The sequence below is a fragment of the Vibrio cincinnatiensis genome (assembly GCF_022113815.1).
GTDB classification, from domain to species: Bacteria; Pseudomonadota; Gammaproteobacteria; order Enterobacterales; family Vibrionaceae; genus Vibrio; species Vibrio cincinnatiensis_A.
The window spans coordinates 115,343-173,013 of the sequence record NZ_SGOM01000002.1 but is presented as its reverse complement, the minus strand read 5'-3'; the positions used below and the strand labels follow the sequence as shown (position 1 = coordinate 173,013).

Annotated in this window: 52 protein-coding genes (2 of these 52 running past the window's edge); 25 read left to right on the top strand and 27 right to left on the bottom strand. The window is 42.4% G+C overall.

Going from position 1 to position 57,671, the window contains the following annotated elements; all coding sequences use genetic code 11:
* On the bottom strand, window positions 1-1,199 hold the 5' portion of the coding sequence (locus EXA13_RS03780) for a starch-binding protein (protein ID WP_238131966.1). The gene continues 1,102 nt to the left of window position 1, outside the view; 1,199 of the gene's 2,301 nt are visible here — the first part of the coding sequence; it begins with the start codon at window positions 1,197-1,199; the stop codon falls past the left edge of the window.
* Window positions 1,200-1,721: 522 nt separating this feature from the next.
* Between EXA13_RS03780 and EXA13_RS03775 the strand changes: the two genes are divergently transcribed.
* A complete protein-coding gene (locus tag EXA13_RS03775) occupies window positions 1,722-2,231 on the top strand; it encodes an outer membrane beta-barrel protein (RefSeq protein WP_238131965.1) in 510 nt (169 codons plus the stop codon).
* 79 nt (window positions 2,232-2,310) lie between these two features.
* Here the strand turns inward: EXA13_RS03775 and EXA13_RS03770 are convergent, their stop codons facing one another.
* Window positions 2,311-3,846 (bottom strand): EAL domain-containing protein, encoded by a 1,536-nt coding sequence (locus tag EXA13_RS03770; RefSeq protein ID WP_430794459.1) that lies wholly within the window; start codon window positions 3,844-3,846, stop codon window positions 2,311-2,313.
* 251 nt (window positions 3,847-4,097) lie between these two features.
* A complete protein-coding gene (locus tag EXA13_RS03765; RefSeq protein ID WP_238131964.1) occupies window positions 4,098-4,778 on the bottom strand; it encodes an HAD family hydrolase in 681 nt (226 codons plus the stop codon).
* A 257-nt stretch (window positions 4,779-5,035) separates the two neighbouring features.
* Between EXA13_RS03765 and EXA13_RS03760 the strand changes: the two genes are divergently transcribed.
* Entirely contained in the window at window positions 5,036-6,775 is a 1,740-nt protein-coding gene (locus EXA13_RS03760; RefSeq protein ID WP_238132180.1) for a SulP family inorganic anion transporter, read from the top strand.
* A 65-nt stretch (window positions 6,776-6,840) separates the two neighbouring features.
* Here EXA13_RS03760 and nagB read toward each other — a convergent pair whose 3' ends face one another.
* Window positions 6,841-7,641: a glucosamine-6-phosphate deaminase gene (gene nagB, locus EXA13_RS03755; RefSeq protein WP_238131963.1), complete on the bottom strand. Its 801-nt coding sequence runs from the start codon at window positions 7,639-7,641 to the stop codon at window positions 6,841-6,843.
* 315 nt (window positions 7,642-7,956) lie between these two features.
* Between nagB and EXA13_RS03750 the strand changes: the two genes are divergently transcribed.
* Window positions 7,957-8,208: a DUF3081 domain-containing protein gene (locus EXA13_RS03750; protein ID WP_238131962.1), complete on the top strand. Its 252-nt coding sequence runs from the start codon at window positions 7,957-7,959 to the stop codon at window positions 8,206-8,208.
* Window positions 8,209-8,449: 241 nt separating this feature from the next.
* On the opposite strand, the gene EXA13_RS03745 is transcribed toward EXA13_RS03750, so the two are convergent.
* On the bottom strand, window positions 8,450-8,809 hold the full coding sequence (locus EXA13_RS03745; RefSeq protein WP_238131961.1) for a DUF413 domain-containing protein: 360 nt from the start codon (window positions 8,807-8,809) through the stop codon (window positions 8,450-8,452).
* 219 nt (window positions 8,810-9,028) lie between these two features.
* Here EXA13_RS03745 and EXA13_RS03740 point away from each other — a divergent pair, with 219 nt between their 5' ends.
* Complete coding sequence (locus tag EXA13_RS03740) at window positions 9,029-9,913, top strand: LysR family transcriptional regulator (RefSeq protein ID WP_238131960.1); 885 nt, start codon at window positions 9,029-9,031, stop codon at window positions 9,911-9,913.
* A gap of 80 nt (window positions 9,914-9,993) precedes the next feature.
* Here EXA13_RS03740 and EXA13_RS03735 read toward each other — a convergent pair whose 3' ends face one another.
* Window positions 9,994-10,263 (bottom strand): Lpp/OprI family alanine-zipper lipoprotein, encoded by a 270-nt coding sequence (locus EXA13_RS03735; RefSeq protein WP_238131959.1) that lies wholly within the window; start codon window positions 10,261-10,263, stop codon window positions 9,994-9,996.
* Window positions 10,264-10,690: 427 nt separating this feature from the next.
* On the opposite strand from EXA13_RS03735, the gene EXA13_RS03730 reads away from it, so the two are divergent.
* Window positions 10,691-12,022 (top strand): DEAD/DEAH box helicase, encoded by a 1,332-nt coding sequence (locus EXA13_RS03730; RefSeq protein ID WP_238131958.1) that lies wholly within the window; start codon window positions 10,691-10,693, stop codon window positions 12,020-12,022.
* A 119-nt stretch (window positions 12,023-12,141) separates the two neighbouring features.
* On the opposite strand, the gene EXA13_RS03725 is transcribed toward EXA13_RS03730, so the two are convergent.
* Window positions 12,142-13,521, bottom strand: coding sequence for a YjiH family protein (locus EXA13_RS03725; RefSeq protein ID WP_238132179.1), 1,380 nt, complete (start codon window positions 13,519-13,521; stop codon window positions 12,142-12,144).
* A gap of 363 nt (window positions 13,522-13,884) precedes the next feature.
* Window positions 13,885-15,537: a SulP family inorganic anion transporter gene (locus EXA13_RS03720; RefSeq protein ID WP_238131957.1), complete on the bottom strand. Its 1,653-nt coding sequence runs from the start codon at window positions 15,535-15,537 to the stop codon at window positions 13,885-13,887.
* Window positions 15,538-15,881: 344 nt separating this feature from the next.
* Here EXA13_RS03720 and EXA13_RS03715 point away from each other — a divergent pair, with 344 nt between their 5' ends.
* Together EXA13_RS03715 and EXA13_RS03710 are read left to right on the top strand one after the other, a co-directional pair.
* Entirely contained in the window at window positions 15,882-16,181 is a 300-nt protein-coding gene (locus EXA13_RS03715) for an isoamylase early set domain-containing protein (RefSeq protein ID WP_238131956.1), read from the top strand.
* Between the two features lie 108 nt (window positions 16,182-16,289).
* Window positions 16,290-17,606: a peptidoglycan DD-metalloendopeptidase family protein gene (locus EXA13_RS03710; RefSeq protein ID WP_238131955.1), complete on the top strand. Its 1,317-nt coding sequence runs from the start codon at window positions 16,290-16,292 to the stop codon at window positions 17,604-17,606.
* Window positions 17,607-17,629: 23 nt separating this feature from the next.
* Here the strand turns inward: EXA13_RS03710 and EXA13_RS03705 are convergent, their stop codons facing one another.
* Window positions 17,630-19,465 (bottom strand): putative bifunctional diguanylate cyclase/phosphodiesterase, encoded by a 1,836-nt coding sequence (locus EXA13_RS03705; protein WP_238131954.1) that lies wholly within the window; start codon window positions 19,463-19,465, stop codon window positions 17,630-17,632.
* A gap of 266 nt (window positions 19,466-19,731) precedes the next feature.
* Between EXA13_RS03705 and EXA13_RS03700 the strand changes: the two genes are divergently transcribed.
* Both EXA13_RS03700 and EXA13_RS16805 read left to right on the top strand, forming a co-directional pair.
* Window positions 19,732-20,082, top strand: a complete 351-nt coding sequence (locus EXA13_RS03700; protein ID WP_238131953.1) for a hypothetical protein — start codon at window positions 19,732-19,734, stop codon at window positions 20,080-20,082.
* 111 nt (window positions 20,083-20,193) lie between these two features.
* Window positions 20,194-20,328, top strand: a complete 135-nt coding sequence (locus EXA13_RS16805) for a hypothetical protein (protein ID WP_267490088.1) — start codon at window positions 20,194-20,196, stop codon at window positions 20,326-20,328.
* 53 nt (window positions 20,329-20,381) lie between these two features.
* Here EXA13_RS16805 and EXA13_RS03695 read toward each other — a convergent pair whose 3' ends face one another.
* Together EXA13_RS03695 and EXA13_RS03690 are read right to left on the bottom strand one after the other, a co-directional pair.
* Window positions 20,382-20,984: a glutaredoxin gene (locus EXA13_RS03695; protein WP_238131952.1), complete on the bottom strand. Its 603-nt coding sequence runs from the start codon at window positions 20,982-20,984 to the stop codon at window positions 20,382-20,384.
* A 381-nt stretch (window positions 20,985-21,365) separates the two neighbouring features.
* Complete coding sequence (locus tag EXA13_RS03690; RefSeq protein ID WP_238131951.1) at window positions 21,366-22,298, bottom strand: porin; 933 nt, start codon at window positions 22,296-22,298, stop codon at window positions 21,366-21,368.
* A 271-nt stretch (window positions 22,299-22,569) separates the two neighbouring features.
* On the opposite strand from EXA13_RS03690, the gene EXA13_RS03685 reads away from it, so the two are divergent.
* The gene (locus tag EXA13_RS03685; protein ID WP_238131950.1) at window positions 22,570-23,184 is read left to right on the top strand and encodes a fumarylacetoacetate hydrolase family protein; all 615 of its coding nucleotides are present in this window, start codon (window positions 22,570-22,572) and stop codon (window positions 23,182-23,184) included.
* 64 nt (window positions 23,185-23,248) lie between these two features.
* On the opposite strand, the gene EXA13_RS03680 is transcribed toward EXA13_RS03685, so the two are convergent.
* From EXA13_RS03680 to EXA13_RS03670, 3 genes are all read right to left on the bottom strand, one after another.
* Window positions 23,249-23,566 carry an AzlD domain-containing protein gene (locus EXA13_RS03680; RefSeq protein ID WP_238131949.1) on the bottom strand — a complete coding sequence of 106 codons (318 nt, stop codon included), beginning with the start codon at window positions 23,564-23,566 and terminating at the stop codon, window positions 23,249-23,251.
* Window positions 23,563-24,285: an AzlC family ABC transporter permease gene (locus EXA13_RS03675; protein WP_238131948.1), complete on the bottom strand. Its 723-nt coding sequence runs from the start codon at window positions 24,283-24,285 to the stop codon at window positions 23,563-23,565. The genes EXA13_RS03680 and EXA13_RS03675 overlap by 4 nt, the downstream gene beginning before the upstream one ends.
* A gap of 106 nt (window positions 24,286-24,391) precedes the next feature.
* The gene (locus EXA13_RS03670) at window positions 24,392-25,219 is read right to left on the bottom strand and encodes an AraC family transcriptional regulator (protein WP_238131947.1); all 828 of its coding nucleotides are present in this window, start codon (window positions 25,217-25,219) and stop codon (window positions 24,392-24,394) included.
* Window positions 25,220-25,407: 188 nt separating this feature from the next.
* Here EXA13_RS03670 and EXA13_RS03665 point away from each other — a divergent pair, with 188 nt between their 5' ends.
* Window positions 25,408-26,055, top strand: a complete 648-nt coding sequence (locus tag EXA13_RS03665) for a LysE family translocator (RefSeq protein WP_238131946.1) — start codon at window positions 25,408-25,410, stop codon at window positions 26,053-26,055.
* 38 nt (window positions 26,056-26,093) lie between these two features.
* On the opposite strand, the gene EXA13_RS03660 is transcribed toward EXA13_RS03665, so the two are convergent.
* Together EXA13_RS03660 and EXA13_RS03655 are read right to left on the bottom strand one after the other, a co-directional pair.
* Entirely contained in the window at window positions 26,094-27,800 is a 1,707-nt protein-coding gene (locus EXA13_RS03660) for a phospho-sugar mutase (protein WP_238131945.1), read from the bottom strand.
* A 156-nt stretch (window positions 27,801-27,956) separates the two neighbouring features.
* Window positions 27,957-28,118, bottom strand: a complete 162-nt coding sequence (locus EXA13_RS03655) for a hypothetical protein (RefSeq protein WP_238131944.1) — start codon at window positions 28,116-28,118, stop codon at window positions 27,957-27,959.
* Window positions 28,119-28,299: 181 nt separating this feature from the next.
* Here EXA13_RS03655 and EXA13_RS03650 point away from each other — a divergent pair, with 181 nt between their 5' ends.
* A complete protein-coding gene (locus tag EXA13_RS03650) occupies window positions 28,300-28,908 on the top strand; it encodes a TetR/AcrR family transcriptional regulator (RefSeq protein ID WP_238131943.1) in 609 nt (202 codons plus the stop codon).
* Window positions 28,909-29,069: 161 nt separating this feature from the next.
* Window positions 29,070-30,122, top strand: coding sequence for a 3-deoxy-7-phosphoheptulonate synthase AroG (aroG, locus tag EXA13_RS03645; RefSeq protein ID WP_238131942.1), 1,053 nt, complete (start codon window positions 29,070-29,072; stop codon window positions 30,120-30,122).
* 59 nt (window positions 30,123-30,181) lie between these two features.
* Here the strand turns inward: aroG and EXA13_RS03640 are convergent, their stop codons facing one another.
* On the bottom strand, window positions 30,182-31,531 hold the full coding sequence (locus EXA13_RS03640; RefSeq protein WP_238131941.1) for an MATE family efflux transporter: 1,350 nt from the start codon (window positions 31,529-31,531) through the stop codon (window positions 30,182-30,184).
* A gap of 220 nt (window positions 31,532-31,751) precedes the next feature.
* Window positions 31,752-32,981, bottom strand: coding sequence for an aldose 1-epimerase family protein (locus tag EXA13_RS03635; protein ID WP_238131940.1), 1,230 nt, complete (start codon window positions 32,979-32,981; stop codon window positions 31,752-31,754).
* Window positions 32,982-33,276: 295 nt separating this feature from the next.
* On the opposite strand from EXA13_RS03635, the gene EXA13_RS03630 reads away from it, so the two are divergent.
* The 3 genes from EXA13_RS03630 (at window position 33,277) to EXA13_RS03620 (ending at window position 37,649) form a co-directional block, all read left to right on the top strand.
* Window positions 33,277-33,681, top strand: coding sequence for a PaaI family thioesterase (locus tag EXA13_RS03630; RefSeq protein ID WP_238131939.1), 405 nt, complete (start codon window positions 33,277-33,279; stop codon window positions 33,679-33,681).
* Between the two features lie 404 nt (window positions 33,682-34,085).
* Window positions 34,086-35,969 (top strand): methyl-accepting chemotaxis protein, encoded by a 1,884-nt coding sequence (locus EXA13_RS03625; protein ID WP_238131938.1) that lies wholly within the window; start codon window positions 34,086-34,088, stop codon window positions 35,967-35,969.
* Window positions 35,970-36,113: 144 nt separating this feature from the next.
* Window positions 36,114-37,649, top strand: coding sequence for an EAL domain-containing protein (locus EXA13_RS03620; protein WP_238131937.1), 1,536 nt, complete (start codon window positions 36,114-36,116; stop codon window positions 37,647-37,649).
* Window positions 37,650-37,696: 47 nt separating this feature from the next.
* Here EXA13_RS03620 and EXA13_RS03615 read toward each other — a convergent pair whose 3' ends face one another.
* The 3 genes from EXA13_RS03615 to EXA13_RS03605 form a co-directional block, all read right to left on the bottom strand.
* Entirely contained in the window at window positions 37,697-40,534 is a 2,838-nt protein-coding gene (locus EXA13_RS03615; RefSeq protein ID WP_238131936.1) for an FAD-binding and (Fe-S)-binding domain-containing protein, read from the bottom strand.
* Between the two features lie 9 nt (window positions 40,535-40,543).
* Window positions 40,544-41,689 (bottom strand): FMN-dependent L-lactate dehydrogenase LldD, encoded by a 1,146-nt coding sequence (gene lldD / locus EXA13_RS03610; RefSeq protein WP_238131935.1) that lies wholly within the window; start codon window positions 41,687-41,689, stop codon window positions 40,544-40,546.
* A 111-nt stretch (window positions 41,690-41,800) separates the two neighbouring features.
* A complete protein-coding gene (locus EXA13_RS03605) occupies window positions 41,801-43,495 on the bottom strand; it encodes an L-lactate permease (RefSeq protein ID WP_238131934.1) in 1,695 nt (564 codons plus the stop codon).
* 200 nt (window positions 43,496-43,695) lie between these two features.
* On the opposite strand from EXA13_RS03605, the gene EXA13_RS03600 reads away from it, so the two are divergent.
* Window positions 43,696-44,595 carry a LysR family transcriptional regulator gene (locus EXA13_RS03600; protein ID WP_238132178.1) on the top strand — a complete coding sequence of 300 codons (900 nt, stop codon included), beginning with the start codon at window positions 43,696-43,698 and terminating at the stop codon, window positions 44,593-44,595.
* Window positions 44,596-44,605: 10 nt separating this feature from the next.
* On the opposite strand, the gene EXA13_RS03595 is transcribed toward EXA13_RS03600, so the two are convergent.
* On the bottom strand, window positions 44,606-45,100 hold the full coding sequence (locus EXA13_RS03595; protein WP_238131933.1) for a hypothetical protein: 495 nt from the start codon (window positions 45,098-45,100) through the stop codon (window positions 44,606-44,608).
* 362 nt (window positions 45,101-45,462) lie between these two features.
* Here EXA13_RS03595 and EXA13_RS03590 point away from each other — a divergent pair, with 362 nt between their 5' ends.
* Window positions 45,463-47,823 (top strand): Lon protease family protein, encoded by a 2,361-nt coding sequence (locus EXA13_RS03590; protein ID WP_238131932.1) that lies wholly within the window; start codon window positions 45,463-45,465, stop codon window positions 47,821-47,823.
* A gap of 29 nt (window positions 47,824-47,852) precedes the next feature.
* On the opposite strand, the gene EXA13_RS03585 is transcribed toward EXA13_RS03590, so the two are convergent.
* The gene (locus tag EXA13_RS03585) at window positions 47,853-48,317 is read right to left on the bottom strand and encodes a DUF2850 domain-containing protein (RefSeq protein WP_238131931.1); all 465 of its coding nucleotides are present in this window, start codon (window positions 48,315-48,317) and stop codon (window positions 47,853-47,855) included.
* Window positions 48,318-48,621: 304 nt separating this feature from the next.
* Here EXA13_RS03585 and EXA13_RS03580 point away from each other — a divergent pair, with 304 nt between their 5' ends.
* A complete protein-coding gene (locus EXA13_RS03580) occupies window positions 48,622-48,903 on the top strand; it encodes a pyrimidine/purine nucleoside phosphorylase (protein ID WP_238131930.1) in 282 nt (93 codons plus the stop codon).
* A gap of 160 nt (window positions 48,904-49,063) precedes the next feature.
* Here EXA13_RS03580 and EXA13_RS03575 read toward each other — a convergent pair whose 3' ends face one another.
* Entirely contained in the window at window positions 49,064-49,912 is an 849-nt protein-coding gene (locus EXA13_RS03575; RefSeq protein WP_238131929.1) for a pirin family protein, read from the bottom strand.
* Between the two features lie 238 nt (window positions 49,913-50,150).
* Between EXA13_RS03575 and EXA13_RS03570 the strand changes: the two genes are divergently transcribed.
* Entirely contained in the window at window positions 50,151-50,459 is a 309-nt protein-coding gene (locus EXA13_RS03570) for a hypothetical protein (RefSeq protein WP_238131928.1), read from the top strand.
* 268 nt (window positions 50,460-50,727) lie between these two features.
* Here the strand turns inward: EXA13_RS03570 and EXA13_RS03565 are convergent, their stop codons facing one another.
* On the bottom strand, window positions 50,728-52,245 hold the full coding sequence (locus EXA13_RS03565; protein WP_238131927.1) for a DUF3612 domain-containing protein: 1,518 nt from the start codon (window positions 52,243-52,245) through the stop codon (window positions 50,728-50,730).
* A gap of 157 nt (window positions 52,246-52,402) precedes the next feature.
* Here EXA13_RS03565 and EXA13_RS03560 point away from each other — a divergent pair, with 157 nt between their 5' ends.
* Window positions 52,403-52,981, top strand: coding sequence for a hypothetical protein (locus EXA13_RS03560; RefSeq protein WP_238131926.1), 579 nt, complete (start codon window positions 52,403-52,405; stop codon window positions 52,979-52,981).
* A 61-nt stretch (window positions 52,982-53,042) separates the two neighbouring features.
* Here the strand turns inward: EXA13_RS03560 and EXA13_RS03555 are convergent, their stop codons facing one another.
* Both EXA13_RS03555 and EXA13_RS03550 read right to left on the bottom strand, forming a co-directional pair.
* Complete coding sequence (locus EXA13_RS03555; RefSeq protein WP_238131925.1) at window positions 53,043-54,059, bottom strand: GGDEF domain-containing protein; 1,017 nt, start codon at window positions 54,057-54,059, stop codon at window positions 53,043-53,045.
* Between the two features lie 188 nt (window positions 54,060-54,247).
* Window positions 54,248-55,174 carry a chemotaxis protein gene (locus EXA13_RS03550; protein WP_238131924.1) on the bottom strand — a complete coding sequence of 309 codons (927 nt, stop codon included), beginning with the start codon at window positions 55,172-55,174 and terminating at the stop codon, window positions 54,248-54,250.
* 179 nt (window positions 55,175-55,353) lie between these two features.
* Here EXA13_RS03550 and ppiC point away from each other — a divergent pair, with 179 nt between their 5' ends.
* The 4 genes from ppiC to EXA13_RS03530 form a co-directional block, all read left to right on the top strand.
* Window positions 55,354-55,632, top strand: coding sequence for a peptidylprolyl isomerase PpiC (gene ppiC / locus EXA13_RS03545; RefSeq protein WP_238131923.1), 279 nt, complete (start codon window positions 55,354-55,356; stop codon window positions 55,630-55,632).
* A 287-nt stretch (window positions 55,633-55,919) separates the two neighbouring features.
* Complete coding sequence (gene ompW / locus EXA13_RS03540; protein WP_238131922.1) at window positions 55,920-56,564, top strand: outer membrane protein OmpW; 645 nt, start codon at window positions 55,920-55,922, stop codon at window positions 56,562-56,564.
* Between the two features lie 349 nt (window positions 56,565-56,913).
* Window positions 56,914-57,459: a hypothetical protein gene (locus EXA13_RS03535; protein ID WP_238131921.1), complete on the top strand. Its 546-nt coding sequence runs from the start codon at window positions 56,914-56,916 to the stop codon at window positions 57,457-57,459.
* Window positions 57,460-57,486: 27 nt separating this feature from the next.
* Window positions 57,487-57,671, top strand: the 5' end (the start) of a protein-coding gene (locus EXA13_RS03530; protein WP_238131920.1) for an aldo/keto reductase. It continues 724 nt past the right edge of the window; the window shows 185 of its 909 coding nt (coding positions 1-185); it begins with the start codon at window positions 57,487-57,489; its stop codon lies beyond the right edge, outside the window.

The following is a 57,671-nucleotide window of genomic DNA, read 5'->3' as shown; positions in this document are numbered from 1 at the left end:
TTGTCGTCTCGGTTAATGACAACAAAACCTAGCCCACCACGGCCAAAGGCCACTTGGTTATAGCCATCATCCCACCAGTTGGTCACGCGCCATTCTGCTGCAGTGTGATTACGAAAAGCCACCATATTGGCTACGCCGCGCCAGCGATGTTCACAAACCCAGTCTCCTCCATCAAAACCACAGGCGTTACCCGTATGTATGCCAGTTGCGGGGGGGCCTGCATCAAAATCATTGAAGTAGTAGCCTGACATGACTTTGGGGTATCCATAGGGATAGGCCAACGTAAAGACATTACCGAGGAAGTAGAGGTTACCAAAATCTTGGTGGCTGAGTACTTGTTCTGGGTTGTGACGTTCTTCATCATGGTTCGTTACAAAAGTCACCGCATCACTGCTGCCTAACCAGCCACTCCATGAACCAATCCCTTGTAAATCTTTGATTCCTCCGTGTTTAAATTTAGGGCCAAGGGTTCGAGCAAAGAAGAATTCAGTCACATCACCAATATAAGTGTATTCCCCCGGCTTTACTGGCTCATTTTCCGCTCCGATCACTTCTTGGAAAATATAAGGGGTGCCGTGTAACTTACTTTTTATCGCGGCAATATCTTCAGCAGGGATATGTTTGGCTGCATCAATACGGAATCCGGCAACGCCCATGCTGATGGCCTCATTCATGTAGTCCGCAATTTTTTGCCGCACATATTCGGAGCTGGTTTTCAGATCGTTAAGCCCGACTAAATCACAGTTTTGTACGGACCAACGATTGGAATAATTAATATCACTGGTGCAGCTATTAAAGTCATTCGTTCCATAAGGAACTTCTGGGAAATTCCGATTCCATGCTGCCATATGGTTGATGACAGCATCGAGATAAATATCCACGCCCGCTGTTTTACAGCGTTGAACCATATCTGCAAATTGCGCTCGGTTACCGCTGCGCCCTTCAAAAGAATAGCTGACAGGTTGATAGCGAGCCCACCAAGCGGGGTTATCAACACTTTTTTGAGGGGGGGAGATTTGTACGGCAGCAAATCCTTTTGGGCCCAGGAATTCTTCACATTCTTGAGCAATATCTTGCCAACCCCATTCAAATAAATGGACGAAGGCGGTTTTGGGAACGTCTTGGGCATAACTTGGTGCTCCCCCGATTAAACTCCCGAATAACATGAGCCCGGCAGACAAACTCTTGTTGAATTTCATATTCTTTCCTTAAGTTTGAAATCTTAAAATGTAAGAAAAAATGTATTGTGTCTAAAAAGACAGCAGAACTTTAGGACAGATAAAAAGGAATACATCTTTAAAGAAAGGTGATTGTGAGAATGGTCATTATTTGTACGGTGTTTGTTTTGATAGATTTAAATACAGTCACTAAATGTACACATCAAGCATGAAATAAAAAATAAAAATTGGAATAGAGATTAAGTTATCATTTAACCATCTGATTTTTATTGAATTTGATGGCTTTTTATTGATGCATAATGTGATGCATTTGGCAAAATCGTGAAATTAGAGGAGATTGGTTAATTTATGATTATTCCTCCTTTCCAAGAGAGGAATAATATTGTGTTAATGTTTTTGGTGTTGGTGAGAAGATAGAGATTCATTAATCTGTGATATAGGGCTAAGCTCATTAACGAAAATAGTAAAACCGCTAAGGTTTTTTCTATCTTGGCCGCTACACTAGACACAGTGTCAGGTTTAGATATTGATAAGGATATATGCATGAAGAAATCCCCTTTGGTGGCAGGTGCTGCTTTATTGCTTACTTTTGCTGCATCGAGTTATGCTCAGTCAACCCCTTTTAGCATGACAGTAGGGGCTGGACCGACACAAGTCTCTTATGGTGGTGATACGGCGACGGGTTATGAGTGGAAAGTCCGAGGTTCTTATCGGTTGACTTCGTTTAGCTCGGTCAACCTCGGTTATGGTGAAACCAAGGCTGATTTGGAAGATAAGTTGGGAGAAAAACATTCCTACAAAACGTATACCGTACCGCTTACTATGACTTTGCGTCAGCCTTTTAGTGTTGGTGATGTTTATCTTCGTGCTGGTGGGCAATATTATAACCGTACCTATAAAGATAATGAGAGTGATGGTTTTGGGATCACTGGCGCGATTGGGATTAACCTACTGAGTGCTAATGCATCTAATTTTTCATTAGAAGTAGGATATAGCACGCAAGGTAGTGCTGATTCAACCTCAATCTCAGTGGGTGCTGGTCTTGGTTTTTAACCGATTATTTATATCAGTCATACTGGATTAAACGAATAAATCAATACGCCACCCTCTGGGGTGGCGTATTGATTTTACGTTAAGTCAAAATAGGGAATGATGAGCCTTCCTCTTTGAGTCTATCAATGATTTCGCTTATTGGCATGGGGCGGGCATAGACATAACCTTGAATTAGATAGACGCCTTGTTCTGCAAGATAGTTGACTTGATTCAACGTTTCTGCCCCTTCAGCGATTAATTCTATGTTTCCTGCTTTCGCCGAAGCGATGATGGAATCTAGCACACTCTTCTTTACATCATCGGTTTCGATGGTATCTACAAACATTTTATCAATTTTTATACTGCGTATATGCAGATGCTGTAGATAGGAAAAACCGCCATAGCCAGTACCGAAATCATCAATTTTGAAGTGGTAACCTTTTTCCATCAGTAATGCGATTTCTTCTGCTGCCATAACTAAATTTTTAATTGGAATCCGTTCGGTGAGTTCAAATTTAATACGCTGGGCTTGTGGCCAGTTAAGGGAGTGCAACAGCATAGATAATTGACGTTTTTCCACATGTTCCGCCACTAAATTGATGCTCACCCAATGATTTGACGGGAGGTGTTCTAAATCATGTAATACTTTTTGAATGATTTGATTGGTAATTTCAATGATTAGCCCTGTACTTTCAGCGGCATAAATAAACAGATCCGGTGCTACTAATTCATGCCCTTTTTGCCAACGTAAAAGTACTTCATAGCCAACGATATGTTGGGTGCGGCTATCTACAATGGGTTGGTAGTAAGGAATAAATTCACCATCCCGGATTCCTTTTTCAATGAGCCCTTCAATCGAATCTCGATAGTTGCGAACTAGCCAGTAGCCACTCATGAATAAAATACCGAGTAAGAAGCTAATGGGAGTGCCCCAAAGAATCATATTGTGCTGAATATATTGCCGTAATGCTTTACCAGACCAGAGATATTGTTTACTAGCCACGGCTTTGCCGTCGCCACGAAAGGATAGCGATTGTGCCTGAGGCTCGTGAGGAATATTTTCATCACCTCTTTGTAGCAACAAAACTTCGGTATCTTTATCAAGAAAACTGGCTTGATAGTAAAAGCAATCTTTACAGGGGGTGTCCAGCTTGTTCTGGGTCCAACTGCTATCGATAACCCAAATTACCCGATTTCCGTTGATCGCAAATTGAATAAGCAGTTCACTTTCAGTCTCTGCCACTTCCGGTGTTGCGGAAACTGAAAAGCCATTTTGGGTAGGGACGGTCAGGCTTTTCGTATCACGAAGAATGAACGGATAACCGAGTGTGGAGCATTGTTTCCCTTCTTTTGTTTCAACACTCATAAAACGAATGTGACGACTATAGAAATTAGGGTTACGGATAATTTGCCAGTCTTCGTGACCGCAATCAAAGTGCAGAGTATTCAGCTGTTGATTGATCATTGCTTGGAGCGTATTCCCTCTATCAATGAGATAGAGCTCAATTTGATTTCTCTTTTGGTTGAGAAACAGTTTAGCAACAGACGACGAAATAAGAGGGAAGGCCGCAAAATAGATAAGCATCGGCAGCAATAGTAAAGAGAAGGCACGTCGTTTAGTGTGATTAGAAGGCAAGGTCCTCATCCCCAGAATGATCGGTAATACACATTACTTTAGCACTGTTTATCTCTCTCGCCTGTACCTTGTGCGGTAAATTTCCACGAATGCTGTCTCACTAATGAGACGGCAGCGGTTTTAGCATAAAACCGAATAAATATTCATCAGGCTTGTGTGAAGTGAATAGAGGTGATTGTGGTTTTTTTAAGCGGCTTACATGGTATGTGCTTAGCCGCTTACGTAGAGTCCAAGATATTTCTGGCTAGAGGTTATGGCTCTACTTTAGTATGAAATGATGAGTGTTGTTTTAATTCGTTGAGGACCTGAATGAGTGATGGGCGTATATGGTGCCCCAGCGCTCTGATTTCCTCATTCGGTTCAACGAGATCCGGGATTTGGAAGGTGAGCATCTGTGCTCCCATTGCGGATCTCACACCATTATTTGAATCCTCAAAAGCGACACACTGCGTTGGTGCCACGCCCAGCCGCTTGGCCGCCAGCAAGTAGATCTCAGGGTCCGGTTTACCATGGGTAACTTCACACCCTGTGGTTAGAGAATCAAAATAGTGATCAATCTGAGCTAAGCGCAGTTTAATACTCGCGATCTCTTTCTGGGTTGAGGTGGCGACAGCCGTCGGAATCTTGTGCGCTTTTAGCCATTGTAATAGCTCAATGACTCCTGCTTTGACAGGGATGGCTTGGTGCTTGACGACGGCATTATAACGCTGACGCCACTCTTTATGGAGTGTTGGATAATCGAGTTGAGAACCGTAGCCAGCTTTCAATGCTTGTTCAATTCCCGCTGCATTTCGTCCGATAACGGACAGATACACATCACGAAGAAATGGAATACCTACTGCATGGCAAGCTTCTTCAAAAACCGTTAGACAAACGCGCTCAGTATCGAGCAGCAATCCATCCATATCAAAAATAGCAGCTTGAAATTTCATAACGATGACATCTTGGTTAACAATGAAATGGAGTGACTTATTCTTACATAAATAGGCGAGCGAGTCCGACTATTTTTTCTGTGAATAAGGGAAATAAATTATTCTAAAAATCAGAGAATTAGCATAACTAGTTTGTTAATATTGATTTATGCTTGGTTGCAAGAATTCTTATGTGTTTAACAACATTCTAAACGTGATTTTGGTGATAAATCAAACAAGGGTGAGATAAATTGAAATCAGTATCGATTAGGCAGTGGATGCCAGGGTTATGTCAGTTAAGAGAATATCAACGGTCATGGCTTAAAGATGATTTACGTGCTGCATTATCAGTGGTCGCTGTTGCATTGCCCGTAGCCATTGCATATGCGCAATTGACGGGGGTATCAGCAATAGTGGGTCTTTATTCCTGTGTGGTCCCTATGATTGTTTATGCATTATTTGGAACATCTCGACAATTGATCGTTGGCCCCGATGCCGCCACTTGTGCGGTGATTGCTGCAGTGGTTACCCCTTTAGCGGCAGGTGATCCGACTAAACATTGGCAATTGGTTATGACAATGACCGCGATGATGGGCATATGGTGTTTAGTCGCTAGTCGTTTTCGATTGGGGGTATTAGCTGACTTTCTTTCTCGCCCCATATTGCTTGGTTTACTTAATGGCGTGGCGTTGACGATTATCGTTGGTCAGTTCAGTAAGGTATTTGGGATCCGATATGAGCAAGATTATTTATTGGAGCGATTAGCAGAAGCACCTCAACGTGTTTTAGAGTTTCATTGGCAAACGGTGATGGTGAGTTTGGTTACATTGGTCGTCTACTTTACAGCAAAGCGTTTTCGTCCGTCATGGCCTGCGGCGATGTTAGCCATTGTTGCTGCCGGATTTTCCGTGTGGTTTAGCCAATTAGATTTGCAAGGCGTTAAGGTTGTTGGTGCGATTCAGGGCGGTTTGCCTGCTTTTCAAACGCCTGCATTTGATATTGGTATTAGCCGTGAATTGGTCGTTCCTGCATTGAACTTAGCGATGGTGAGCTTTGTGAGTATGATGCTGACCGCACGCAGTTTCGCCGCGAAAAATGGTTATGATATTGATGCAGATAAAGAGTTTCGGGCTTTGGGTTTTGCTAACCTCGCAGCTGCCTTTTCTCAGGGGTTTGCCATCAGTGGGGCGGACTCTCGTACCGCTGTTAATGATGCCAATGGTGGTAAATCACAACTGGTGTCTATTATCGCAGCACTGGTCATCGGCTTTGTAGCGATTTTTCTTTATCAACCATTGCAATACATCCCCACCGCCGCTTTAGGAGTTGTTTTGATCATAGCATCCACCTCTTTATTGGATTTAAAAGGTATTTGGGGGCTGAGAAAACGCGACAGAGATGCGTTCTATTTATCCGCCATTACTTTTGTTTCGGTATTGATTGTTGGGGTGATTCCCGGTATTACCTTAGCGGTATTACTTGGGTTGTTTCAATTTTTACGTGTAGTGATGCGGCCGAGTGATCAGCGACTCGGGCTAGATGAAGATGGTACCATTCGCACGATTGATGCGTCTGGAAAAGCCTCTCAAATTCCAGGGCTATTGCTGTACCGTTTTAACTCGCCATTGACGTATTTTAATGCTCCTTATTTTAAACGGAGACTATTAGATCAAGTTGAACAAAGCGAACCTGAAGTGAGCTGTGTGGTCATTGATGCCGTCGCCAGTTTCACACACTTAGATTTGAGTGTGATGGCAATGCTCGGAGAAACGCACGCATTACTGAAAAAACGAGGAGTGCGTTTAATTTTAGCGGGAAGAAAACGCAGCTTGCGTAAATGGTGTGAACTAACGGGTGTGTCTGTTGGCGATGGGGGATTAGTTCTGCGTGCAGATATGTACCTTGCCGTTAAACTGAGTGGTTGTTACCAAAGTGCTGTCGAAGAAGGGCAAGTTCCACCTGTGCAAAAAGAGCCTGAGCCAGATGCCCCATCAAAACCGATTCCTGAAGTTGCTTAATGGCTGGGATAAAAAAAGCCAGGCTCAACGGCCTGACTTTTTACAAAAGAGAAGGGTTTGATGGATTAAAACCCTTTCATATTTTCTGCTTCAAGTTCAGTGAAGTATTTTACGGTTTTCACTTTTAGCTCTTGAGTTGATGGTTCATCACAAACAATCACAGCTTTAGGGTGTAATTGTAGAGCCGACACGGTCCACATATGGTTTACACAACCTTCAACGGCAGCTTGTAGTGCTAATGCTTTGTTATGGCCAGTAACGAGAATCATCACTTCTTCAGCATCAAGCAAAGTACCTACACCAATGGTTAATGCGTATTTAGGTACTTGATTGATATCACCATCAAAGAAACGTGAGTTCGCAATACGTGTTTCTTCCGTTAATGTTTTGATACGAGTACGAGAAGAAAGAGAAGATGCGGGTTCATTAAAAGCAATGTGCCCATCATTACCTACGCCACCCATGAACAGGTTGATTTTTCCGTAAGATTTGATTTTATCTTCGTAGCGTTTGCATTCCGCTTCGTGATCCTCAGTATTGCCATTTAATAAGTTAATATTTTCTTCTTGAATATCAATATGACTGAAGAAATTGTTGTACATAAATGAGCGGTAAGATTCAGGGTGATCCGGTGCAATACCGATGTATTCATCCATATTGAATGTGACCACATGTTTAAAGCTTACTTCGCCAGCTTTATGTAATTCAATTAATGCTTGATAAGTGGCTAATGGGGTGCCACCGGTTGGTAGTCCTAATACAAAAGGACGCTCAGCCGTAGGTTTAAAATCGTTGATGCGCTTTGCAATATGTGCTGCCGCCCACTTACCGACTTGTGCTGCATGGTGTAATGGAATCAGTCTCATTGGTTGCCCCTAATCGTATTGATATCATGTTATTGGTAATTAATTTGCATTATAAAATAAGTTACCTGCAACGGCTATGCTTTGGGTCAAACTTTTTACATTTCGTCATTTTTTCTCTTCTATATTACATTTTTGTGTCGTTTCTCTCGCATGCTGAGTGCAAAGTTTGGGGGGGAGGTGAGTGTTACAAGCGGAGTAAAAAGGAAAAAATTCAACAGTAAAATTAAGTGTTCACTGCCATTATGGGAGGAAGTTGGCAAAAAACATTTTCATTATCCATACTTTAAGAGAAAGACGCTCAAGGGAGTGACAACAATGAAAAATGAACTTGAACCAAGCAAAATATTACAAGCTTATGAAAGCATTATGACGCATGGAACTCCAACTGAATATGGAAAAATTTACCAAGGAGTCGAAGCGTTTTCTGATTATGATGGTTATACCGTTTACATGCGGGGAAATGGTGTTGAACTAAAAGTGGGGTTTCATAACACTTACCATTTAGATTATGACCAAGAACATTTACGCGATAGTTTTTTGAAGAAAATCGCCTTATTAGCCAAATAAAAAGGGTTTACCGATAAAAACAAAGCCCCTTGCAAATATCGCTCTGGGGCTTTGGGAGAAAGATTCATTTATCATATTAAGTCGTTTGTTTAATGTATCGATTCAGGCCTTGAGTGCAAGAAAAAGGGAGCGGAGCTGTGACCCAGTCCGCTCTTTAGGGTTGGGCTTAACGACTATAGCATAGCCTTTAAGCTAAGTGCCGCTGCACAAATGAAAGAGCCAGCGAGCGACTTGATGTCCGTTAATCTTCTTCGACTAAGCTGGGTTCATCATCCGTATAGTCATCTGCTGCATCAGGCTTATTACGGCCATTTAAAGTATGGAAGCGCTTACGTCCACGAGCTAGGCGGACGTATTTCATCCACACTCGCTCAATTTTTGTTTCGGCTAATTCTGGGTTAGTGAGTACGGTAACAAAATGCTGTTCTTCGGCATTCTCAGGGTGTAATTCACCTGACTCTAACCCCGACATTGTTTCTCCATAGAGAGTCAGCACTTCTTCTTCACCAAGGGTAAAGTCACCAGATTTAGCGAAACCGCGGGGGAATTTTTTTGTATCGTAAAAACGTTTTTTTCCGTGACGAAAGAGTGTTTCAGACATATCAACCTCGTGTGAATATGCGGGTTCCCTAAGCGACATCAAGATGCTTGGATATGAGTGATGACTCTTGCATTTTGAAGCCATTTAGGTATACCACTACTTAGCTGTAGATTACGGCGAAAGTTAGGCGCAAACTCTGGAAAAGAAAAACAAAAATTTTTTATCGTCATAATTGTAGTTACTTGTTAATCTTCATCTGTCATTGCAGAGGATTTAATAATGGACGTAAAAGTCTTTCGTACCTTTCTTGAGTTGGCTAAAGTTCGTCACTTTGGGCGGGCTGCGGAGAACTTGTATCTCACTCAGGCTGCGGTAAGTGCAAGAATCAAACAGTTGGAAAATTACTTTGATGCCCAGCTGTTTACTCGAGATCGTAACAATATCAAGCTGACATCGGCTGGGGAACGTTTAGTGGGCTATGCCGAAGTTATGGTTGCGACGTTGCAGCAGGCTAAGCTAGAGCTTTCGTTAGAGAGTGGTAAAGCGTTACAGCTTACGTTAGGGGGGACACCCAATATATGGGATGCCTATTTACAAAATTGTCTTAGTGCGGTTACTGATGCGTTTAGTGGCTATGGCTTTAAAGCTGAAGTTATGGGCAGAGAACAACTGAATCGGCAGCTTCTTGAGCGAACGTTGGATATGGCTTTTGCGTTCGACCAAATTAAATCAGAAGAGTTGCAATGTAAAAAAGTGGCGGATTTAGTATTAGTGCTCATTTCTACTCGGCCTGACACGGCCGATTCTGTATTTGACAATAAGTATGTCTATGTTGATTGGGGGGCTCGATTTGCTTCTGAGCATGCTGATCGCCATCCTCGTGCGCCCGCTCCATTTTTAAGAACATCGACCGCCCGTATTGCGCTCGATTTTATTCTAGAGAAAGGGGGAAGTGCTTACTTACCGGCATCTGTGGTTGAACCCTTTGTACAGTCAGGGCAGCTATACCGTGTTGCGGCTGTGGAAGATTGGTATTGGCCTATCTATCTGAGCTATCGGAAAAATAGCTCATCTATTGAAGCTATCACTCAGGTTGAAAAGTTAGTGAGAAATATCGATCCACTGACGGCTTACAGTTTACAAAAAGCTGGAGAAATGAGTTAGGTTGATGCGGCTTTCGGTCATGAGAAAATAAAAAAGGGCAACATCTTGCCCTTTTTTTAACGTTTCGTTCAGTAAACCTATTATTTCGTATATGACTGAGCAATGTTATCGATACGCTCATTGGCTCGAGCGGCTTCTTCTTGTGCTGCAACTGCCGCGTCAGTTGCGGTATTGGCTTTAGAGGTTAATGAAGCTGTTTCACTTCTTAGTGCAGAAACCTGTTCATTCAATTGACTGACTTGGTTATTCAATTCATCCAGTTTTGTGGTCGTAGCTTCGTCAGGGCCTGATGCACAACCAACCAATAGAAGTACTGACGATGCTGCAGCTGCAAGTAACATTTTATTCATATCGAACTCCTTGTTGATATTTATTGAATACGCCCTATACATTATTTTTAATCATATTATATAGTGACGCGTTAAAGTGTAGCCACTATTCTACTCTTCGCCTATAGAAGAACAGTCAAAATTATCCAAAATGTTATACATTAATGAATAACTTGGGTTTGTGTTCCATCTCTCTAGCTAGCGAATTAAGCTTAGTATAAAGAGAGAGCAAGAATATTTTTTGTGACGGCTATCTATATTGTAGGTATTCGCGCTATCATACGCTGTTTGATTTTTTGGTTTGCTGCTTCATTTCTCTTTGGGTGAGTAGCGATGTTGGCTACGCTTATTTCTTTCACGATAGCATGAGGAATGTACTCACTTACCCCTACCAGTGGGTAGTGTGAGTATAGAGTGTCAGCCGTAGTAATTTTTATTGGAGAATCCTTTGCAGTTTAAAGAATTAGGCCTAGACAATCGCTTATTGAAAACATTAGCACATTATAACTTCAAGCAAGCGACCGATATCCAACGGCAAGCTATTCCGGTCGCAATGGCGGGAAAAGATTTACTGGCCTCTTCAAAAACGGGATCGGGAAAAACGTTAGCCTTTTTGCTTCCAATGCTGCATAAGGCATTAAAAACCAAGGCATTATCTGCTAAAGACCCTCGGGGAGTCATTTTAGTTCCAACTCGAGAATTAGCCAAGCAGGTGTATAGTGAGCTACGCTCGGCCTTAGCTGGACTCAGTTATACGGCAACCTTGATCACTGGAGGTGAAAACTTTAATGATCAGGTTAAAGCTTTACGTCGTGGGCCTCGATTTATTGTTGCGACCCCAGGACGTCTAGCTGATCATCTTGAGCATCGTTCACTCTTTCTCGATGGGTTAGAAACCCTCATTCTGGATGAAGCCGATCGCATGTTAGACCTAGGCTTTGCTCCACAACTTCGACACATTCATAAAGCGGCGAAGCATCGTCGTCGACAAACATTGATGTTTTCTGCGACGTTAGATCACGCAGAAATGAATGATATTGCTTATGAAATGCTAAACGATCCCAAGCGTATTGCGATTGGGTTATCTAACGAGCAGCACAAAGATATCCAGCAACGTTTCTATCTGTGTGATCATTTAGATCATAAAGAAGCGCTACTTGATCGTATTTTGCAAGAGGCGGATTATCGCCAAGTGATTATTTTTACAGCAACGCGAGTGGATACCGAGCGTTTGACTGAGAAGCTAAATCAGCAGCAGCTAAAAGCAGTTGCCTTGAGTGGTAACTTAAATCAAACTCAGCGCAATACAATTATGAGCCAATTCGAACGTGCTATTTTTAAAATTTTAGTAACAACCGATGTTGCATCTCGTGGGTTGGATATCGCCAGTGTGACACATGTCATTAACTTTGATATGCCGAAACATACCGAAGAATATGTTCACCGTGTTGGACGCACCGGACGGGCCGGTAATAAAGGGGATGCGATTTCTCTCGTTGGCCCTAAAGATTGGGACAGTTTTAAACGTGTAGAAGCCTTTTTGCAACAAGACATTCAGTTCGATGTGTTGGAAGGTTTACAGGGGAAATTTAAGGGCTTAAAAGCTCGTCAAGCGGTAAACAAAGCAGCGGTTGTTGTCAATAAAGCAAAAACTCAGCAAAAGAAAGCGACGAAGAAACCCGTTAAGCGGGATAAGAGTTACTACCAAAATGTGGCGGTGGGTGATTCAGTCTTTATCCCGAAAAAGAAAACGCCCCCTAAAGCTAATGATGGTGAATAACGCTATCTGTTACTTGTTTTATATTCAAAAGCCGCCAATTTAGGCGGCTTTTGTTTTATCTTGGCCTATAAAAAAAGCGCATTAACGGCGCTTTTTTAACGCAATTTGCTCGTGTTAATTTAGAAAACTAGGTGAGCAACCCCCACAATCACTGGTAATGTGATGAGTGTTCGCAAGATAAATATCACAAATAGTTCTACGATGTTGACCGGAATACGGCTGCCAAGTAGCAGAGCTCCTACTTCAGACATATAGATAAGCTGAGTCACGGACATAGCGGCAATGACAAAACATGTCATTTCGTTGTCGATCGATGCTGCTAGAATTGCTGGGATGAACATGTCAGCAAAACCAACAACAATCGTTTTTGATGCTTGTACAGCTTCAGGCACCCCGAGCATTTCTAAATAAGGGATAAAGGGTTGACCAAGCAGAGCAAAAATAGAGGTGTGTTCTGCCACCACCAAAGCAATGGTACCAAGGCCCATTACGACGGGCAGTACGCCAAAAACCATATCAACGGCATTGCGGATGCCTTCACCAAAAACCGCTTTGGCTGATTTGACTTGCCCGGCTCTTTCAAGAGCCAGTGATAGTCCCCAAGAAAAAGTACTGTACCCTTGTGGTATCGCATCGGCATCTTTTTCTGGTTTTGAACCATCAATAAACACATCTTTTTTTAGACTTAATGGCGGAAGGCGGGGAATAATTACGGCTGCAACCACACCCGCAAGACAGATAGCTCCATAAAATGGCAAAAATAGGTGTTCCAATTGCACTTGTGCGAGAACAACCAAACTGAAGGTAATCGAGACTGCAGAAAAGGTGGTGCCGACCACGGCAGCTTCACGCTGAGTATAAAATTTATCTTCATACTGTTTGCTGGTCAGAAGAATGCCGACACTGCCATCACCGAGCCAAGAGGCAGTACAGTCAATCGCACTTCGCCCGGGAAGGTTGAATAAAGGGCGCATGATTTTACTGAGTAGGCTTCCCATGAGCTCAAGCAGGCCAAAGTTAAGTAGGAGGGGTAACAAAAGCCCTGCAAAAATAAACACAGAAAACAGCGTCGGAAGTAACCCTTCCAATACCAAGCCACCAGTATCTTCTTCCCAGATTTCCCTTGGACCAATTTGGAAGAATGTCATGATGATCGCTACACCACCGATGATTCGAACGACTAGCCAAACCCAACTTGGATTAAGAAGGTTATTAAGAAAAGTGTGGCGAAGAATGACCGCAGGTTTGAATAGTTTGGTGATAACGGAGGCGACCGCCATAAAGGCAACAATGAGCGTAATGATACCAACGAGGTAATCACTAAATAATGCTTGTACCGATTTAGCTAAAACAGCAACGGGAATGGTTAGGCCACCATTATAATAAACGGGGGCCATAAACAAAAATACACCCATTAATGATGGAAGGAAGAACATCCAAAAGCTGCCAGCAGAGTGTTTTTTGGCAGAGGGTGTTAAAGGTTGACTATTATCTTGCATTTCTTTTCCCATGCTTTACTCATAAACGAAAGGCATTGGTCAGATATTTTTATTCAATATGGTGACCATTGCCTTGGCGATCAGAATATCTGCCTTTGGATATGTTTGCAATACTATTCATCTAATTGAGTTAAATATTCAATTATTTGCACTGTTATATTGAAATTAAATGGTGGTTTGTTTTGTTATTGTTTCAATAATTAAGAGGGTGTTTAAGCCCTTTCCTGCTCTTTTATCATGCTAGAAGTGGCTCTTTGCTGATCTCGGGCCATTCTCTTGGTGAAGTGACAAGCGTGCATATAAAAAAGCCCTTAACTCGGTAGGTTAAGGGCGATGAAATTTGTGTAGATAAATGGCGGCTTTTTACTGGGCTTTAATATCTGCCAAGCTTGCGCTCAACGCATCATCAAATTCTGAGAAGAAGTGTTCTTCCCCCACCAATTGAATAATACCTGCACGGCGAAGTTTAAGCGCAACCCTAGAATTCGCACCGGAAATTAGCACCTTAACTTGTTTTCGATGGAAGTGGTGAACCATGTCTTCTAATGTTTGTAGTGCCGTTATATCCATAAACGGTACCCATTTTAGACGAATAATTAAGATTTCTGGAGTCTCTTGAATACTGCTCATCACTTGTTCAAAGTTTTCTGCAGCCGCAAAGAAGAAAGGACCTTCTAATGCGTAAACGGCAATCTCTCTAGGAAGCTCAGAAATTCCGTGATGTTGTAGCTCATAATTGAGTTCACGCGGGGTACTGGCTTTGACTTCAACACTGGCCGCCATTCGTTTCACAAAATGTAAGGTGGCAATGATTACCCCAATATTGACTGCAACCACAAGGTCTGCAAACACCGTTAACCCAAATGTGATCAGTAAGATGACGACATCGGCTTTTGGTGCTCGTTTGATCAGCTTAATAAAATGGGGGGCTTCACTCATATTCCAAGCGACGACAAATAAAATGGCGCTCAAAGCTGCTAAAGGAATATTGACGGCAAGGGGGGCTAATGCCAGTAAAATGATTACCAGCGTCAGTGCATGGATAATACCGGAAATGGGGCTATTCCCCCCGTTACGAATATTGGTGGCAGTACGTGCAATGGCTCCTGTTGCTGCAATACCCCCAAACAGTGGGGCTACAATATTGGCTACCCCTTGGCCAACAAGCTCTTGATTTGAATTATGCTTCGTGCCTGACATACCATCTGCAACAACGGCAGATAAGAGTGATTCAATTGCTCCTAGCATCGCAATCGCAAAGGCTGGGCCTATCAATTGTAGGATTTGTGAAAAACTGACTTGAGGAATTGCCAGCTCAGGTAACCCTTGAGGGATGCCCCCAAAGGCAGAACCGATGGTGCGAACGCCCTCAAAACCAATAATATACTGCAGGCTGGTGACGACCAGTAGTGCTAGCAATGGACCTGGAACTTTAGCAAGCTTTGGAATTTTTGGACCAAAAACAACCAGCGCGAGCGAGAATAAGCCAAGTAGAGTCGTGGTCAGATCTAATTGAGGGAAGGCATAAAAAATGGCGATTAACTTTTGGTGGAAGTGATCACCGCTAATTGCGGGCAACCCAAAAAATTCTTGCCACTGACCAACCCAAATAATGACACCAATACCACTGGTAAAACCAACAATTACTGGGCTTGGAATATAACGAATAATACTGCCGAGCTTGGCGATACCAAGAATCAGCAGAATAACTCCGGCCATCATAGTAGCGATTTGTAGCCCAGCGATACCATATTCAGCAACGATACCGGCTAAAATAACGATGAATGCTCCGGTTGGCCCAGCAATCTGTACCCGAGAGCCACCAAACAATGAAACGATGATCCCCGCAATGATGGCTGTATAAATCCCTTGCTCGGGTTTAACGCCAGAAGCGATCGCAAAAGCCATGGCTAAAGGTAAAGCAACAACACCAACAATTATACCAGCGGTAATATTTTTGACCCACTGATTGGGTCTGAGTAAACCCGCTTTATAAGACTCATAAATGGCAAACATGCATGATCACCTTAATAAATATAGGGGAATAAAGGACGCTGGGAATTCTACGCTCATTTTTATCTCTGTAAAGGGAGCGCCCAAACAGGGCGGGGCTTAATCTGGTTGAATATGATTATTTACTGGCTATCTGAGATAGATCATAACAATCTTATTTTGTCTGACCATAATGGGATATTAGCAGTAAATAATGGATAAAAATTGAGCTGCTGAATGAGATGGAACACTATTATTTCTCTCACTAGAGGGAAAGGATAAATACGATGATTCCATATTGAGCATGTGCGTAAGTATGCTTATAATCCGCCGAATTGAACAAAATGGATACATAAAGGGAGTTGGTTATGATTAGTAAACGTTTTTTTAAAACAAAAAATGAAGTTGAGGTGACGTTTGAGGTGGAAGTTCCAAAAGAGACCACCAGTGTTGCTCTTGTGGCTGATTTTTTAGATTGGCAACCACAACCGATGAAGAAGGTCGCCAAATCGAATATCTACAAGTTTAAGGTTCGTTTACCTAAAGATGCTAAGTTTCAGTATCGTTACTTACTGAATGAGCAACAATGGATGAATGATTCCCAAGCGGATGGTTATGTGGCTAACCAGTTTGGTGATGATAATTGTATGCTGCTGACGGCTCAGTAATCTTCTTGATACGTTTGTCAAATATGGGTTGTTTTTTGCTCAAAAGGTGACTTTTAAGCAAGAAAGTTTTACCCTTTTGTCTCTTTTAACAGTATCTACGGGTTAATTGTGTTACCAAAGTCTCTTTTTTTTCGATTTTCGGAGCTTTCTAAAGGTAAGAAAGCTTCCATTATAGGTTTGCCTCTACTGGCAATTGCGGCAGTGTCTTCGTCTTTGAGTCACCAGCCCTACTCAAGAAAAATCGATTTAACCATTACTGAATCTCAGATTGTCGAGTCAATTTTGTCTGACACGGCTGAAACTAAGAAAGTCTCTTATCCTGACTATGAGTATGAGATCAAACCCGGTGATAATTTAAGCTCTATTTTTAATCAGCTTGGTTTTCGTTATCAAGAACTGATGAAAATCATGGAAACAGACTTAAACTATCTGGCCCTAGATACATTAAAACCGGGTAATACACTGCGATTTTGGAAATCGGCAGACGGGCAAACATTAGCTAAAATGGAGTTGAAATTCAGTTTAGTTGAAGGGGCCGTTTATTCCCGCTTGGATGATGGTAGCTACGAATTTAAAGAGGTTAACGTACCGGGCCGCTGGAAAGAATTGGCGATGATTGGTGAGATTCAAGGCAGTTTTTCACAGTCGGCAAATCAATTAGGGTTAGGAAGTGCCGATATTGATCAGATAGTCAGTCTATTGAAAGACAAAATTAACTTTGGGCGTGATCTTCGCTCGGGGGATCGTTTTGAAGTCGTATTGTCGCGTCAATTTGTCGGAGATCAACTGACGGGTAATAAAGAAATTCAAGCGGTTAAAATTTACAACCGTGGTAGCGAAATTTCGGCCTATTTATATAAAGATGGCCAGTATTACGATAAAAATGGTGAGAGCTTACAGCGCGCTTTCCAACGATACCCCACGACAAGTCAGTGGCGAATGTCATCAGGTTTTGACCCCAATCGCCGTCACCCCGTTACTGGGCGAGTTTCACCTCATAACGGAACAGACTTTGCTGCTCCAACGGGTACACCAGTCGTTTCTACGGGGGATGGTGTGGTCGTTATGACACGTAACCACCCTTATGCGGGTAATTACGTTGCGATCCAACATGGTAGTACGTACATGACCCGTTATCTGCATCTTAATAAAATACTGGTACGTAAAGGGCAAAAAGTGACGCGTGGACAGCGAATTGGCTTATCTGGCGCAACAGGAAGAGTCACTGGCCCCCATATTCACTATGAACTGATTGTGCGCGGTCGCCCGGTGAATCCGATGACGGCCAATATTCCAATGGCGAATTCTGTACCAAAACAAGAGATGGCACAATTTATTGCTCGACGTAATGAATTAGATCGGCTTCTTGCACAACAAGACCGTTTATTAGCCGCTAACACTGCAGATACGGACTCAGAAGGTTAGTGCCTCTCGGCAAGCAGATATCGCTAATCCTTTGACGGATGCTCTGCTTGCCAGCTTTTCCACTGCTGCAATATTTGTGCGGGTAGGGTTGGTTTAGCGAAATAGTAACCTTGAATTTTTTCACACCCCATGGCATATAATTTATCCAGTGCTTGTTGGCTCTCGACCCCTTCCGCAATCAAATCGACACTCAGCTGTTTGGCCAACTGAATAATCAACCACACTACGCGTTCAGATGTCTCGTTACATAACATGTTGCGAATGAATGTCGCATCTATCTTTATACAATCAATTGGGTAGCTGTGAATATAATTTAAGCTAGAATAGCCCGTTCCAAAGTCATCTAATGCTACTTTAAATCCTAATTCCCGTAGTTGATTGAGGATCTGGGTAACTTCCGTGGTTTTAGACAGTAACACGGTCTCTGTGAGTTCAATGGTAAATTCATTGGGGGGGTATTGGTAGCGCTCTATCACTGCCATTAAGTGGCTTAAATAATGGGAGGAGTGGGTAATTTCATGGGCGGAACAGTTAATGGCAAGTTGCACTTTGGTATTAAGAGATTGCTCCAATACCCTTTTCGCTTGGCAGGCCAGTTCCACAATTCGTTCTCCAAGCTCCATAATTAACCCTGACTGTTCTGCTACTTCAATAAATTCGACTGGAGAAATCATGCCAAGTTGTGGGTTTTCCCAACGAGCCAACACTTCGAAATAGTGCCATGCAGGCTCATGACGCTGAACAATGGGCTGTACATTAACGGACAGTTCATGTGCTCTCTCCAGTGGCTTATCTAACTCTAGACGTAAGGCATTAATCATTTGTGTTCGCCGATGATAGTCATGGCTAAGATGTGTATCGTAACAACGAATCGGTTGGTTATGCTGTGTTTTACACTCTTTGAGTGCCAAGCTAGCATTGAGCATTAGCTGATCAGAACTGTTGATGGTCACACTTTTTTTTGCAAGGCCAATACTTAAGCCGACCTTGATATGGTGGTTGGAGTCTCGATACCCCGGTTCCAATCTTTCTAAGATCATTCGACACATTTTTAATGGATCATTGGAAAAGGTAATAAAAGCAAATTCGTCCCCCGCAACCCGGAAAATTAAATTTTCATTATATACACACTGAAAGAGAGTATTGGCGACATATTTGATGATTTGGTCACCAATATAATGGCCAAAGAGATCATTAACGGCTTTAAAGTTGTCAATATCGAGATAGGCCAGAGTAAAAGATTGGTGGTTATTCTCTATTAAGTAGTCGAGCTTATCGGATAAGCAGTTGCGGTTAAGAAGGTGAGTCAGGTTATCATGAGATACTTCATAACTGAGCTGCTGAATTAAACTTTCCGAGCGATCACTTAGCCATTTATTCCGTAAACTGTGGGTCAATAGCCGAGCAATAATGCGGTGGTATTCGATAGCGGGATCGTTATGTTCGATGGGGTGAGAAAAAGTCGACAATAATAAGCCAAGTACTTCACCTGTTTTGGTTTTTATGGGGAGCCCTACATACGCTTGCATATTTTGAGTAAGAAGAGGGCTTTGTAGAAAGAGAGGTTCTACGTGCTCAGTGACTAGTGAGAACTCCAGCTTTGAGCGTGTGATGTGTTCGAAAATGCTTCCCTTTATTGGATAGGAATGATTTGCTTCTGGCTGATCCCCCGCATAGGCAAGAGAAAGCGCTTTGTAGCTTAATTTGTCGATCTCAAGTAATTGAGTGGTCTGCGTCTGAAAGTGTGTATGTAAAATTGATACCGATTGTTCGTAGAGGGATTGACCGTCAAGTAACAGTAATTCATTGACTGTTGCCAAACTGACTGTATCCCTAGCCAAAGTACTGATGGTTGTCATAGCCTGCTCACATTAATTATTTAAAGGAAAAGGATCCGGTTTTTAGCGTGATTCGACAGCATGAGTTGTAATATGCATAGAGAAACTATGGATGAAGATGCATGGCTTTTCCACTGCGTGGCGCTACTACTTTGGATGTAATTCCTTTTCCTTTTGCTATGAATGAGGGGGTAATCGAATGCAGGATCGTCGCTTGAACGTTTGAATTCTGTACCTTGCTGCGGTTAAGTATATAATTCTCCTCTTAAATCATATTGGGGGAAATTATGCAGCAAAATCAATTTGAGGCTTTGGTCAAAAGCCTGTGTCAACAGCCAAACTTGCCACAAGCTTTGGACATGTTAAAAACGAATGAAGACACCGATATTGCTGAAGCTGCACAGGCTTTAACTGGGCAGTTTACTTTGGCAGAGGTTGATGGAGAAAAACGTATCTATCATGTGACACAAGAAAATGATGAAAAAGGGGAAGAGCAAGAGTTTTTTGAACACGTGATGAATGAAGGTGAAGATGTTATTAAGTTTGTTGCTTGGTTTTTCGATTCACAGTTTTCCGTTAAGACGAAAGAAACCTATCAAGCGGCAGGGAAAACCTACCAGCAACCAAAACGAAATTAAACTGTAATAAAACAACTTGATTTATGTGATCTTTGTCTTGTTTATGCCTATTTATGTGATATAGTTACCTTGTTTGGTAATTAATTTACATATTAAATGTAGGAGAGTGTCATGGGTAACGATTTAGGTACAGCTTATATGGGCCAAATCATCGCTAAACAAATGATGCACGAAGCCCTTTACGGCAAAGCTAAGCCAAAGAAAAAATCTTTCATCAAAAGCATGTGGAAGAAAATGAGCAAATAATTTTGCCCAAACGGAATATGAAAAGCCCTGAGTACTCACTCGGGGCTTTTGCTTTATGGATTTCGTGACGGACTCTTTGTGGAAGGTGAAGAGGAGAGACGGGCTAACCAATGAGTCAAAGCATCGTAGCCTCCGATATATTGGCTATCAAGCCAGATTTGTGGAACCGTAACTGGCGTTTTTAGACCAATGATCGCTTTTACTTCTGGAATCATTCGATAAAGTGCAGCACTTTCTTTTACAACGTCAAAGTACTGAAAAGGAATGTCGGCTTCATGTAAGGCCTGTTGGGCCTTTTGACAGTAAGGACAATTTGCCTTACCAAATACGATGTTTCCTTGCAGTGGTTGGCGTTTTCCCCATTCTTGAATCACTGCTTGAACAAGCATACCACGATTTAAGGCTTCACCTTGGCTGACGACTTTACCTTCAACCACAACAATCGGCGCATGCCAAGCACCGAATCTCAATGGTTCCCACCAATGACTGAGCCAATCTTTCGTTTCTAGATTAATCTCCACACCCGACAGCTCATGGTTGAAGCTATCTTTGAGGATATCGAGCGTTAAGGTGCATTCACCACAAGGTATTGTGACTTTAAAAGGGCCAAACTGACCAGCCCAGCGGTATAAAGTGATATTGATGGGGGTTGTCATGTTCGTCATCTCAATAAATCAGTATCTGGGCAGGCACGTTTTATTGCTCTGCGCATCTGTGTTGTTTGAATAGAGTGAAGATAGCTGAGATAAGCGTTTATTGCAGTGAAAAAAAAACCTCCCAGAGCGGGAGGCCAAGGAAAAGAGCGTGATTTCTGCCTAATCACTCAAAGAAGCACAAACGCGGTTTGCATCTGGCTTTTAATATAAGCATGGAATATGCCACGTATGAAAAGCATTATTTTTCATGCAGTTATTAAATTATTTTTAATCATATCACGGGGTGGATGCATAATGATTGGGCAGAATGCAATGTTTTGGTGCAAAAAAGGCCAAGCAAAGCTTGGCCAAAAGGACAGTATTTATGGAGTATACGAGTAATTAGAAATCGTAACGAACGCCAGCTTGTAGTTGGTCATCCTTGTTTTTTAATTGTTCAAATTTGTAACCCGCATAGGTACGAATATGACCATTAAATTTGTAGACCGCTTCGATAGCAAAGTTTTTGGCGAGATCGGTATCGGTGTCATCATTCTCTTGGAAGTTATACACACCCACTAAATCTAATTGTTTGCTTGCTTTAAATTTAGCGGCAATCTCATAACCAGTGATGTCTTCCGAAGCTTTTTCTCCTTTGACAAAGAGTGCAGCTAAGTTAAGAGTGTCAATGGGGGTGACAGAAGCAGCAAGGTTAAACTGTTTGTCGTCATTATCTTGTCCGACATAACCAGCGCCCAGTGTGAACATATCAAAGTCATATTTTACCGCGATACCGAAGCTGCTGTTTTCATCACCATTCGCATCTTTTTCATCACCCGCTAGGTAGTTAGCTTGAAGTGAGAGTGCATCAAATTGAGCGCTATACAGGAAGTTGTTCGCACGTTTGTCTTTATTTCCATCGACGATATCGGCAGCATCGGCACCAAAGGTTGCCATGATATCAGTGAAATCGGTGAGCATGACTTGTGCGGAATCTTGTTTTCCGTATGAAAATGCACCGACAGAAGTGCCAAGCCCAGCAAAGAAATAACGGTTAGTCAGATTGTCGTCGCCATCTAATTCAGCTTCGTACTTACCAAAACCATATAGGTCATCAGCAATGGTGGTTTTACCCACTAAGTTGAAGCGAGCACGTGACTTGTCCTTAAATTTGGTTGAGTCATCAGATTCGTTATTATCCGAGATATTGAAGCGTGCTTCTGCACGACCACCTACTTTAAGTTCTGTACCCTCTGCTTTATACACAGTTGCTGCCATCGCTGAGCCAGAAGCGAGTGCTGCGAAGATTGCGGTTGCTACTACTGCTTGTTTCATTGTTATTACCTTATTGATAGTGAATTGAGCTTCATGCTCTATGCTTTGGTTGAGAGTAAGTTACGGTTTTTAAATGACGGTTTGATTGCTTAATTGTGACGATTACGTTTTGTTTTTATTGAATAAAAATGAAGGTATAAGAGGAGGAAGGGCAGATCATTCATTAATATTGAGCGAATGATCTTATTTTTATCAGGATTTTTATGGTTAGGGTTGGTGATTAAAAAAGATCGGTTACACTTTGTTTTTACTCATCATTCAAGGACGAAAAATGAACACCATTCGTTATGCAGAGCAGTTAGTGTATCCGTCAAAGGTGCTATGTATCGGGCGCAATTATGTCGATCATATCAAAGAGCTGAATAATCCCTTCCCGGAACAAATGGTGGTATTTAACAAGCCTAACAGCAGTATCACTTCCACTTTACGGGCTTTTCATCAAGAAGCGTTGCATTACGAAACTGAAATCTGCTTTTTGGTTGAAAATGGTCTCTATACGGCGGTTGGCTTAGGATTAGATCTTACTAAACGGGCCTTACAATCGCAGCTCAAACAGAAGCAGTTACCGTGGGAGCGGGCCAAAGCATTTGATGGCTCTGCGGTATTGAGTCGATTTATTCCATTGCAAGGCGTGGTGATCTCTGATTTACAACTGGAGCTATTTATTAATAGTGTCCGAGTACAATGCGGTGGTGTGGCACAAATGATTTATAAACCAGAAGAGATTCTGGCCGAGTTAAAAACATACACAACTGTGTGTGATAACGACATTGTTATGACAGGAACGCCTCAAGGCGTTGGCGAAGTACATCAAGGGGATCGATTTTTAGGGCGCTTAAAATGTGGTGATCAAGTCTTGATAGAGGTTGAATGGCTGGCAGAGTAAGCCAGCCGAGTGAGTTGAGGTCTCCACTCTTAGATTGGAGTGGTTGATGAAGCAACATTTCGTTTCAAGACAAGAGTACGACATTGAGCAATAAAAACATTGCCATGCTAATGAGAGTGGTGAGCAGTACATTGCTGGTTTTCCACGCCAATATTACGGCCAGTAGCGCAGCCCATAAATAAGGGTTGTGATGGCTGACCCAAAGTGTCCCCTGATCCGTAAAGACAATAGGGGCCCAAATGGAGGTTAAGACCGCAGGGCCTGAGTAGCTCAGTAATCGGTGCAATGCTGGGCTGAGTTTAAGAGGGAGGTGTGGCTCTAGAAATAGATACCGACTTAAGAAAACCAAGGCTGCCATGGCAAAAATAGAAATAAGGATCATGCTTTGCCCCCGGTAATTTGTTCGGTGAAAAATCCCGCTAACATAGCGCCAATACTGGCTATCATCAAACTTCCTTCCACATGAAAGACGGTTAATCCGACGGAAAGTATCAATGCGACGAGTATGGAGACTAAAACGGCTCTATTTTTCACCGTGGGAATGACAATCGCGATAAAGGTTGCCGCCACGGCAAATTCCAAACCTAATTCATTTAAAGCGGGGAGGTATTGCCCAGCAATAATGCCCACCAAAGTGGCTAGGTTCCAGCATAAATAAAAGCTAAGCCCGGCTCCTAATGCATACCAAGGATGAAATTGCTGATCACGTTGTTGTCCACAAATAGCAAATAATTCATCGGTGAGAAGAAAGCCAAGCGTTAAACGCCAACGAAGAGGCAGTGGACTTATTTTTTTGCGCATGGAGACGCTGTAGAGAAAATGACGAGAAGTAATAAAAAAGGTGGTCATCAGTAGGGTCATTAATCCCACGCCTGTTTTCATCATTCCAATAGCGACCAACTGTGCAGAACCGGCAAAGAGAATCGCCGAAAGTGCTTGGCCTTCTAATAAGGTTAAACCAGCATCAATTGCAAAAGATCCTGCTAATAATCCCCAAGGTAAAACAGCAATACTGAGCGGTAACATGGCAAGGCAGCCTTGCCAGAATAAGCGTGACTCAGACTCTATTTCAGTGTGTTGTGACAAAATGTGGCTACTCATAAATCATCCTGATCAATAGGCTGACTGTATCTTGTTGCTTTGAAAAAATACAGTGTGAAAACCTTATCTAACCACCATTGAGCAAGAGATACTTGTACAAAGTTGCTTAAGAGTTCATGTATTGCCGAGGGGTAATCCCCATGGCTTTTTTAAAATGACGATGTAGATGGCTTTGATCATGAAAGCCACACTCTTGAGCGGTGTCAGAGATGGAATGACCAGTTTTTAATAAAGTTTTAGCATAACGCAAGCGAGCTTGAATTTGATAAGCATGTGGTGGAAAACCAAATTGTTTTTGAAAAGCTCGGACTAAATGAAAAGGGCTTATCTCCGCCAGATTCGCCAGTTCTGTAAGAGAGACATCTGCCTGAGGAAAATCGTCTAAAAATGCTTTCACCCGTATGAGTTGTTGTTTTTTTGACGTTTCGGTCGGTTTTGGTGGTGTTTTTCCGTGACGGCTCATCAATTTAACAAGACTGGCATACACCAACGTTTCCCGGAGCAGTCTGTTATTGGATTTCTCTAGTGTTTCAAAGACGAGTCGAAATTGGTTGGCAAGTTCGGGATCATACACCACCGCCTCTGGAAAATAGGGGGCTCCATATCTGTTTGTTCCCAACTCTTGTGCAATCGACTGAAATTGTTCTGGGAGTGGGTACATGGCTTTATATGCCCACCCACCTTCTACTGCCGAATGCCCTGTATGTACTTCATCAGCATTGACTAAAATGATGCTATTTTGTGGTGCTACATGGTTACTACCTGTGCGGAAAAAGCACTGTGCGCCTCGTTCAATCACTCCAACGGTATAGCCTTCATGGCTATGGCGAGAAAAGTTTTGGGTCTCATACTGAGCATCGAGTAGCTCAATTCCGCCAAGCTCTTCGGCAATCTGAAATTTAGCGCTTTCCTTTACTGGGTGTCGTTTTTCCATCGTCGGCTCTTCCATGTTTGGGCTTTTAGTCTACTGCAAACGGTAGGATTTTTTTTGTACAAAATTGCGCATGATTTTTTATTGAAGTAATTGACTGGTTATTTCATCAATATCTTATTCATATCATTATGTTTTGATTGTTTATTGATATAAAATTTCTGATTTTATTAATTATATGAAAGATAGTAATGATTGATTTGTCGATTCTTCCTGTGTATCTCACCGCTGTCGTTGCGTTATTGTTATTACCCGGTCCAGATATGTTATTGATTGCCAGCTCCAGTTTGACTTATGGACGTAAAGTGGGTGTTTTTGCCAGTTTAGGCAATGCCACTTCTGGTGTTATTTTAACGTTACTGGCAGCACTGGGCGTATCAACCATGGTTGCCATGAATCCAATGGCGTTGACGATTCTACAGCTATTCGGTGGGGCGTATTTATTGAAAATGGGTATCGATTGTCTGAGGGCGACGGAGTATTCAGCGGCGATAGTGACGGTTGAGTCAACATTGGCAAAAACGTTCTATCAACGAGCCTTACTGAGTAATTTACTTAACCCTAAGGCACTGGTTTTCTTTGTTATGTTTTTACCTCAGTTTGTCTCTCATAAGATAGCCGCCAGCTCAGGTGAGCAAATGCTCGCTTTGGGCATTTTACTTAATCTTTGTGGATTATTGTTTAATTTTTTGTTGGTCGCTTTGGTGGGGTTATGCGGGAACCGGTTATTAGAAAGTGATAAGTTTCGGTGTTATCAGCATAAATTCATGGGGGGAATTTTTTTGGTGTTGGCACTCTGGATGCTTGGCGGAATGTTAACTTCTTTCTTTACCTCGTAAAGAAGCATAGCCTCATAACCGAGGCTATGCTTGTCTCTTTAGGTTAGGCTATGTTGATGTTCACTAATTAAGAGTGCCATTTGTTCTTCAGCTCGTTGCTGAGCGTCACTGAAGCCTTCATCATGGTTAAAACTGCCGATCACTTCATAGTAGCATTTGAGTTTCGGTTCAGTGCCTGAAGGCCGAACAATTACCCGAGCGCCATCGGCTAAATGGTAAATAAGTACATCACTGATGGGTAAAGTCAGAGCTTCGCTTGAGCCATCTTGATGGTGACGAAGCGCATGTTTGAGATCGTCCCAGCTTAAGATTGGCTTGCCTGCAATTGATTGAGGTGGTGCTGCACGCAGTTGATCGCCAATGGGGGGCGTATCCGGATCCAGTGCAATACTACGTTGAGCGGTGACATATAAACCATGTTGACGGTAAAGAGACTCAAGTTGATCCCAAATTGTTTTACCTTGGCTATATAACTCAGCGGCAAGTTGTGCAAAGGCAACCATGGCAGATAAGCCATCTTTATCCCAGACAGTATTGCCAACGGTGTAACCTAAGGCTTCTTCGTAGGCAAATAAGAAAGGATGTGGCTCACTTTGTTGCTGCATGGCAATATTGGTTAACCATTTGAATCCAGTCAGCGTTTGATAATATTGCGCACCATGAGTGTTGGCTATTTTATTTAATAGACTAGACGATACGATGGTATTTCCGACCAGTGGCTGCTTATGATGAGTCTGATTGAGCAAGTAGTGGCCCAGTAAAGCCCCGACCTGATCGCCCGTTAACATTTGGTATTCCCCGTTCAATTTACGGATAGCGACAGCAAACCGGTCAGCGTCAGGATCATTGGCACAAGCCAGTTGGGCATTGACTGAGCTGGCTAATGCTATCACGCGATCCATCGCGCCGGCTTCTTCTGGGTTCGGGAAATGAACGGTAGGAAAAGTGCCATCTGGCTCCCGCTGTTCTTGCACGCTGTACACCTGAGTAAAACCTGCATCTGCTAGTAACGTTTCCGCCATTTCAGCGCCAACACCATGCATCGCTGTATAGGCCAGTGTGATACTTTCTGGGTGGGTGTGATTCTGAAGAAGTGGGTTGGCATTAATGGTTTGGCGGTAAGTCTGGTAATAGTTTTCTTCTAGCCAAACTAGTAGGCCTTGTTGCTCTGCTGCCTGCAAGTCTAGGATTGGAATTTCTTTCATTGCCGCGAGGTCGATTTCTGTTGCAATGCCAGCGTCATGAGGTGGGATAATTTGTGCGCCATTTTCCCAGTAAACTTTAAAACCATTGTATTCTGGGGGATTATGGCTGGCAGTAACGACAACGGCAGCAGCGGCTTTAAAATGGTTGACACCAAAAGCCACCACTGGCGTTGGAGCAACTTGATGGGTGAGATACACTTTGATACCTAAAGCAGTGAGTACTGAGGCGGTATCTTGAGCAAATTGCTGAGAATCGAGGCGTCCATCATAGCCAATCACAACCCCACGTTGCTGGGCATTTTCAACCTGCTGAATTAAATAGGCACCTAACCCTGCGGCGGTTTCCTGAATCACCAACCGGTTCATTCGATTTGGTCCACAGCCGACTTTTCCTCGCAGCCCTGCGGTACCAAATTCTAATCGTGATTTAAATCGTTCTGCAATCTCATCCATTTGTTGCTTATCAATAAGCATTTGTAGTTCTTGACGAGTTTTAGGATCAGGATCTTTCTCTAGCCAGGATGTGACTCGATTCATCATTGTTGTCACCTTAATAGACGATTATTTAGAGGATTTAGTGTAATTGATATTTATTATCAATAATGAGTACGCAATCGCTAAACTTCTTACTGTTGAGTATAACTCAGTCGTTTTAAGGTGGTGATTTTTCTTGGAGGTAGATCGTGTAGGCCGCTATTAAGCGACGTTTATCTCTTCACGTTCAGCATTTAAGTAAGCCCAAGAGGTGACCAAAAAGTCGTATAAGTTGGCTTGGAAATCAGTTTGGTGTTCAAGTAAAGGTTGAGGGTGAACAGCAGGTTTGGTGAGTGTTATAGTATGGTTTGTTGATATATTCATACGCATGATCCTTTTTATCAGTCAATTATCTATTGGTGTGCGCTTCACTTCTTTGTGTTGCACGTTTTCAGTTCTCTATTTAAGTAAACTAGTCGGTGTAGTTTATCGATTTTAGGATGAAAAGTAAACTCATTAGTGTACTATTTATGGAAATCGATGATGGATACGAAGGCAAAGTGGGATGAAAAAGACTCGCAGTGAACTTAAAAGAGAAGCCATTCTTCAGGCCGCTAGAGAGGCATTTCGTGAATTTGGTGCACAAAGCACCAGTATGGATAAAATTGCAGCGATGGCGCAGGTATCGAAAAGGACGGTATACAACCATTTTATTTCGAAAGAGCAGTTAGTGATGACATTGATGGCTGAATTGTGGCAAGTCACTAATCACCTTATTGAACCAGCTCAGCTTGCCTTTGAACCGTTAGATAAACAGCTTGAATATTTATTGCTCAGTGAAATTGAAATATTAACGTCTCGTGAATATCTTGATCTTGCAAGGGTGGTGTTAAGTTATTATCTGTATCGCCCACAAGAGCTTGAAATGCATACTTTACAGATGGCAAATAATGAAACCCCATTACTGCGTTGGCTAAAACAGCAAACAGATAAAGAACAATTATGGATTCCAGATGTTGAGTTAGCCAATAAACAGTTACACAGTTTAGTGAAAGGACAATCTTTCTGGCCACAATTGTTTGGTTCTCCACTCCATTTAACTTCTGAAAAGAAACGTCTGATTGCGCAGCAATGTGTGCAGTTTTTCCTCAGTCATTACGGTGTAAAAAAATAATTACACATTCCTATTGTTGTAAATAATGGTGTTAGATTGCATTTTATATAAAATAATGCTTGCCCTTGCTGCATGAAGTCTTTAAGTTATTTGTAGATGTTAACCAAGCTGCGGTGGGATAACCGACAGTGGTAAGTACAAGTAATAGGAAGAAGTAAGCGATGTACCAAACTGATGATGTCAATATTAAACGAATTAAAGAGCTGTTACCCCCTGTTGCGGTTCTAGAGAAATTTCCTGCTAGTAGCGTCGCTTCTTCAACAACGTTTCAAGCACGTGAAGCGATACATAATATTTTACATGACAAGGATGACCGCCTATTAGTAGTGGTTGGGCCGTGTTCTATCCATGATCCTGAAGCGGCTATCGAGTATGGGCAACGTTTAAAAGTATTGCGCGAAGAGCTGAGTGATCAATTAGAAGTGGTGATGCGTGTTTATTTTGAAAAACCGCGCACGACGGTGGGTTGGAAAGGTTTAATTAATGACCCTTATTTGGATGATTCTTATAAAATCAATGACGGCTTACGGATTGGACGTAAGCTATTATTGGATCTAACTGATATGGGCATCCCTACCGCCAGCGAGTTTTTAGATATGATTACGCCGCAATACGTCGCGGACTTGATCAGTTGGGGAGCGATTGGTGCAAGGACTACCGAATCTCAGGTTCATCGAGAGCTGTCTTCTGGCCTTTCTTGCCCTGTCGGCTTTAAAAATGGTACAGACGGTAACATTAAAATTGCTTCGGATGCGATTCGTTCTGCTAGTGCTTCACACCATTTTTTATCTGTTACTAAATTTGGCCATTCAGCGATTGTAGAAACCGCAGGTAACCCTGATTGCCATATTATTTTACGTGGCGGTAAAGAGCCCAATTATAGTGCCGAGCATGTTGCTGCCATCAAACAAGAATTGGAAGCATCCGGCTTAAAACAAAAAGTAATGATTGATTTTAGTCATGCGAATAGTTCGAAGCAGTATCAACGCCAGATGGTGGTGGCTGAAGATATTTGTACGCAAATTCGTTCGGGTGAGCATGCTATTTTTGGTGTAATGATTGAATCGCATCTTGTGGAAGGTCGTCAAGACTTGGTGGATGGGAAAGCGCCTGTTTATGGGCAATCAATCACGGATGCATGTATCGGTTGGGATGACACAGAAACCGCATTACGTCAGTTGGCTGCTGCGGTTGAAGCGCGCCGGACACGTTAATCGCTTGTTCAAAAATAAGGACATAAAATAGGCGCTCAGATTGAGCGCCTATTTTTATATCATTCAAAACGGTTGAGATGAGCGAATGCCTGTTCAGCTCGTTGTAACGCGTGACGGTAGATGTACCAAGCTGAAAGGCCTGCCAAAATATTACCGACGAGAGCGCCAATAAAAAGTCCCTTAATTTCCCCCCAATAGGCACCGAACCATAAACAAGGTAAGAAAAAAGCAAACAGTCTAAGCGCTGAGATAAGTAACCCAATATAAGATTGCCCTAACGCATTCGAAACGGAGACCAACAGCATGCACATCCCCAGGCAGCCAAGGCTGATCGGAACAATCATTAGGTGCCAATTTAAAATGATTGAGACGTTCTCATCGCTGGTCATTAAATGAGCGAGTGGAGATGCAAGAATAAAGGTAATCGTTGCAATGGCTAGTTGAAATAACAGGATAAAACGACAAGCTAATTTGACTAATTGACGAATATCAGCCATTTGGCCAGCGCCAAGCAAACGCCCAACCATCGGAGGCATCGACATGGTTAAGGCTAAAACGGAAACAATAGCAAAAAATTCAAACCGAGAGCCTAGTGCCCAAGCGGCAACGGCTGTGGTACCAAAGCTTGCCAGTAGTTTTGTTGCCAGTATGGAGGAGACAGGAGGCAGTAATTGACTCATCATGGCTGGCCCCATTATGTGTCCAATAGAGATTAAACTGCGTTTAATGTCTAGCCCTTGCCAGTCAAACCGCATCCAATGTCGAGCAATGATGCGTGGTGCGATTAGCATTAACCCAATGCTAAAAGAAACAATGGTCGCAATCGCAGCCCCTTCAATACCTAGATCAAAGGTAAAGATAAACAAAGGATCCAGTAACAGGTTGAGCAGGCTGGTGATGATCATCATTGAGCCTGGTAGTATCGTATTACCATTCGCTCGGCATAAGCTATAAAGGAAATACAGCATGGCTCCTGTCCAAGCGCTGACTAGCCACCAAATCCAATAGCTATCAATAATGGGGATGAGGGACTCAGGAGCTCCGAGTAAATGCAATATGGGGGTACGAATTAAGTAAAGTGCTACTGCCAACAAAGCAATACCAATCCCTCCCATGGCGATGACTAAACCACCAAGTTGTTTTGCATAATGAAACTGGCTCGCCCCCAGTGCTCGGGAAATAATGGCGGTGGTGGCAATACCTAAGCCAACTTGAATTCCGATAATCACCATCTGTATCGGTAAGGTGAACCCTTGAGCAGCAAGAGGTAAAACACCAAGCTGACCGATAAATGCACTATCAACCAGTTGAAAACTCATTAGTGAGAGCACACCAAATAGCATTGGCCAAGTCATTTGAAATAACTGGCGAGCAAGAGACGGTGATGAAATTGTTTGGTGTGTAGGCATAAAGAATAATCAGAAATGGAGTTGAGATATTAAGGATAGAGGAAAATAACACACCTTCCGCTATAGTCATAGGCGGTATGATGAGTCGGTGTTATGGATATCTCGGTCCTGCTCATTGTGCTTGTAGCGGTATTTGCGATATATCGTTAATGATTTTATTTATAAGTATTCATAATAAGGCTTGATTTTTATCAAGCCTTATTGGTGATTTTTTAAGAGATTACTGAACCTTATTTAAGTCTACAATCAGAGTGTTACTCGTTTTTACTGGCGAATTTTTTTGAATTTTCTGCACTTCTTTTAACGCTTGTTGGACCTCTTTATGGTCCCGTAATACGGTATAGGTCACATTAAAGTCTTTGCTTTCCCCTGCTTTAATGGTTGGTACTAAACCGAGAGGGCGCTGATACTTGGTATTGTATGCATAACTGGTTCCTGGCTCGATACCCGTTACGTAACCTTGTTGTTCTGTATCGGTGTTTTTCCATAGCGTAAGAACTGGCAGTTGCTGCACATTGTATCCGACCGCAACCCCTTTATTTGCCGCCTTGTTATGCAGTACCGCAAGAGAATGGCCATTTTTATCCCCAATGGGTTTTAAGTTAAAGACCATTTCATCAAACCCTTTTGTTGGGCCAAGATAGGTTTGCCAGCTGTTTAATCCGGCTTGAGCATAATCATTAAAAGGAGAAATCTCACTGGCGGCCGCGGTTACTTTTGCTCCAGCTTCCAATATGGGATGGCCAAAATTGGAATGATAAATAATTTGATATTCGTCATCATAATCGGCTTTATTGGTCAGCGTGTCGTGTATGGCAAAGGCATTGTCACCCGGGGTGACTTCTAGCCGAGTTAGCGTTACTAACTCTGCTTTTTTAAAGGTCCGTTCAGCCACTTCACCTTCAATAGTAATTTTGTGTGGTGGCGTATCATCAATAATCACTTTTACCGTTGAGGCTGGGGTATTTTGCACTCGGCCATGTAAGCTGAGTAACTGTCCATTGTCATCAACGCCTGGGTGGCCTGTCCATTCATAACCACAACGAACTAACATTTCGTTAAAGCCATCTAACCAGCCCAAACCATTACGACTTTCAAGATCAATAAATGCCGGGTTCACAATCTCTTTGACAGGGGAGTTCCAACCTAAAATTCGTTGACCATCCATTTTGACATCATAAATTCCCATACCACGAGTTGGAACTAAAGTGATTGAGAGGGTCCCATTATCAATGATGAGAACGTCGACTCCCGTTTGTTTTCCTCCCTGCAATTGACGTTTTTCAATAGAGAACGGGTGACTATCGGTAAACCCCAGTGAGTTGTGGGTAACTTGCCAGTCTCCCACTTCTTTTGCCTGATCTGAGTCGGTTAGTACAAATTCTACCGCGTAGCTATTCATTGTCGTTAAACCCAGTAACACGGCAGCAAATGTTGGTGTGATTTTCATTGTCTTTCCTTATGTTATTGTCGAGTTTTATTGAACTGAATCGATTCAGCAAAAGCATACGCCTGCACAAATTGTGTTCAATATACAACTTGACGCAATGTGATCTTTATACAATTGAATCGATAAATGGGGTGAATTTTTGATTGCTGAATCAACTTCAGCAGAATTGGAGAAAATATGATGGGGATGCACCTTGGTGAATTGAGTATTCATTGCAAACAATGATTCCACTCCTTTTTGTAAATTATAATTAGCATATGCTATTAATGATTCAACGGTAGAAAGAGATAAATGAATGTCAGCAGCAGTGGATTCTCACGTAATGTGTGCGGTGTGTTCGACACCAGAAAAAAACTTTTATTCTTTAGGGATGAACTTTACGGCTGTTTTGAATGGAAAAGTCACGGGGTCTTTTACTGTAGAGCCCCGGCACCAAGGGTACTTAGGCTTATTGCATGGTGGTATTGCTAGTTCGTTATTGGATGCGGCAATGACGCACTGTCTGTTACAGCAAGGGATTCCTGCGTTAACGGCTCAACTGACTGTCCGGTTTCATCACCCGATAAACGTTGGGGATAGACTGACAGTGATCGGTCAATGTGATGAGGAGCGGCGAGGCCTTTATTCCCTCTCAGCTCAATTACAGGTTGAGGGACAATGTAGGGTGAGTGCGATTGGTCGTTTTTTATGTAAACATTGATAATTAGATGTTTATTTTGTTTTTAAAGGTTTCTGTCGAGTTTAAGTGGTCTGTTTTATGGATAAATTAGTTTTTTATTTCTATTCGATATAATCAGATTTTTTGGCAATCTTTATTATTAATCTAGATGACTTTAGGTTATGAAATGCGTGTCGCCATGTTGGTTTTTTTATTATTAATTATTTTATTTCTGTTATTAAATTATTTTACACTAGCGTTAATAATTTAATGTGTAATGTTTTTTATATAGTTCAAATATTGACACCTGCCATTAATTTGATGTGAATTCATTTGTTTTGGTGATTTATTAATGGTTTGAATATTTTTTTAATATAATAGATGCGAGTTGTAAATTATATTGATAATCTCTGCGAAAAGGTTCAATTGTCTTACAGGGATATTCCATGAAACTTACATTAAAACAGAAAATAAATATGGCTAGCCTATTAGCGGTGTTTGTTATGGCAAGTGTTCTCACTTGGTTATCCGCAGGTTTAGTTGAAAGGCATACCGATGGAGCGATATTATATCGAGCGGAAGGGGTTGCAGATACGGCGGCTAAAGCATTAGAAGATTGGGTAGAGGTTCGAGCCGATATTCTTTCTGCATTTGCAGAACATGTGACTGAGCCGAATCTTCCAGCTTTCTTGCAACAAACTCGTAAAAGTGCCGGTTTTTATGAGGTATTTTTTGGGACGAGTAACGGGGAGATGTTTCGTTCTTTTCCTGAGAAAACCGTTGATGGTTTTGATCCAAGAACTCGTCCTTGGTATCGAGAGGCCGCCGCAGCTGGGCGCACCATTACGACTACGGCATATAAAGATGCAGTTTCCGGGGAAAATATGATTACCATGGCCCAGCCTGTGTATAAAAATGGGCAGATGCTTGGTGTCGTTGGGGCTGATATCCTTATTAAAGACATTGTCGACATTATTTTAAGTCTGCATGTTGGTGATAATGCTTATGTTGCATTGATTGATAGTCAAAATGGTACATTTCTCGGCCACCCAGATACATCGATGGTACTAAAACCGGTAAATAGTCGCTTTAAAGAATTAACGATGTCATTTATTCAAGAATCAGCAAGAAAAAGTGAAGTGGTTCCTTTTAGTCGAGCGGGTCATGAAACACTGATTTTCACAATGGCTGTTCCTAATACTCCATTATATCTTGAATTGATTATGGACAGAGATACGGAGTATGCCTCGTTAGATACATTAATTAAAACGTTGATGTTCAGTGCTGTAATTATTACGATCATTATTATTGTATTGGTTTCTTGGTTAGTGAGTTACTTGTTCCGTGATTTACTCCGAGTCTCTAGTGCATTAGAAGAGATTGCTTCGGGTGAGGGGGATTTGACTCAACGTTTAGAACCGCGCAGTAGTGATGAAGTGGGGCAGTTAGCGTTAAATTTCAATAAATTTGTTGGGAATATGCATACCATGGTGACGAAATTAAGCGGCATTTCACAATCACTTTCTTCACAATCACAAATTACGGCTGCACAAGCGGAAGAGCGCAGTGTTCGTATTACCATGCAACAAGATGAAATTAATATGGTGGCTACCGCAGTCAATGAAATGGCGGCCGCTACCCAAGAGATAGCCGGAAATTCAGAGAATACAGCGCAGTTCTCATCGGAAGCGGTGACGGCTTCTGCTCATGGTACAGCGTTAGTTCAGCAAACACAGCAATCTATCCAGTCTTTGGAAACAGAGGTTCATACAGCGACGGGCGTTATTCAAGAGCTTGAAGAAAATGGAAACCAAATTAGTACCATTTTATCGACCATTCAGGAAATTGCGGATCAAACCAATCTCTTGGCTTTGAACGCAGCGATTGAAGCGGCTCGAGCGGGTGAACAAGGTCGTGGTTTTGCTGTGGTGGCTGATGAAGTGCGAGTTTTAAGTCAGCGTACCCATGCTTCGACTCAGGAAATTCAAACGATGATTGAAACCTTGCAAAGCAGCACTTCTAGAGCGGTGAGCATTATGGATGGCAGCCGCAAGTGGGTTGATACCAGTGTTAATGACTCTAATTCCGCGGCTGCGAGTTTGGTCCAAATTCAAAAAACGGTGGAATCAATCAGTGATATGGCGGTTCAAATTGCTTCTGCAGCGGAAGAGCAGTCTTCGGTGACTTCAGAAATAACACGTAGCATGGAAGGAATACGGGATGTTTCTCAAGACTTCGCTCAAGAAGCTCAAGAGGCGGCAGCACAAGCGGCGGAGCTATCCAATCTGTCGGTTGAATTGCAAAATGAAATTAATCAATTTAAATTATAATTAAGTCGTCTTTGACTTCGTAGCCAATGCTCCAGAGAGCATTGGCTACTTCGTAACAGCTTGATAAAGATTTCTATATTTGTATGAGCGAAGTATTATAGTTTTGTCACTTTGGCTAGTGTTGATCTTTTTGTGAGTTGTTTTATGAATAAAGAATTAAGTAAGATTTTCAAATACTTATTGTTTATTGTTACGATACCTGTTCCTTGCATCTTGCTTATTAGTTTTATTATTTTTTGTTATGAAAGTAGAGAAAATACGAAATTAATTGCTGATGTTTATCTTAATAATCTAGAAGCCATATTAGATGATATTTATGTTACCAATGATAATATATTAAATTCTAATGGCCGCTGTGATGCCTTTAAGAAAGAAATCCTATTTGATGGTTTTCAAAGAGAATTCATAATAATAAGAAATAATAAAGTATTATGTTCCACGATTAATGATATAGATGAAGATACCGTCATAGGGTTAGTTCCAAAGAATGACAAAAACCACAATGTAGTCGAATATAAAAATGAAAGTAATAAGAAAGTATTAGGTTTTGTTAGCTCAAGTTCAGATGGCCTCCTCTCTGTTATCTCTGTTGTTAATGCCAATTATCTGAAAATGATCTTGGGATCTTATTCTGATGATCGCATAGAAAGTATTGTTATCTCCTCTTCAAAGAAAACAATTCATATATTTGGTTCAAAAACGATGTGGGAAGGGGTGTCTTTAGCCTCTAAACATATTCTCTCTTCTAAAAATATATGGGAAGAAGTCTCTATACTATCTAAAAAATATAACTTTGTCTTAACATTATATGTCGGAGAACGGTATTTTTATAACTTATACATTCGGTGTCTTTTATTTGGTTTAATCATTACTCTTCTGCTTTCTTTCTTTTACATCATCATGAAATATCTTTTCCCACCAAGAAGTGATTTGTTAAAAGATTTGAACAAAGCGATTGACCAAAAAGAGCTGTATCTGGTTTATCATTCGTTGGCAAGTAGTAAAGATGGTTACATTATTGGTTATGAATCATTGATTCGATGGATGCATCCTAGGTTGGGTGTGATTCGGCCAGACCATTTTATTCCCGTGGCTGAGAAATATGGGCTGATCAATAAAATCACGAATTATGTTTTTGAATTAGCTTACCAAGAGTGGTTGACGATTGATCGTGACATTTCGGCTGGCTTTTTATTAGGAATAAATATTCCTCCGGACTATTTATTGGATGAGTCTTGTCTTGCAGTTATCAAAGAGTATGCGAAAAAATTTGCAGATCTGAACATTGGCCTAGTATTAGAACTGACAGAAAACCAAGTGATTTGTGAAGATAAAATGAAAATTATCAATCAGTTGATTGATGAAAAGTTAATGATAGCGATCGACGATTTTGGGACCGGACAAACATCGTTATCTATGCTACAAAACACACGGTTTGATTTCTTAAAAATCGATAAGATTTTTGTCGACGCAATAGAAAGTGAATATATGAATACTCATGTGCTGGATTCGATCATACAGTTATCGCATGACCTAGGTGTTATTGTTGTGGCTGAAGGGGTTGAAACGAAAAAACAATATGAGTATTTACAAAGCAAAGGAGTAGAAGTTCAACAAGGGTACTACTTGTCCATGCCACAAGAAATTTACGATATCTATCCTCAATCAAAAGTGGCTTAGCCAACAAGAGCCTACCTTCGGGTAGGCTTGCCTAAACCACAGTCTATTTATTTTGCCACCTCGTCGACTAAATAAAGAATCGATTGGTAAGCAATACCACTATGGTGTGATAACCCGATTTCACAAGTGCGGCTATTACTAAAACCTCGAGTGCATTGCTTCGGAACTTGGGCTTTGAGTGGGTGAAGTGCCGCTTGGTTAAGTTCTGGGGTGGTAAAGCCTTTATCTCCCGCCCATCCACAACATTCAATATGTTCGGGTACAACGACATCTGATACACATGCTCTGGCCAACGTTAACATGGCATCGGCTAAGCCCATTTTTCTAGAACTGCAGGTGATATGGAGCATGACAGTTTCTTCCTTTGAAACCAGTGATAGGTGTTTAAGTAAGTACTTGCTAACAAAGCTCGCAGGTTCAAATATGGGGATGGGGCGTGTAAACTGTTCAATGCTGCGTTGGGCACACGGGCTAGTGTCCATCAGCACCGGATATTGACCATATTGACTGGCTTTCCAAAGGGCTTGTTCTAGTTGTGTTGCTTTTTGGGTGGCCAATTCTCCCATACCTTTGCTGTCATAAGGCATACCACAACACTGCTCATTGAGTGATGCTGGAAAAATGACTTCAAAACCGGCTTTATTCAGCAGTGATAAAGTCACTTCAGGTAAAGATCGAGAGTCTTGAACTTGAGTAGGCTGTCCCATTGTCCGGCTGGCACAAGAAGGAAGGTAAACCACTTTTTTATCATGACATATGCTGCTCGGGGTATGGGTTGATTGATTGAGAGAATAGCGATTGGCCGTGGGCATTTCTGCCAACCAAACGGGGGTTTTCCCTTCACTCCATTGACGTAATTGACGTGCGAGTCGCTCAAGTCGAGATGCGCCTAGTGTTTTTGCTGCCCATTGATTGGCTTGCAGGCCAACTCTTACTAAAGTCGTTGTGGTCGAAAAATGATCCGCGGTCCAACGAGCAATCGGCGTGAATTTTTGATAGTGATCACGACGTAACTGTTTGATTAAATCTCCAGTATTAATGCCTACTGGGCAACGCTCGGCACATAATCCTGTTGCTGCACAGGTTTCGACCCCTTGGTACTGAAATACGTTGTCTAATTCTCTGGCCGAGGCTTCCTCTCCTGCGCGGATTTGTCGCTGTAATTCACGATAAAGTACGATGCGTTGACGAGGGGATAAGGTTAAAGTTCGAGAAGGGCAAACCGGTTCGCAGAAACCACATTCGATGCATTTATCGATCAACGCATCAGCCGCAGGCATAGGTTTTAAATGATGAAGATGCGCTTGAGGATCGGTATTGATGATAACGCCCGGATTCAGTAATCCGTTGGGATCAAAGAGCGTTTTGATCTGCTGCATTAATGCATAACCTTCTTTGCCCCATTCTAATTCAACATAAGGAGCCATATTACGGCCTGTGCCGTGTTCCGCTTTAAGTGAGCCTTGATATTTAACGGCAACCAGCTCTGCGACGGCATCCATAAATTTGCCATAGCGATGAATGTCTGAGGGATGTTCAAAACCTTGCGTAAAAACGAAATGCAGGTTGCCTTCTAGGGCATGGCCAAAAATGATCGCTTCGTGGTAGTGATATTGCTCAAAGAGCGTTTGTAGCTCACGCACTCCAGCCGCCAGTTTTTCGACCGGAAAGGCGACATCTTCAATAATGACGGTGGTGCCGACTTCTCGTACTGCGCCCACAGCGGGAAACATCCCTTTACGAATGCCCCACAAAGTAGCGATGATTTGAGGCTCTTGAGTAAAGGGGATGGATTGAATGATGTGATAAGTGGCTAAACTATCCATAACCGTATGACACTGAGAATCTAAATCACTTTGTTGGCTGGCGTGAGATTCGATCAATAAAGCGCAAGCTTCTTGATCTAACTGAGCGATAAACTCAGGCATGCCTTTTTTATCTGCAACGGAGCGAAGCGCCCGGCCATCCATTAACTCCACGGCGGCAACGGGCGTTGAAGATAACGTGGTTACGGCTTGGCAAGCCTGCTCAATATTGGCAAAGACTAAGAGTGCCGAAGCTTTATGGCTGTGTTCTACAACCGTGTTGTAGGTGATATCGGCAATGAAGCCTAAAGTCCCTTCTGAGCCGATTAATAAGTGTTGGATAACGTCAATGGGGTCTTGATAATCGATTAATGCATTAAGTGCATAACCGGTGGTGTTTTTTAAACGATATTTGTGGCGAATGCGTGCACTTAATTCTGAGTTAGCACGAGTTTGCGCGCATAAGTGTTCAATTCCCCTGATTAATTGGGCTTTTTGCTGTTTAAATTGTGCAATGCTGTGTGGATCGCGAGTATCCAGTACCACGCCATCGGAAAAAACAATTTTCATACTATCAACGGTTTGATAAGAATTTTGTGCTGTACCACAACACATGCCACTGGCATTGTTGGCGGCAATGCCACCAATTTTACAGGTGTTGATAGAGGCAGGATCGGGGCCGATTTTTCGCTGATAAGGCGCAAGGTATTTATTGGCATCCGCACCAATTACCCCCGGCTGTAAGCGAATTTTGTTACCATTGGCGAGAATGTCATGTTGACGCCAGTCATCGGTTAAGGTGATTAAGACCGAATCAGAAACCGCCTGACCAGATAAGCTGGTTCCTGCTGCGCGAAAAGTGAAGGGAATCCCCAATTCAGCGCAGCCTTGAATTGCAAAGACAACTTCATCCAATGACTGCAATCGAAGCACTAATTGAGGAATGAGCCGATAGAAACTGGCATCAGTACCATACGCTAACCGTTTGGCTTGCTGAGTGATAATGCGTTCACTCGCAATGGTCGTGGCCAATTTCATTGTTAATTGTTGATAGTTGGCGGCTGAAGGTAATCCATTCATAATATGCCCTTACTGGATTAAACGTTGAACCAATGAATCATGAGATAAATCATGAATATTTTTTGCGCCAGTTAAGGTCATTGCTACGCGCATTTCTTGTTCAAATAAATCGAGTAACTGCTCGACACCGGCTTGCCCTTTTGCGGCTAACGCATAGGCAAAAGCTCGACCAAGCAAGGTACAATCAGCACCTAAAGCCAGCATTCTGACCACATCCAGCCCGGTACGAATTCCAGAGTCTACAAGAATTTTGAGTTCGCCTTTGACAGCATTGGCGATCTCAGGCAGGGCGCGAGCGGTCGAAAGCACACCATCTAATTGGCGTCCACCATGGTTGGATACCACAATACCATCAGCCCCAAAGCGCACAGCATCTTTGGCATCTTGTGTATCCAATATGCCTTTGATAATCATAGGACCCTCCCAAAAATCTCGGATCCATTCCAGATCTTTCCAGCTAATTGATGGGTCAAAATTTGCGCCAAGCCAACCGATATAGTCTTCAAGTTTTGTAGGTGTCCCACGATAGGTAGAGATATTACCCAGATCGTGCGGTTTTCCCCACAAACCGACATCCCAAGCCCAACTGGGGTGCATCATGGCTTGTATGATCCGCTTGGCTGCGGCATTAGGACCACTCATACCTGAATGCCTATCTCGATAACGAGCCCCGGGGACGGGCATATCCACGGTAAACACTAGGGTTGTAACTCCGGCGGCTTTCGCACGTTCGAGCACATTTTTCATAAAGCCGCGATCTTTTAATACGTAAAGCTGAAACCACATTGGGCGTGACAGAGCAGGAGCCACTTCTTCTATTGGACAGACAGAAACGGTGGATAAGGTAAAAGGAATGCCTTTATTATCCGCCGCTTGTGCCGCTTGCACTTCCCCTCGTCGGGCATACATTCCGGTTAATCCCACAGGTGCTAAGGCGATGGGCATGGCAAGCGATTCGCCGAACAGCTCTGTTTTTAGATCAAGCTCAGACATATCATTTAATACACGTTGACGTAGGGCAATATCGGCTAAGTCTGCGGTATTACGGTGTAGGGTATGTTCACTGTAGGAACCCCCATCGATATAGTGGAAAAGAAAAGGGGGTAATTTAGCTTTGGCAGCCGCTCGAAAATCAGTCGCAGCGGAAATGATCATGACATCTATCCTTATAATCAGTATCAGTAGATTAAACCTATGCAGGTTGGCTCCTTTTCCACAGAAGACAAGAATCCGTGCCTCCTGTGGTTTATGGCCAACAAAAAAATATTAAGACGTCATCAACACATCAGAAAAATTAACGCCATAAATCATCACCATACCAATAATGGCGGTGGCAACGAGGTAGTAAAAGGTTGGGATAATGGTTTTGCGCAATGTGGCACCTTCGCGACCCAGTAAACCGACGGTTGCAGAGGCGGCTACCACATTGTGGATCGCAATCATATTTCCTGCCGCAGCCCCAACGGCTTGGAGTGCAATAACCATAACGGTTGAAATATTTAAGGTTTGGGCAACTTCAAACTGAAATTGACTGAACATCATATTGGAAACCGTGTTGGAGCCTGCAATAAAAGCACCTAGTGCGCCGACCGTAGCACTTAAGGCGGGAAAGGCTTGTCCCACTAGGTCAGCCGCAAAATTAGCGGTGGTAACGGGCATACTGGCAAGATCTGCACCATTAACGCCTGAATTAATAAAAATACGGACCATGGGAATGGTAAAGACTAAGACAAAGCCTGCACCAATTAAGGTTTTGGTTGACTCTCCCAGCGCCTTTTTCATTGGTGTAAAACGACGAGACTGTATCAGTACGGCTAAAATGGCGACAAACACTAAGATGCCGCTAGGAAGATAAAGAGGATCAATGGATGTGCTCACTCCGGCTTCGCCTAAGATGTTATTAAAGCTGAGCTGTACACTGAGCAGCATCGCTTTAAACGTTTGACTCACTCGACTAGCAACCAGAATGACGGCTAACAGCACATAAGGCGTCCACGCTAGGGTTAAACTCATGGGTTTTGTTTTTAGGTCATCTAAGTTCATTTTTAATGACCCCAGCCACTCTGTAGGCCACTCGTTTTCTGGTTGAAAACGCCAAGTACTTTTCGGAATTAAGAAGCCTTTTTTAGCGGCAGTGATCACCACGGCTAAACTGATAAGTCCCCCCATTAAAGAAGGAAATTCCGCTCCTAACAAAACGCCAGTTAATGCATAAGGCAGAGTAAATGCGAGTCCTGCGAATAGGGCAAAAGGTAAAATATCTAACCCTTCGGTCCAGCTCCGACTTTTGCCGAAAAAGCGGGTCAGCATCATCGCCATCAGAACGGGCATGAAAATTCCTACGACAGCATGGGTAAGCGCAACACCAGAGGTGATCTGTTGTAAATAAACATCCCAGTTTGAGCCGTTAGCAACCAGTGACTCACTGATATTATGTGTATCAAGCCCTCGGTTAACCCCAACGATAATCGGTGTTCCCACTGCACCAAAGGAGACGGGGGTGGATTGAATCATCATGCCCATTAATACCGCTGCCAATGCCGGAAAGCCAATGGCGACAAGAAGTGGAGCGGCAATGGCGGCGGGAGTTCCAAATCCAGAAGCCCCTTCGATAAATGAGCCAAAACACCAAGCAATAATGATCGCTTGAACTCGGCGGTCGGGTGAAATATCAGTAAAACCATTACGAATCGTAGTGATGGCTCCCGTATGTTTCAGGGTGTTCAGCAAAAAGATGGCACCAAACACAATCCACAATACGGAAACGGTGATTCCTAAACCTTGAAGTATTGATGCCAGCACACGAATGGCTGACATATCCCAAAAGAGTAGAGCGATGGCAACCGTTAATAGAAAAGCGACGGGCATGGCTTTTTTGGCAGGCCAATTTAAGCCCACCAAGAGGATCGCGGCGAGCACGATCGGTGAAAACGCAATTAGCGCGAGTAGGGTGTCACTCATAGGATACATCCTTGTCCTTGAACTCTTCACCGAAAGTGGTGGCTTAACACGTGCGGTAGGGTACGAGTTAAGATTAACGAGTTCGGGTTAGTTATTTTTATTTGTAATTCGTTTGTTAATGAGTGGTAAACTTAACCCTTTATTTTTTGATGATATAGGGAAATAATGAAAATAATTAGTTCCAAAAGTGACATAATATGATGCGCGCAGACGATTTAATCTTATTCTCTCAGGTGGTTGAACTGGGAAGTTTTAGTAAAGTAGCTGAGCAAAATAGTCTTACAAATTCAGTGGTTAGCAAGAGGTTGGCACGGTTAGAAGAAGAACTTGGTGTCCAATTATTATATCGAACAACGCGTAAATTAACCCTTACTGAGGCAGGAAAGGCCTTATTAGCGAGTGCAAAAAATGTGAAGCAAGCCACGCAAGAGGCGATAGATGCGGTGTCTGGATTTGGTGAGCGGATCAGCGGCCACATAAAAATGTCTGTGCCGACGATTTCAGGGGATCTGATTTTAGCCGATGCGGTAGCCGAGTTTTGTAATCAACATCCAGGCTTAACGGTGGACATGTCATTGGATAATCGGTTTGTGGATTTGGTTGAAGGCGGGTTTGATTTAGTCATTCGTACCGGATATTTAGAAGACTCTAGCCTAATTGCTCGGCATATTCTCGATTCTCAGTGGGTGGTGTGTGCTTCTCCTCTCTATTTAGTTCGGAATGGTAAACCGAAAAAACCGGAAGATCTGGTCAATCACAACTGCTTGCAGTATGCCTATCAAACCACGGGAGCCTGTGAGTGGGAATTTAAGGGGCAGAAAGGTAATTATATTGTCACCGTCTCTGGAACCTTTTCCACCGATAACGCGACTGCCCTTCGTAAAGCGGCATTAGGTGGACATGGTATAGCTTATGTGCCTCGCTGTTTGGTCTACCATGATTTTCGTAATGGTGAATTGGTGGATATTTTCCCTCAACAAGTTGGAAAAAGGTTGGGGATCTATGCTGTTTATCCTTTTACACGTCAACCACCCAATAAAGTTCGTCTATTAATAGAGCATATTCGTCAACGCTATTTAACCATAGCGCACTATTTTTAGGCTCAGCAATTTAATTCAAGACAGGGGTATCACAAGGTTGTCCTTGAGAGTATTTTAGTTGGGTAAAATATTGATGAGCTTTTTCTAGATCCTGATATTCAAGCTGCCAAGAGGCACTTCGTTGGTTATGGCAAAATTGATGAATATGCCCAAGTAACTCATTGTTGTGTTTGTTGAGAACCTTTGCCACCGATCGAATGAGATCCGTACCTTCTATAGAGATAAATTGTAAGAGGGCATAAGTTTGGTTAAGGGCTTGATAAGCATGTTTATCTTGTCCCATGGTACAGAGTATGCCGGACTGATAGACGGCACTTTCTTTCAACCCTGTAATAAGACAAATCAGTTGACACGGTCGGGTTTGTTCGCTTTGGGCAGCATTATACAAATGTTTAGGTAGGTGGTGTAAAACGTCCGTTAGTAAATAGTGAGCTTCAGGCCAATGACCTTGAGCCAGTAATTGTTCCGCTTTGAGGTAATGGTTCCAGCACTGTTTTAAGTTCATATTGACTCCGAGCGAGTGTGAGCTTTTGATATTTAAATGCAATACATTCCCAAATGCAACTAGTTATCATTTATTGTTTGGCGCAGTGTATTGCTGGTTATTTGCCCGCTTGGCTGTGAATTAGTACTAAGTCACTAAAAAGGTTGTGCTTTTCTTCTACACTTGAGCTACAAAGGAACGTAAGGCGTAGCGATGCTACAAGAAATATGACTACAAATGAGTGGCTAGCAACGCAGAACTCACGACATGGTTAAACGCTAATTTTTTAGTAAGACATCATTAAATATCCACCCACCGTGATATAACGGCTTTTTTTAAAGCATTAGGGTGTATAACAATCATAAAAAAGATAAGGAGGGAGTATGGCAATTCAAAATTTGAGTGTTGAACAGCTCTATCACGTTGCAACATTAGAAAAACTGCCATGTAAATCAACCAAAGAATTGGCTCCCATTGATGAGATTGTTGGTCAAGAACGTGCCCAAAAAGCGGTTGAGTTTGCCATGTCCATCAAAGAGAAAGGCTATAACATTTACGCCATTGGGCGTAATGGGCTTGGCAAAAGAACCATGATTCTTCGTTATCTCAATCGACATCAGCATGAAAACACCGAGTTGTTTGATTGGTGCTATGTCGCGAATTTTGATGACATTCGTACCCCTCGGGTGTTAAAGCTTCCATCTGGTGTTGGTCAACAATTTCGGCAAGATATTGAAAAATTAATGGCAAAATTGATGAATGCCATACCCTTGGCTTTTGATAATGAACTTTATTTTAGCCGTGCAGATCGGTTGAAAAATCAGTTAGCACAGAAGCAGCAGCATGAGTTGGAAGAGATTACTCGCCGAGCAAAAGAACGGGATATTAGCCTAACTATTACAACACAAGGTGATTACCAGTTCGTTGCCATGAATGGCGAAGAGATGCATACCGAAGAAACGTTTGATGCATTAAGTAAGAAAGAGCAAGAATACTTTGCCCAAACGATTGATGAACTGGAAGTTAGCCTAAGAAATATGGTTCGTCAGTTGACGGAATGGGAAGAAGCATACAGTGAAAAAATCAAGAAATTGAATGATGATGTCACATTAGATGTGATCAGCCATTTTATTAAACAGCTCAAACAAGACTATTCCAAGTACCCAGAAATCAAAACCTATTTGACGGAGTTACAGAAAGATATTGTTGAGAATGTAGATATTTTTCTCGATGACACCGGCGAGCAAGGAGAATTAGCCACAGCCGCACTCGATAAAAAACTGCCTCGTCGCTACAAAGTGAATGTGTTGGTTTGTAGAGCATCCAAACAATTTCCGGTTGTGGTAGAAGAAAACCCTAACTATCACTCCCTGTTTGGTTATATTGAAACGGCGACGTATAAAGGCACTGTTTTTACCGATTTTTCTCTGATCCGTGCGGGTAGCTTACACAAAGCCAATGGCGGTGTGTTGTTAATGGATGCAGTAAAAGTATTAGAGCAACCCTATGTTTGGGATGGGCTCAAACGGGCACTTCGCTCGCGTCAGCTAAGTTTTACCTCATTAGAAAAAGAGGTCACCTTAACGGGGACCGTCTCTTTGGATCCAGAACCGATTCCTTTAGATGTCAAAATCATCTTATTTGGTGATTATCGAACTTATGAATTGTTGACTCATTATGATCCTGAATTTAGCGAGCTGTTCCGTGTTACCGCAGATTTTGAAGATGAGATGAAACGAACGGCAGAGAGTGAGCTGCACTATGCTCGGTTTATCTCAAGTATTATTCATGACAATAATTTGCTGCATTGTGACCGAAAAGCCATTGCACGGATCATTGAACATAGTTCACGGATGACCGGGGATCAGCATAAATTATCTTTGCATTCGGCTCATATTGCCAATTTATTACGTGAATCAAACTACGTTGCCAGACAAGCCAACTCGAATATGATTCGACAAAATCATGTTGAAGAAGCATTGAATAACCAACAAATGCGTGTCAATCGCTTGCAAGAAGGCGTTATGGAAACCTTCCTCAACGGCACAACCTTGATTCAAACAGAAGGCACGGCAATTGGTCAAGTTAATGCACTCTCCGTATTGGCGACCAGTGACCATGCTTTCGGTGCGCCGAATCGTATTACGGCTACCACCTCTTATGGTGATGGCGACATTATTGATATTGAACGCAGCGTTGATTTAGGTGGAAGTATCCACTCGAAAGGCGTGATGATCTTATCGGCTTATTTAAGTTCGGTCTTTGGTCGCACCGCTCGTGTACCACTCACTACTACCATCACGTTTGAACAATCGTATGGAGGCGTGGATGGTGATAGTGCCAGTATGGCGGAATTTTGCGCTATTGTTTCCGCATTTTCGAAACAACCTAACCGACAAGATATTGCGATTACTGGCTCAATGAACCAGTTTGGTGAAGCTCAGCCTATTGGAGGGGTCAATGAGAAAATTGAAGGCTTCTTTGATGTCTGCAATATCAAAGGACGGCATGATAACCAAGGTGTGATCATTCCTCGCTCAAATATGCATAACTTGATGTTACGCAACGATATTGTAAAAGCGGTCGAAAAAGGAGAATTTCACATTTGGGCGATTGAGCATGTCACGGAAGCCATTGAACTATTTACAGGAAAACCCGCCGGCATTGCAACCGATGATGGCAGTTATCCGGTCGATAGCATCTTTGGTTTAGCTCAGGCGAAACTGAACGCATTACGTAAATAACCCTTCAATAAGGCTTCTTTCGGGAAGCCTTATTGCTCTCTAAAGTGTTCTGATACTGCGGTCCGACGAGTGGGAGTTGGGTCGGTTGATACCGTGTGTTCGTAGCCTTCACGGATGAAACGTTGATGAGGAATTAATGGCTCAACTCGGCGTAATTGTGGTGATTGTTGTGTGCCGGATAATTGATAAATGGCGATGCCTCCCCCCGTTGTAACTTCAATACTTCTTCCATCAAATGCAAATTGAGTACTGATTAACCGTTCATTACGAAAGACGCCTTGTTCATTAAAGGTGAGCACTTCTGTCAAATGATTTGGAGTACCGATTTCTATCCATGAGCCATAAACATGTTTAGGATGGACATAATCTTGATAGCTAAAATAGATTAAAATCGCAAAAATTAATGCCAAAAGGGCCAATAATAGCCAAAAAACCGTTTGCAGCATCACTTGTTTGGATGCGGATCCATAATTTCGATAACGCTTTTTGATCATGCTCTCATCTATTTTTTGATGCATCGTACAGGGTTAAATCGACTCATTTTTGATACTCCTTGATGCATATATTGATATTACCCATTGATTTAGAGTGAAGGAGTGGGGTGGGAAGCGCAACAAGGATGATAGAAAGTATGATCTAGATTCAATATTTATCCAGCCATGAGGGTTGATAATGGGCTTCTTTTTCTTGCTTGCGATGTGTTATTTCCTTGTGCTGAGAATCAACTTAAGTTAAAAACAGCAATGGTGTTTGCTCCTTTGCAACACCATTGATGACGATTTTTGACAAGGAACAAGAATGATTAAGGAAAATAGCTATTTCGATGGCACAGTAAAATCTTTAGGTTTTCAACAAAATGGAAATCAGATCACGGTTGGTGTGATGGCTCCTGGTGAATATACCTTTGGTACGGATGCGCCAGAGCGAATGACAGTCGTTAAAGGGGCATTGACAGTTAAACGTCATACGGATGCTGACTGGGTAACCTTTCAAACTGGCGAGGTATTTGACGTTGCAGGTCAGTCGTCATTTGATCTACAAGTGGCTCAAGCTACCGCTTACTTATGTGAATATTTGTAATCTATTTTTGTTGGTGATTCGTACCGTTATTAGGTATAAAAAAGCCACACTCGTAGAGTGTGGCAAAAACAAAAACAAAAAGAAAAGGCAGTATTATTTACTTTTTGTTAAACACTGATCTTAAAAGATCAAGCTTGGACAGAAATGATGAATAGAACACTTAGTAGGTTTCAAATAAACCGCTGTTATAGTCTTGAATCGCTTGCTCTATTTCTTGCACACTGTTCATGACAAATGGGCCATAATGTACAATCGGTTCATTAATCGGTTGCCCCATGAAAATCAGTACACCACTGGTGTCTTGGGCAAACAATTCTACGGCCTCTCCTAGTGATAACAGAGCCATTTCCCCTTGCATTAACACCCGTTGACCTACTTTGATGCTTCCTTTGTATGCATAAAGCATCATATTGTAGTGCTTAGGGGTTTCCAATGTCACTTGATTGCCAGGGTTAGCTTGCCAATCAGCAACGGTTGCAGGAACACCCGTATGAGTAAGAGGGCCTTGTACTTCTTTCCCATCAGCCATGATGCTACCAGCAATCAGTCGCAATAAACCTAGAGTAGCTTCTCGATGCTCAGTAATCGTTTCCGGCTGAAAATCGTGGTATTTCGCCTCTATCATTTTGTCTTTCGCTGGTTGGTTGAGCCAAATTTGGAAGCCATGCAAATCCCCATTTTCCATGATGGGCATTTCACTGTGAATCACCCCACGACCTGCGGCCATCCACTGCGCGCCTCCGCTACGCAGTTCACCCACATTGCCCATATGATCGCGATGTTGAAAATGACCTTGAAGCATATAGGTCAGTGTTTCAATACCTCGATGAGGATGAGGAGGAAACCCACCTACGTAGTCCGCACGTTGGTCAGATTTCAACTCATCAACCATGAGAAAAGGTGAAAATCTAGCATCGTTAAAGCCAGCAATGCGACGGATTTTAACGCCATCACCATCAGACGTTGCTTGGGCTGGAATTAACTGACGAATTTCTCGATATGTGCTCATTAGGATTCTCCGTAAGTGGAATAGAGCTCTATTGTAGCGAGCGGTTCAGAAAAGAAGAGCAATAGCATTTGAGGGTGTTATTCAATAAATTTGAACAAATGCCGTGAGGGCTGTCGCCTCTTTCTCTTCTTATCTTTGTCGGTTCAAGGGAGAGCGACCAAAGTCTGAAAGAATGATTAAGCGAATATGGCATGGGTTGTCTATAATTTAACCAAGGCAAACTGTGTAAGGAGGATTTATGGCTATCGCTCCCAAACATACCGATCCTTATTCACGTTATGACCCCGATAGCGATCTCACCACAGACCAGTTGCATCGCTTTACTCAAGCGGCGAATAACGCTCAAAAAAAGCGGGAAGAGCAATCGGCAGAAGAGAAGCCAGTAGAAGAAAAATCGTCAATGATGGCGGCGGTTCGTCGTGCACGACGCCATGCGTTCAAGCCGATAGTCATGACAAAGCCAGATAAGCCGAATACGCTTCGTTATATTATTTGGTTGGTGGTATTTGCTTCTGTCGGTTTGTGGTTAATGTATATGTCAGCTTAAGTTCAATTAATCAGCAAGCATAAGATTGCAATTCGCAATGATTTTGCATTATGCAATTTTATTATGAGATTAGTTGTAATGAAACTGGTGCTTTTTTATTCAAAGCTACGTTTTTTATGGGTTTGAAAGTTGGCACGCTATATGCTTTGTATAGTGTGACCCTTTTAAGCCGAGGGTCACCTAGCCAACTGACGTTGTTAGTGAACCTTTTTGTTCACATCTATATACAGCCAATTGCGACTCTTGCGATTGGCTATTTTTTTATTTGTTACTCTCCACATTTTTGATAACAACTCGGAATCCGAGGGCAAACCGCACCTCGAGAGCAGATCAACCGCGCTTGGTTTTCAATGCCGCGTTCAATCCAGTTAATATTTAAAATTTTAGCAATAGTTAATAAATCCTTCTTAATATGGCGAGGGATTGATGTCGTGCCACCTTGTGCGACACAGGAGGCTTTTAATTCTTCAGCAATCGTTCGAGCGTCCCCCCCTTGCGCATTAATCGCTGGGTTGAGGTCAATTCCTGCACAAAGTACTCGATTGTTTCCTGCAGGGTCGGTCATATTCATGGACTCACAGCAGTAGATTCGTGGTTCATCACCGACATTTAAAATGGAGATTTGAGCAGAGCTACCGGGCTGAGGTTCCGCTAAACGACGAAATACGGCCCAATGTTGGCAAGGGTCATTTACCTTGCGCATATTTCCCCATGGGAGGGGAATGCCATTTCCACGATACACTGCTTTTAGCTTTCCTTCCCCATAAGCATCAAAATAGTGCCAATGAGGATAAGGTGATACCACCGTCATCCGTCTCATTGCTACCGAGGGAGAAACACCAGCCTTTTGATGCACGGCAATTTCATAACCATTCCTATCTAGCAACTGGCGAAATGGCACCTTAGGGCAGAGTAATGCACCAGCAAAAAAGCTGGATTCAAAGTCTCGCCAAGCTTGCAAAATATCTTGAGAATTCAGTTCAGAACTTTGTGGCGTTTCAGCGTGTTCTTCCCAACTGTGTGTATGCCCAACCGAAAGAACGCTTTTTAACCCATCTTTGCTATGAAGGATATTGTGGCCAATGTAGACAGCCAAATCATATTTTAGCCGAGTGGGGTAGTTGCGCAGAATTTCATTTAAGTAAATATGGCCCGGAGGCTCAAAGAATGAGGTGACCAGCTGTTTTGCACTGATACCAAGTTCATCGACGACATCGTGTGGAGTACGAGTCACCCAACGAACGGTTAAGCCTAAACTTTTTGCTATATCAATTAAGTCTTCCACGGCTAAGTTAAGGCGTTTTAATCCAACTTCTTCAGCAGCTCGTTCTAAGTCGGGAAAATGATTTTGTAAGCTTTCTTGGTGAGCTCGGATCAAAAGGTGAGCAAACTGTCGGCCTGTGATTCCTGCTTGTGAAAGCATTTCAGGAATGGCAATTTGTAAAATGTCATTAGAAAATAGGAAGCTTGGCTCAAGAGCCATGCCGCTGATTCCCCCTCGATTGCCTTTATCTGGCGTAATGTCAGCTTGTTCGGGTTCATCATCCAAAAACCAACGAGGATCTTTTTGAAAAACTTCAGCAATGACTTCCAGCATTTCTACACTTGGTACCCGCTTACCCCGTTCAATCATGGAGAGATAGGAAACGGATGGTGCATATTCTGGATTGACACGAATACAGCGGGCAGAGAGATCTTCCATTGTTAAGTGGTTGCGTTTTCTCAAATTTCTTACTTTTGTACCCAGAAAATGAGACTGTCTAACTAAGCTTTTCGATATGGTCATTTTGTAAAATTCACATTGTAAAATTTTTGTTGTGAAATTGTATCCAATAATGCGTTAGTCTACCTACTAAGCAAGTCACAAACTTGAACAAAATTTAACATAAGTTTGAAAGGGCTGCTCTAGGACACCATTGAAAGTTATCCATGAGGGAAAGACGATGAATATGCTGACATTCGATAAAACTGAAATTCAACAACAAAATAAACCCTTTATCGCTGAAGCTGTCTTCGCCGTCGAGACAATCAGCGCGCATTTACAACGAGAAAAACAACAGAGAGCGAAGCAGCTGCTTGATCGTTTATTTCCATTAGAAAGTGGTTCTCACCAAGAGGTCACGAGCTATGTTATCGATTACCATCATGTATTGGCGTATTTTAAAAATGGTCAGCATAGTGGTTTGAAGCATCCTAAACAGTTTATTGCGTATATGGGTGGGAAAGAGCAGCCTTGTTCGATTTTATTTCGAGATGGAAACGGTAGCCATGTTGAAGTATTACTGGGATGCCAACGTGGAACGGGCTGTATTGAATTGATCGATATTGATGATATTCAATTGGAAACGAGCACGGTTCTTAGCCAAGAAGTCAATGATAGGGTGCCAAACGCCGTTATACGTCATTGGATTAGTTTAATTAAAGGGGACGAGCGTGGTAAGCCTCAAGCCTGTAGTGAAGATAAAGAGTTCACGGCAAAGAGTGGGGAAGATTACCGCCTGAGTTACAGCTTTCATTTATAAGTCGTTGTCATTGATGAAAACCTTGAGCATAACTTTCTAATGCTCAAGGTTTTTATGGATTTTATAGCGGCATGACTCGGTTACGGCCTAAATTTTTTGCCTCATAGAGGAGTTTGTCGGCTCTATCAACCAGATCATCTGCACTCTCAATAGGTTGATATTCCACTACCCCAAAAGAAGCCGTAATGTTTCCGACTTGTTGGCCGGTTCGGCGATCTCGAACGTATAATTTTTCAATGGAACGTCGTAGAGAATCCGCAAATTGACGAGCGCTACGTAATGATTTATGCGGGAGAATAAGAGCGAATTCTTCGCCACCAAATCGATAGGCTGTGATCCCTTCTCGGCAACTGGTTTGAATACGTTTTGCCAAAGATCGAATAATGGCATCACCAAACAGATGGCCAAAGTCATCGTTATAGGATTTAAAATGATCCACATCTAAGAGAATTAGACTCATTGCTTGCTGAGCATGAACCAAGCTGAGTAGGTCATCATTAAAAGATCGGCGGTTATAAAGGCCGGATAGAGAATCAAATCGGGCATCTTTTTGTACTTCAGACAATTGATTGCGTAGCCGAGATATTTCCTCACAGGCGTTTTTGAGCTGGTTGCTTAGAAAACGGGTCGAATGGCGAATATCTTGTGATTCACTCACCAGTTGACGGATTAAGTTCATCACCTCTTCAATGGATAGATCTTCTTTTTCTACGCGTTCTAAATGGCTAAAGCTTTTCTCTATGACCGCTTCAAAAGCGCAGGTATCAGTCATGGTATCAGACATTGAGTTCGCCACTTCACCAGCTAAAACTTCAATATTTGAACGAAGCTCACTCACGGTTGTTTCTACTTTAGAGGCAATAAATTGCTGATAGAGAGCATCACCTGCAGCGGGTGGGCAAATACCGAAATTATTTAATACATCATCGAGCTCTTGGTTGAGTTGGGGAATCGCATTATCAACATAGGTATACCAAAGCGCGTAGTTGGTGGGGTTCGCTGCAACATGATGCTTCATCATCAAGGGAACCGCTTTTTTTAAATTTTCGGTGGATTTTTTAAAAACGTCGTCAGTCATGGTCTTGCAAACATTACTGCCCAGTAAATTCGATACGCTTAGAGTAGCGGATTTTATTTTATATTGCTGCAAATAAATAAGCTCAGGGGGGCGGTGAGATAAAGAATGCGATCGCTTAAGCGCTTTTGTTTTTATTTATTGAGGGGGGGATGACGAGGGCGCTTTCTGCGCCCTCGGTGAGGATAGATTTAATGAGCTAAGCTTGCATGGCGCTGAGCTTCTATCGTTTTGGCTCCTCGTAGCATCGCCTCGATAAGCTCTGTAGCATTAAATTTTTCTAATGCCTCATGAGCACCGACTTGATGTGCTCTATCAACACAAATTTCACTTGAGAGGGAGGTATGCAAAATACAATATGCATGATTGAGTTTTTCATCATTTTGTACTTCAAAAGCAAGTTCGTACCCATCTAGCCCTGGCATTTCGATATCACTCACGAGAATATCGATTGCTTTATGTTCATCTGCTTCACGGCGCATTAACTCAATCGCATCCAACCCATTTTTACAAATTTGGTAAGGAATATTTATGCTATCTAACGCATCCGAAAGTTGTTTGCGGGCAATAGAGGAATCGTCGACCAGCAAAATATTTAAAGGTTTGAGGCGTTCACGTTCAATATCGGTAAGCATTGGTACTTTTGCCGATTCATATTGTGGATAGATTTTTGAGAGCAAAAGTTCGACATCCAGTAATTGAACGATGCGATCTTGATAACGAGTAATTCCTGTCACAAAAACATTATGACCTGCAGAACTCGGTGCAGCTTCAATGGTCCGCCAATCACACTCGATAATCTTTTCGATACCACGTACCATAAACGCAACGACAGTGCGTAGACAGTCAGTCACAATCAAATAGCAATCTTTATATTCTTGCTCAGTGATGCGTCGAAACCCAATAGCGGCAGCCATATCAATAACTGGTACGGTGAGATCTCGGATAGTGACGGTCCCTACTACATGATGATGAGAATACGGGATCTGAGTCATCGGTAAAAAGGGAACAATTTCTCGAACTTTTAGCGTTCCTATCGCAAACAGTTGTTTCTGCGAGTTCAAGGTGAACATCAACATTCCTTGTGACTGGTTTGCTTTACTGATGGTTTTTGCCATAACACACTACTCAAAATAAACGCTTTTCTATCTGTCTATAGTAACTGAAAAACGTCAATCAGTAACGTTATCAAGTCATTTTTACGGAGAGGAAAGCAGAAAAAGCGATCAGATACCGAGGTGATGCATTCCCCTTAGCCTTTCGTTACACTATGCCGCTTTTATTATGGGAGAGAATTATGGCCAAAACGGCAGCCGCATTACACATTTTAGTCAAACACAAAGAGCAGGCAGAGGCTTTGCTTCAGCAGCTTAAAAAAGGGGCAAAATTTCAAACGTTAGCGAGAAAACATTCCTTATGTCCATCGGGAAAACGAGGCGGAGACCTAGGTGAATTCCGCCAAGGGCAAATGGTACCAGCCTTTGATAAAGCCTGTTTTCATGGTGAAGTTTTAACGCCTCAGTTAGTCAAAACAAAATTTGGTTGGCATATTGTTAAAGTGCTGTATCGCACCTAGCCAGATAGTTTTTTTACCAACCTGCAAACCGGGTCGAAGTTATGGCCCCATTCGTGAACGGTTTATTGATTTAAGTCCGTTGTTTCCCCGATGGAATGTTGTGATACACGATAAATTTGCATTAGATAATTGTTTATCATTTGAGGGTGGAAAGTGACGGAGTTTACATATTTCCATACTTTTATGTAATAAATTTTACAAATTGATTTCCATCAAATTTATGTGGTCTTTCTGTGCTATGTTGCGGCAATAACAATAATTATTAGCCCAACAAAAGGAAAACCATAATGAAAAAAACAGCATGTGGATTGGCGGTATTAGCCACACTTGTCTCAACCAATGTGCTAGCCCATCAACAAGGCGATATTTTAGTTCGTGCTGGTCTAGCTGCCGTTGTGCCCAATGATAGCAGTGATAAAATCCCCAACACCAGTAACGAATTAGAAGTCAATACTAATACTCAGCTCGGATTAACCATCGGGTATATGCTGACGGATAATTTCAGTGTTGAATTACTTGCTGCAACCCCGTTCTCCCACGATATCTCGACTAAACTTGGTGGGTTAGGTGATATAGGTAAAACAAAGCATTTACCGCCAACCGTAATGGTTCAATACTACTTTGGTGAGGCGAATTCAGCGTTTCGCCCTTATGTAGGGGCGGGCGTTAACTACACCAAGTTTTTTGATGAAAAATTTAATAGTACGGGAAAAAGTGCGGAGTTAAGTGATCTTAAACTCGATGATTCGTGGGGATTGGCAGCCAATATCGGTTTTGACTATATGCTTGACGACAATTGGTTTTTTAACGCTTCGGCTTGGTATGCCAATATTGAAACCACAGCAAAATATAAGATTGATTCTAACAAAGTCGCCACGGATGTGAAAATTAACCCTTGGGTCTTTATGATTGCTGGAGGGTATAAGTTTTAAGTTATTGATTATTAACTACCTTAAATTTAAGACCAAGAGGTGCATTAAGCACCTCTTTTTGGTTCCCTGTTATTTTTCGGTTAAGTATGCCGCTTCTTTTTCGTTTTGTTAGCCCAAGTGGAATGGTTTTTTGTGATGTCGCTTGGCTAAAAAGCTTGTTCCCCGCTTAATGGAAAGGCACTATAGCTGTTGAATTTACTATTGTTGGGTTTTATGGTTTGAGCCTGACCTCGTCTGTTGAGTCAATCGTTTCTGTGCGAATAACCACTTTTATCTATGCTGCCGCTATATCGGTAATACCGTTTGTCTGTGAAGTGGAGGCGACGCTAACCTCACAGGATAAACTGGTATGATCCGCTGGATGAGCATCGTGGGATCTCTTTGGTTGGTAACGGCTTATGCCGCACACCCGACCTTTATCGTACCTTTTTTACAAAATGATGGGCTCTTTCCTTCCTTTGAGCATATTGATCAGAGCCCATATTGGTTTGAGTGTGGTGAGCTGATAACAGACAAGCGTTGGTGTAGTGATCCGTTTTATTATTATTCGACTTCAGTTTGGGCCAGTGTTGAGCAAAATACCGATCAAACCGGAGTGATGACGATGTACAGCGATTATTCACCTCATGCATGGAGCCACCTTCAACTGGGTTTAAGGCAAGATGGTTTGCAACTGGTTTGGGCAAAACTGGGCGATAATGAGTTTGATGTACTAAAGCGGCGAGATGATGAGTCTTGGCAAGAGGTTGATCGTGCGTTGATTGTATTCTTAAACCGCTATGTAGGTGTGTTTCCTAAAATACAAGGTTGGCTTTCTCAGCAAAGACAAGTGCAGTTAAAGACGGATGGATCCACCATCGAGCTGCAATGGATTTATGTTAACAATCGTTCATAATATATTGAACGTAAAGGAGTATTACCCATGGTTGCAAAAATAACGATGGCATCGAAAGGGCCTGAGTTCTCAGAGCTGGTGCAAGGTTACTGGCGCTTAGGTGAGTGGAATAAGACGCCACAAGCGCGTTTAACCTTCCTCAAGCAACATGTTGAACTGGGCATCACAACGGTTGATCACGCGGATATTTATGGTAATTACCAATGCGAACA

Coding starts and splice junctions, on each gene's coding strand:
- EXA13_RS03775 (WP_238131965.1), top strand. CDS start 1,722: ATGAAGAAATCCCCTTTGGTGGCAGGTGCTGCTTTATTGCTTACTTTT.
- EXA13_RS03765 (WP_238131964.1), bottom strand. CDS start 4,778: ATGAAATTTCAAGCTGCTATTTTTGATATGGATGGATTGCTGCTCGAT.
- EXA13_RS03760 (WP_238132180.1), top strand. CDS start 5,036: ATGCCAGGGTTATGTCAGTTAAGAGAATATCAACGGTCATGGCTTAAA.
- nagB (WP_238131963.1), bottom strand. CDS start 7,641: ATGAGACTGATTCCATTACACCATGCAGCACAAGTCGGTAAGTGGGCG.
- EXA13_RS03750 (WP_238131962.1), top strand. CDS start 7,957: ATGAAAAATGAACTTGAACCAAGCAAAATATTACAAGCTTATGAAAGC.
- EXA13_RS03745 (WP_238131961.1), bottom strand. CDS start 8,809: ATGTCTGAAACACTCTTTCGTCACGGAAAAAAACGTTTTTACGATACA.
- EXA13_RS03740 (WP_238131960.1), top strand. CDS start 9,029: ATGGACGTAAAAGTCTTTCGTACCTTTCTTGAGTTGGCTAAAGTTCGT.
- EXA13_RS03735 (WP_238131959.1), bottom strand. CDS start 10,263: ATGAATAAAATGTTACTTGCAGCTGCAGCATCGTCAGTACTTCTATTG.
- EXA13_RS03725 (WP_238132179.1), bottom strand. CDS start 13,521: ATGCAAGATAATAGTCAACCTTTAACACCCTCTGCCAAAAAACACTCT.
- EXA13_RS03720 (WP_238131957.1), bottom strand. CDS start 15,537: ATGTTTGCCATTTATGAGTCTTATAAAGCGGGTTTACTCAGACCCAAT.
- EXA13_RS03715 (WP_238131956.1), top strand. CDS start 15,882: ATGATTAGTAAACGTTTTTTTAAAACAAAAAATGAAGTTGAGGTGACG.
- EXA13_RS03705 (WP_238131954.1), bottom strand. CDS start 19,465: ATGACAACCATCAGTACTTTGGCTAGGGATACAGTCAGTTTGGCAACA.
- EXA13_RS03700 (WP_238131953.1), top strand. CDS start 19,732: ATGCAGCAAAATCAATTTGAGGCTTTGGTCAAAAGCCTGTGTCAACAG.
- EXA13_RS16805 (WP_267490088.1), top strand. CDS start 20,194: ATGGGTAACGATTTAGGTACAGCTTATATGGGCCAAATCATCGCTAAA.
- EXA13_RS03695 (WP_238131952.1), bottom strand. CDS start 20,984: ATGACAACCCCCATCAATATCACTTTATACCGCTGGGCTGGTCAGTTT.
- EXA13_RS03690 (WP_238131951.1), bottom strand. CDS start 22,298: ATGAAACAAGCAGTAGTAGCAACCGCAATCTTCGCAGCACTCGCTTCT.
- EXA13_RS03685 (WP_238131950.1), top strand. CDS start 22,570: ATGAACACCATTCGTTATGCAGAGCAGTTAGTGTATCCGTCAAAGGTG.
- EXA13_RS03680 (WP_238131949.1), bottom strand. CDS start 23,566: ATGATCCTTATTTCTATTTTTGCCATGGCAGCCTTGGTTTTCTTAAGT.
- EXA13_RS03675 (WP_238131948.1), bottom strand. CDS start 24,285: ATGAGTAGCCACATTTTGTCACAACACACTGAAATAGAGTCTGAGTCA.
- EXA13_RS03670 (WP_238131947.1), bottom strand. CDS start 25,219: ATGGAAAAACGACACCCAGTAAAGGAAAGCGCTAAATTTCAGATTGCC.
- EXA13_RS03665 (WP_238131946.1), top strand. CDS start 25,408: ATGATTGATTTGTCGATTCTTCCTGTGTATCTCACCGCTGTCGTTGCG.
- EXA13_RS03660 (WP_238131945.1), bottom strand. CDS start 27,800: ATGATGAATCGAGTCACATCCTGGCTAGAGAAAGATCCTGATCCTAAA.
- EXA13_RS03655 (WP_238131944.1), bottom strand. CDS start 28,118: ATGAATATATCAACAAACCATACTATAACACTCACCAAACCTGCTGTT.
- EXA13_RS03650 (WP_238131943.1), top strand. CDS start 28,300: ATGAAAAAGACTCGCAGTGAACTTAAAAGAGAAGCCATTCTTCAGGCC.
- aroG (WP_238131942.1), top strand. CDS start 29,070: ATGTACCAAACTGATGATGTCAATATTAAACGAATTAAAGAGCTGTTA.
- EXA13_RS03640 (WP_238131941.1), bottom strand. CDS start 31,531: ATGCCTACACACCAAACAATTTCATCACCGTCTCTTGCTCGCCAGTTA.
- EXA13_RS03635 (WP_238131940.1), bottom strand. CDS start 32,981: ATGAAAATCACACCAACATTTGCTGCCGTGTTACTGGGTTTAACGACA.
- EXA13_RS03630 (WP_238131939.1), top strand. CDS start 33,277: ATGTCAGCAGCAGTGGATTCTCACGTAATGTGTGCGGTGTGTTCGACA.
- EXA13_RS03625 (WP_238131938.1), top strand. CDS start 34,086: ATGAAACTTACATTAAAACAGAAAATAAATATGGCTAGCCTATTAGCG.
- EXA13_RS03620 (WP_238131937.1), top strand. CDS start 36,114: ATGAATAAAGAATTAAGTAAGATTTTCAAATACTTATTGTTTATTGTT.
- EXA13_RS03615 (WP_238131936.1), bottom strand. CDS start 40,534: ATGAATGGATTACCTTCAGCCGCCAACTATCAACAATTAACAATGAAA.
- lldD (WP_238131935.1), bottom strand. CDS start 41,689: ATGATCATTTCCGCTGCGACTGATTTTCGAGCGGCTGCCAAAGCTAAA.
- EXA13_RS03605 (WP_238131934.1), bottom strand. CDS start 43,495: ATGAGTGACACCCTACTCGCGCTAATTGCGTTTTCACCGATCGTGCTC.
- EXA13_RS03600 (WP_238132178.1), top strand. CDS start 43,696: ATGCGCGCAGACGATTTAATCTTATTCTCTCAGGTGGTTGAACTGGGA.
- EXA13_RS03595 (WP_238131933.1), bottom strand. CDS start 45,100: ATGAACTTAAAACAGTGCTGGAACCATTACCTCAAAGCGGAACAATTA.
- EXA13_RS03590 (WP_238131932.1), top strand. CDS start 45,463: ATGGCAATTCAAAATTTGAGTGTTGAACAGCTCTATCACGTTGCAACA.
- EXA13_RS03585 (WP_238131931.1), bottom strand. CDS start 48,317: ATGATCAAAAAGCGTTATCGAAATTATGGATCCGCATCCAAACAAGTG.
- EXA13_RS03580 (WP_238131930.1), top strand. CDS start 48,622: ATGATTAAGGAAAATAGCTATTTCGATGGCACAGTAAAATCTTTAGGT.
- EXA13_RS03575 (WP_238131929.1), bottom strand. CDS start 49,912: ATGAGCACATATCGAGAAATTCGTCAGTTAATTCCAGCCCAAGCAACG.
- EXA13_RS03570 (WP_238131928.1), top strand. CDS start 50,151: ATGGCTATCGCTCCCAAACATACCGATCCTTATTCACGTTATGACCCC.
- EXA13_RS03565 (WP_238131927.1), bottom strand. CDS start 52,245: ATGACCATATCGAAAAGCTTAGTTAGACAGTCTCATTTTCTGGGTACA.
- EXA13_RS03560 (WP_238131926.1), top strand. CDS start 52,403: ATGAATATGCTGACATTCGATAAAACTGAAATTCAACAACAAAATAAA.
- EXA13_RS03555 (WP_238131925.1), bottom strand. CDS start 54,059: ATGACTGACGACGTTTTTAAAAAATCCACCGAAAATTTAAAAAAAGCG.
- EXA13_RS03550 (WP_238131924.1), bottom strand. CDS start 55,174: ATGGCAAAAACCATCAGTAAAGCAAACCAGTCACAAGGAATGTTGATG.
- ppiC (WP_238131923.1), top strand. CDS start 55,354: ATGGCCAAAACGGCAGCCGCATTACACATTTTAGTCAAACACAAAGAG.
- ompW (WP_238131922.1), top strand. CDS start 55,920: ATGAAAAAAACAGCATGTGGATTGGCGGTATTAGCCACACTTGTCTCA.
- EXA13_RS03535 (WP_238131921.1), top strand. CDS start 56,914: ATGATCCGCTGGATGAGCATCGTGGGATCTCTTTGGTTGGTAACGGCT.